General features: G+C 73.6%; 51 protein-coding genes, 2 pseudogenes and 1 riboswitch (2 of these 54 running past the window's edge). Of the genes and pseudogenes, 33 read left to right on the forward strand and 20 right to left on the reverse strand.

Annotated features, from left to right (window positions below):
• A protein-coding gene (locus OP86_RS00500; protein ID WP_030056408.1) for a MoaF-related domain-containing protein crosses the window boundary here: on the reverse strand, nt 1–182 show its 5' portion. The gene continues 148 nt to the left of window position 1, outside the view; only the first 182 of its 330 coding nucleotides appear in the window; its start codon is at nt 180–182; its stop codon lies off the left edge, out of view.
• A gap of 428 nt (nt 183–610) precedes the next feature.
• Nucleotides 611–775, forward strand: a riboswitch (cyclic di-AMP (ydaO/yuaA leader).
• A 1-nt stretch (nt 776) separates the two neighbouring features.
• Between OP86_RS00500 and OP86_RS34420 the strand changes: the two genes are divergently transcribed.
• On the forward strand, nt 777–2,042 hold the full coding sequence (locus OP86_RS34420; RefSeq protein ID WP_078588311.1) for a glycoside hydrolase family 16 protein: 1,266 nt from the start codon (nt 777–779) through the stop codon (nt 2,040–2,042).
• 79 nt (nt 2,043–2,121) lie between these two features.
• Here OP86_RS34420 and OP86_RS00510 read toward each other — a convergent pair whose 3' ends face one another.
• Complete coding sequence (locus tag OP86_RS00510) at nt 2,122–2,784, reverse strand: hypothetical protein (RefSeq protein ID WP_157849626.1); 663 nt, start codon at nt 2,782–2,784, stop codon at nt 2,122–2,124.
• A 173-nt stretch (nt 2,785–2,957) separates the two neighbouring features.
• Entirely contained in the window at nt 2,958–3,755 is a 798-nt protein-coding gene (locus OP86_RS00515) for an IclR family transcriptional regulator (RefSeq protein WP_030056411.1), read from the reverse strand.
• A gap of 200 nt (nt 3,756–3,955) precedes the next feature.
• On the opposite strand from OP86_RS00515, the gene aceB reads away from it, so the two are divergent.
• Together aceB and OP86_RS00525 are read left to right on the forward strand one after the other, a co-directional pair.
• A complete protein-coding gene (gene aceB / locus OP86_RS00520) occupies nt 3,956–5,605 on the forward strand; it encodes a malate synthase A (protein ID WP_030056412.1) in 1,650 nt (549 codons plus the stop codon).
• A 144-nt stretch (nt 5,606–5,749) separates the two neighbouring features.
• Complete coding sequence (locus OP86_RS00525; RefSeq protein ID WP_030056413.1) at nt 5,750–6,151, forward strand: allophanate hydrolase-related protein; 402 nt, start codon at nt 5,750–5,752, stop codon at nt 6,149–6,151.
• A 132-nt stretch (nt 6,152–6,283) separates the two neighbouring features.
• Here the strand turns inward: OP86_RS00525 and OP86_RS00530 are convergent.
• Nucleotides 6,284–7,159 (reverse strand): annotated as a pseudogene (locus OP86_RS00530) (amidohydrolase family protein); the annotation flags it as partial.
• Between OP86_RS00530 and OP86_RS34425 the strand changes: the two are divergent.
• The 5 genes and pseudogenes from OP86_RS34425 to OP86_RS00550 all read left to right on the forward strand — a co-directional run.
• Nucleotides 7,157–7,363: pseudogene (locus OP86_RS34425) on the forward strand (IclR family transcriptional regulator); the annotation flags it as partial. The pseudogenes OP86_RS00530 and OP86_RS34425 overlap by 3 nt on opposite strands.
• Before the next feature lie 192 nt (nt 7,364–7,555).
• A complete protein-coding gene (locus OP86_RS00535) occupies nt 7,556–8,470 on the forward strand; it encodes a metal-dependent hydrolase (protein WP_030056415.1) in 915 nt (304 codons plus the stop codon).
• A 133-nt stretch (nt 8,471–8,603) separates the two neighbouring features.
• On the forward strand, nt 8,604–9,710 hold the full coding sequence (locus tag OP86_RS00540; RefSeq protein ID WP_030056416.1) for a PDR/VanB family oxidoreductase: 1,107 nt from the start codon (nt 8,604–8,606) through the stop codon (nt 9,708–9,710).
• 13 nt (nt 9,711–9,723) lie between these two features.
• Nucleotides 9,724–10,659 (forward strand): M24 family metallopeptidase, encoded by a 936-nt coding sequence (locus OP86_RS00545; RefSeq protein WP_051829502.1) that lies wholly within the window; start codon nt 9,724–9,726, stop codon nt 10,657–10,659.
• Nucleotides 10,656–12,413 (forward strand): SDR family oxidoreductase, encoded by a 1,758-nt coding sequence (locus OP86_RS00550; RefSeq protein WP_030056418.1) that lies wholly within the window; start codon nt 10,656–10,658, stop codon nt 12,411–12,413. Before OP86_RS00545 ends, OP86_RS00550 begins: the two co-directional genes overlap by 4 nt.
• 113 nt (nt 12,414–12,526) lie before the next feature.
• On the opposite strand, the gene OP86_RS00555 is transcribed toward OP86_RS00550, so the two are convergent.
• A complete protein-coding gene (locus OP86_RS00555; protein ID WP_030056419.1) occupies nt 12,527–12,820 on the reverse strand; it encodes a hypothetical protein in 294 nt (97 codons plus the stop codon).
• A gap of 171 nt (nt 12,821–12,991) precedes the next feature.
• Between OP86_RS00555 and OP86_RS00560 the strand changes: the two genes are divergently transcribed.
• Entirely contained in the window at nt 12,992–13,288 is a 297-nt protein-coding gene (locus OP86_RS00560; protein WP_030056420.1) for a hypothetical protein, read from the forward strand.
• Nucleotides 13,289–13,334: 46 nt separating this feature from the next.
• On the opposite strand, the gene OP86_RS00565 is transcribed toward OP86_RS00560, so the two are convergent.
• The 5 genes from OP86_RS00565 to OP86_RS00585 form a co-directional block, all read right to left on the reverse strand.
• On the reverse strand, nt 13,335–14,549 hold the full coding sequence (locus OP86_RS00565) for an XdhC family protein (RefSeq protein WP_051829503.1): 1,215 nt from the start codon (nt 14,547–14,549) through the stop codon (nt 13,335–13,337).
• 101 nt (nt 14,550–14,650) lie between these two features.
• Nucleotides 14,651–16,132 carry an NCS2 family permease gene (locus OP86_RS00570; RefSeq protein ID WP_030056422.1) on the reverse strand — a complete coding sequence of 494 codons (1,482 nt, stop codon included), beginning with the start codon at nt 16,130–16,132 and terminating at the stop codon, nt 14,651–14,653.
• Nucleotides 16,133–16,417: 285 nt separating this feature from the next.
• Nucleotides 16,418–18,784: a xanthine dehydrogenase subunit D gene (pucD, locus tag OP86_RS00575; RefSeq protein WP_051829504.1), complete on the reverse strand. Its 2,367-nt coding sequence runs from the start codon at nt 18,782–18,784 to the stop codon at nt 16,418–16,420.
• Entirely contained in the window at nt 18,781–19,266 is a 486-nt protein-coding gene (locus OP86_RS00580) for a (2Fe-2S)-binding protein (protein ID WP_030056423.1), read from the reverse strand. The genes pucD and OP86_RS00580 overlap by 4 nt, the downstream gene beginning before the upstream one ends.
• On the reverse strand, nt 19,263–20,150 hold the full coding sequence (locus OP86_RS00585) for an FAD binding domain-containing protein (RefSeq protein ID WP_030056424.1): 888 nt from the start codon (nt 20,148–20,150) through the stop codon (nt 19,263–19,265). The genes OP86_RS00580 and OP86_RS00585 overlap by 4 nt, the downstream gene beginning before the upstream one ends.
• A 399-nt stretch (nt 20,151–20,549) precedes the next feature.
• On the opposite strand from OP86_RS00585, the gene OP86_RS00590 reads away from it, so the two are divergent.
• Nucleotides 20,550–22,142 carry a PucR family transcriptional regulator gene (locus OP86_RS00590; protein WP_030056425.1) on the forward strand — a complete coding sequence of 531 codons (1,593 nt, stop codon included), beginning with the start codon at nt 20,550–20,552 and terminating at the stop codon, nt 22,140–22,142.
• 64 nt (nt 22,143–22,206) lie between these two features.
• Here OP86_RS00590 and OP86_RS00595 read toward each other — a convergent pair whose 3' ends face one another.
• Nucleotides 22,207–23,286 carry an alpha/beta hydrolase gene (locus tag OP86_RS00595; RefSeq protein WP_234434721.1) on the reverse strand — a complete coding sequence of 360 codons (1,080 nt, stop codon included), beginning with the start codon at nt 23,284–23,286 and terminating at the stop codon, nt 22,207–22,209.
• A 368-nt stretch (nt 23,287–23,654) separates the two neighbouring features.
• On the opposite strand from OP86_RS00595, the gene OP86_RS00600 reads away from it, so the two are divergent.
• The 8 genes from OP86_RS00600 (at nt 23,655) to OP86_RS00635 (ending at nt 32,605) form a co-directional block, all read left to right on the forward strand.
• Complete coding sequence (locus OP86_RS00600; RefSeq protein ID WP_418952574.1) at nt 23,655–24,668, forward strand: substrate-binding domain-containing protein; 1,014 nt, start codon at nt 23,655–23,657, stop codon at nt 24,666–24,668.
• Nucleotides 24,665–25,711, forward strand: a complete 1,047-nt coding sequence (locus OP86_RS00605) for an ABC transporter permease (protein ID WP_030056428.1) — start codon at nt 24,665–24,667, stop codon at nt 25,709–25,711. The genes OP86_RS00600 and OP86_RS00605 overlap by 4 nt, the downstream gene beginning before the upstream one ends.
• Nucleotides 25,708–26,553: an ATP-binding cassette domain-containing protein gene (locus tag OP86_RS00610; protein WP_030056429.1), complete on the forward strand. Its 846-nt coding sequence runs from the start codon at nt 25,708–25,710 to the stop codon at nt 26,551–26,553. Before OP86_RS00605 ends, OP86_RS00610 begins: the two co-directional genes overlap by 4 nt.
• Nucleotides 26,550–27,656 (forward strand): ROK family glucokinase, encoded by a 1,107-nt coding sequence (locus OP86_RS00615; protein WP_030254366.1) that lies wholly within the window; start codon nt 26,550–26,552, stop codon nt 27,654–27,656. Before OP86_RS00610 ends, OP86_RS00615 begins: the two co-directional genes overlap by 4 nt.
• A 287-nt stretch (nt 27,657–27,943) precedes the next feature.
• Complete coding sequence (locus OP86_RS00620; protein ID WP_030056430.1) at nt 27,944–28,927, forward strand: hypothetical protein; 984 nt, start codon at nt 27,944–27,946, stop codon at nt 28,925–28,927.
• Between the two features lie 150 nt (nt 28,928–29,077).
• On the forward strand, nt 29,078–30,868 hold the full coding sequence (gene ggt / locus OP86_RS00625; RefSeq protein ID WP_030254363.1) for a gamma-glutamyltransferase: 1,791 nt from the start codon (nt 29,078–29,080) through the stop codon (nt 30,866–30,868).
• Between the two features lie 169 nt (nt 30,869–31,037).
• Nucleotides 31,038–31,841 carry an exodeoxyribonuclease III gene (locus OP86_RS00630; protein WP_030056431.1) on the forward strand — a complete coding sequence of 268 codons (804 nt, stop codon included), beginning with the start codon at nt 31,038–31,040 and terminating at the stop codon, nt 31,839–31,841.
• A 98-nt stretch (nt 31,842–31,939) separates the two neighbouring features.
• Nucleotides 31,940–32,605: a hypothetical protein gene (locus tag OP86_RS00635; RefSeq protein WP_157849627.1), complete on the forward strand. Its 666-nt coding sequence runs from the start codon at nt 31,940–31,942 to the stop codon at nt 32,603–32,605.
• Between the two features lie 97 nt (nt 32,606–32,702).
• Here OP86_RS00635 and OP86_RS00640 read toward each other — a convergent pair whose 3' ends face one another.
• Entirely contained in the window at nt 32,703–33,470 is a 768-nt protein-coding gene (locus OP86_RS00640) for a lysoplasmalogenase (RefSeq protein WP_063832260.1), read from the reverse strand.
• 291 nt (nt 33,471–33,761) lie between these two features.
• Here OP86_RS00640 and OP86_RS33215 point away from each other — a divergent pair, with 291 nt between their 5' ends.
• Nucleotides 33,762–35,588 carry a DUF2398 family protein gene (locus OP86_RS33215; protein WP_051829506.1) on the forward strand — a complete coding sequence of 609 codons (1,827 nt, stop codon included), beginning with the start codon at nt 33,762–33,764 and terminating at the stop codon, nt 35,586–35,588.
• Nucleotides 35,589–35,765: 177 nt separating this feature from the next.
• On the opposite strand, the gene OP86_RS00650 is transcribed toward OP86_RS33215, so the two are convergent.
• From OP86_RS00650 to OP86_RS00660, 3 genes are all read right to left on the reverse strand, one after another.
• The gene (locus tag OP86_RS00650) at nt 35,766–35,945 is read right to left on the reverse strand and encodes a hypothetical protein (RefSeq protein ID WP_030056436.1); all 180 of its coding nucleotides are present in this window, start codon (nt 35,943–35,945) and stop codon (nt 35,766–35,768) included.
• Between the two features lie 133 nt (nt 35,946–36,078).
• Nucleotides 36,079–36,450 carry a MerR family transcriptional regulator gene (locus tag OP86_RS00655; protein ID WP_030056437.1) on the reverse strand — a complete coding sequence of 124 codons (372 nt, stop codon included), beginning with the start codon at nt 36,448–36,450 and terminating at the stop codon, nt 36,079–36,081.
• Nucleotides 36,451–36,493: 43 nt separating this feature from the next.
• Nucleotides 36,494–37,258: an alpha/beta fold hydrolase gene (locus OP86_RS00660; protein WP_030254354.1), complete on the reverse strand. Its 765-nt coding sequence runs from the start codon at nt 37,256–37,258 to the stop codon at nt 36,494–36,496.
• Nucleotides 37,259–37,431: 173 nt separating this feature from the next.
• On the opposite strand from OP86_RS00660, the gene OP86_RS00665 reads away from it, so the two are divergent.
• Nucleotides 37,432–38,736 carry a sulfite oxidase gene (locus tag OP86_RS00665; RefSeq protein ID WP_030254352.1) on the forward strand — a complete coding sequence of 435 codons (1,305 nt, stop codon included), beginning with the start codon at nt 37,432–37,434 and terminating at the stop codon, nt 38,734–38,736.
• 84 nt (nt 38,737–38,820) lie between these two features.
• Here OP86_RS00665 and OP86_RS00670 read toward each other — a convergent pair whose 3' ends face one another.
• Together OP86_RS00670 and OP86_RS00675 are read right to left on the reverse strand one after the other, a co-directional pair.
• Complete coding sequence (locus tag OP86_RS00670; protein ID WP_030056440.1) at nt 38,821–39,471, reverse strand: TetR/AcrR family transcriptional regulator; 651 nt, start codon at nt 39,469–39,471, stop codon at nt 38,821–38,823.
• A gap of 157 nt (nt 39,472–39,628) precedes the next feature.
• Nucleotides 39,629–40,528, reverse strand: coding sequence for an acyl-CoA thioesterase (locus OP86_RS00675; RefSeq protein ID WP_030056441.1), 900 nt, complete (start codon nt 40,526–40,528; stop codon nt 39,629–39,631).
• A 136-nt stretch (nt 40,529–40,664) separates the two neighbouring features.
• Here OP86_RS00675 and OP86_RS00680 point away from each other — a divergent pair, with 136 nt between their 5' ends.
• Together OP86_RS00680 and OP86_RS00685 are read left to right on the forward strand one after the other, a co-directional pair.
• The gene (locus tag OP86_RS00680; protein ID WP_030254348.1) at nt 40,665–42,020 is read left to right on the forward strand and encodes an SWIM zinc finger family protein; all 1,356 of its coding nucleotides are present in this window, start codon (nt 40,665–40,667) and stop codon (nt 42,018–42,020) included.
• Nucleotides 42,017–44,743 (forward strand): DUF7824 domain-containing protein, encoded by a 2,727-nt coding sequence (locus OP86_RS00685; RefSeq protein ID WP_157849628.1) that lies wholly within the window; start codon nt 42,017–42,019, stop codon nt 44,741–44,743. The genes OP86_RS00680 and OP86_RS00685 overlap by 4 nt, the downstream gene beginning before the upstream one ends.
• 88 nt (nt 44,744–44,831) lie before the next feature.
• On the opposite strand, the gene OP86_RS00690 is transcribed toward OP86_RS00685, so the two are convergent.
• The 3 genes from OP86_RS00690 to OP86_RS00700 all read right to left on the reverse strand — a co-directional run bounded on the left by OP86_RS00690 (nt 44,832) and on the right by OP86_RS00700 (nt 47,441).
• Entirely contained in the window at nt 44,832–46,064 is a 1,233-nt protein-coding gene (locus OP86_RS00690) for an MBL fold metallo-hydrolase (protein WP_078588362.1), read from the reverse strand.
• Nucleotides 46,065–46,393: 329 nt separating this feature from the next.
• Nucleotides 46,394–46,846, reverse strand: coding sequence for a MaoC family dehydratase (locus OP86_RS00695; RefSeq protein ID WP_030056445.1), 453 nt, complete (start codon nt 46,844–46,846; stop codon nt 46,394–46,396).
• A 151-nt stretch (nt 46,847–46,997) separates the two neighbouring features.
• Entirely contained in the window at nt 46,998–47,441 is a 444-nt protein-coding gene (locus OP86_RS00700; RefSeq protein ID WP_030056446.1) for a pyridoxamine 5'-phosphate oxidase family protein, read from the reverse strand.
• A gap of 239 nt (nt 47,442–47,680) precedes the next feature.
• Between OP86_RS00700 and OP86_RS00705 the strand changes: the two genes are divergently transcribed.
• The 11 genes from OP86_RS00705 to OP86_RS00755 form a co-directional block, all read left to right on the forward strand.
• Nucleotides 47,681–48,535, forward strand: a complete 855-nt coding sequence (locus tag OP86_RS00705) for a hypothetical protein (RefSeq protein WP_030056447.1) — start codon at nt 47,681–47,683, stop codon at nt 48,533–48,535.
• A gap of 137 nt (nt 48,536–48,672) precedes the next feature.
• Nucleotides 48,673–49,296 (forward strand): hypothetical protein, encoded by a 624-nt coding sequence (locus OP86_RS36350; RefSeq protein WP_157849629.1) that lies wholly within the window; start codon nt 48,673–48,675, stop codon nt 49,294–49,296.
• A 167-nt stretch (nt 49,297–49,463) separates the two neighbouring features.
• Entirely contained in the window at nt 49,464–50,243 is a 780-nt protein-coding gene (locus OP86_RS00715) for a hypothetical protein (RefSeq protein ID WP_157849630.1), read from the forward strand.
• A gap of 75 nt (nt 50,244–50,318) precedes the next feature.
• Nucleotides 50,319–51,179, forward strand: coding sequence for an SAF domain-containing protein (locus OP86_RS00720; RefSeq protein ID WP_157849631.1), 861 nt, complete (start codon nt 50,319–50,321; stop codon nt 51,177–51,179).
• Nucleotides 51,179–52,579, forward strand: a complete 1,401-nt coding sequence (locus OP86_RS38975) for a CpaE-like family protein (RefSeq protein ID WP_063832261.1) — start codon at nt 51,179–51,181, stop codon at nt 52,577–52,579. The genes OP86_RS00720 and OP86_RS38975 overlap by 1 nt, the downstream gene beginning before the upstream one ends.
• Nucleotides 52,569–54,149, forward strand: coding sequence for a TadA family conjugal transfer-associated ATPase (locus OP86_RS00730; RefSeq protein ID WP_030254334.1), 1,581 nt, complete (start codon nt 52,569–52,571; stop codon nt 54,147–54,149). Before OP86_RS38975 ends, OP86_RS00730 begins: the two co-directional genes overlap by 11 nt.
• A complete protein-coding gene (locus OP86_RS00735; protein ID WP_063832262.1) occupies nt 54,149–55,111 on the forward strand; it encodes a type II secretion system F family protein in 963 nt (320 codons plus the stop codon). Before OP86_RS00730 ends, OP86_RS00735 begins: the two co-directional genes overlap by 1 nt.
• Nucleotides 55,108–55,986, forward strand: coding sequence for a hypothetical protein (locus OP86_RS00740; RefSeq protein ID WP_030056456.1), 879 nt, complete (start codon nt 55,108–55,110; stop codon nt 55,984–55,986). The genes OP86_RS00735 and OP86_RS00740 overlap by 4 nt, the downstream gene beginning before the upstream one ends.
• Nucleotides 55,987–56,117: 131 nt before the next feature.
• Entirely contained in the window at nt 56,118–56,411 is a 294-nt protein-coding gene (locus tag OP86_RS00745; RefSeq protein WP_030056457.1) for a hypothetical protein, read from the forward strand.
• A gap of 38 nt (nt 56,412–56,449) precedes the next feature.
• A complete protein-coding gene (locus tag OP86_RS00750) occupies nt 56,450–56,824 on the forward strand; it encodes a TadE/TadG family type IV pilus assembly protein (RefSeq protein WP_030254327.1) in 375 nt (124 codons plus the stop codon).
• Nucleotides 56,821–56,834: the 5' portion of a TadE/TadG family type IV pilus assembly protein gene (locus OP86_RS00755; RefSeq protein ID WP_030056459.1), read on the forward strand. The gene runs 454 nt beyond the window's last position; only the first 14 of its 468 coding nucleotides appear in the window; the start codon lies at nt 56,821–56,823; the stop codon falls past the right edge of the window. The genes OP86_RS00750 and OP86_RS00755 overlap by 4 nt, the downstream gene beginning before the upstream one ends.

Genomic DNA, 56,834 nt, shown 5'->3' on the forward strand with positions numbered 1-56,834 from the left:
TAGACCTTCGGCGCGACCTCGGCGACGTGCAGCCGCACGTCCTCCCACTGGCCCGCGGACTCGCCGAGGCCCTCCCAGCGCAGGCGAGTGCCGTCGGCCGAGTAGGTGTTGCGGAAGGCCGCGCCGTTGTCGGCCCGGAAGAGGTAGGTGCGGCCGGCGAAGGCGGGCAGGGACGCGGTCATGGTGGGGCGGCTCCTCGTGTCCGGGTTGGGGGCTCTTGTGCACTGCGGAAGATCTCAGGCCTCCAATTTATCCGACCGGGTGCACTCGGTCTGATCTTTGCCACGGTCCGGTCCGGCCCAGTACCCGGCCGGGACCGGCCGCCGAGACCGGCCGCCGGGACCGGGCTGCTGAGCGGTCTCAACCACCTGGAGCTCGCCTGGGCGCCGGAGGCGGAGGGCCGGATCGCCGCCTGGTTCGACTGGGCCACGCCCGCGTGAACTGATCAACTCCGCCACCACGCAGTGTCGTTGATCGACACTACTGTGAGCTGTGTGACAACCGACCGGGCAGGGTTGTCCGTTCACGTACGGCCTGCCTAGCCTGCAACGGTCGTCCGCCTCTGGCGGACCCCGCCGCCGGGACGCCGAGTCCTGTCCACCCGACGGCGGGTCACCGAGCACCAGAGTGGACAGGAGTGGGGGAACCAAGGTCGGCGCCCGGTCCGTGCGTTCCTCGTACGGGCCGTGGCTAGGGGTGAAGCCGCTCCACAGGTGGCCGGGCAACTGCAGCCCGAACCCGACAGCTCACCTCGCAGGCGTCGCAGAGGTCACCTCATGTCCCAGCCTGCTGCCCGGCGCCGCGCACCGCGCCACGCCCGCCCCGCCCACCGCGGCCGCAACGCCGCCCTCGCCGCCACCGGGGCGCTCGCCATCAGCGGCGCCGGTCTGCTCGGACTGCCGTCCGTCACCGGCGCCCAGGCGGCCACCGCGCCGACCGTCACCCAGGACCGCCTCGCGCCCGCCGCCATGGTCGTGGGCAAGGCCACCACCGCCTCGCTCGCCCTGCACTCCTCGGCGTGCTTCACCGCGGAGACCGTCGGCGTGGGCGTGCGCGACGCGCGCGGCACCAACCTGGACTTCCCCGGCAACGCCTCCAACGTGCAGATCTGCCCGAGCAGGGTGAACTTCACCAGCGGTGCGCGCACCCTGCCCGCCGGGACGTACAGCCAGTTCGGCTTCTGGCAGGACCTCGGCGGCGCCTGGCACAACCTGCCCGCGCAGCAGCTGGTGGTCTCCGCCGCCGGTACGACCACGCCGACCCCGTCCCCGACCCCCACGCCGACCGCCACCCCCAGCACGGCCACCCCCACCGCGACGGCCACCCCGACCACCCCGGCGCCGTCCTCCCCGGTCGCCGGCAAGTCGCTGACCTGGTCCGACGAGTTCAACAGCCCGATCAGCTGGGGTCAGCGCTGGGTCGGCGACAAGAGCACCTCGTACAAGTACGGCAACCACAACCCGGACGACAACAAGCTGGACTGGCTGAACAAGAACAACGTCAGCGTCGCCAACGGGGTCGCCACCTTCACCGCCACGTCCGGCGGCCCGACCCTGGAGAACGGCAAGCAGTCCTGGAACACCGGCTTCCTGACCACCGAGGGCTCCAGCGAGGGCTTCCAGGTCAAGACCGGCGACTACGCCGAGACCCGGGTCAAGCTGCCCGCCGGCAGCGGTGCCTGGCCGGCCCTGTGGACCTGGAAGAACGGCAACGGGGAGATCGACTCCTTCGAGTACCACCCCGACAACCCGAACCTGCTGGAGCTGACCAACCACGTCAACCCCGGCAACCCGAAGTACTACACCGACGCGAGCGCCATCGCGAAGGACCAGTGGGTGACCATCGGCACCTACTACGGCGCCACCTCGGTGGACTGGTACGTCAACGGCGTCAAGGTCTTCTCGGACGGCAAGGGCGTCGGCGCCAACTGGTCGGCGTACCTGATCCTCAACCTCTCGGTGTGCGCCGGGCAGTACCACCCCGCACCCCAGGGGACCGCCCCGATCACCATGGCCGCCGACTACGTCCGCATCTACCGGTAACCACGACACGCCCCACCCGGTCACCGGTCACCGGCAGCCGCTCACCGGCGGCCGGTGACCGGTGGGGCGATCCGGTTCATCAGCCTCCGGCCGTCTCGACGACCCTGAAGTCGAACGATGTCCGGTGGCCCTTGCCGCCCGGGTCGTCCGCGCTGCGCACCTCGACCGAGCCCTCCACGATCCCGAGCGGCAGGTCGGGGGAGAACTCCACCGGGACGAGCGCCGTCGCGCTGCGCCCCTCCTTCAGCCCGGGGCCGAAGACGCAGCGCACCTGCCTGCCGCCTGCCAGGACCTTGCAGTCCGTGGGGAAGAACGGGCCCATCGGGGTCACCCCCTTCGGCAGGGTGACCGTCACCGTGAACGGCGAGGCGGTGGTGTCCGGGCCCGCATTGGCCACGAAGGCGTGGACGGTGGTGATGCCGCCGGGCGGCGCCGGGTCCGGGTCGATCTGGACCACCTCCAGGTGCGAGTGGGAGGGCTTGGCGACCACAACCGGCAGCGTGGACGCCTCGGCCACCGCCGGCAGGGTGGACGCCTGGGGCGCCCCCGGTGCGACGACCTCCACGGCCGGCCGGGGCTCGGGCCGCCGCAGTGCCCAGGACGGCCCGCCGGCCAGCACCGCCACCGCGCAGCCCGCAGCCACCGCCGCGACCATCCCGGCCCCGCAGACCCGCCCGGCCCCGCCGAACCCCCCGTTCCTCGCGCCGCTCTCTGCGCGGCCGTGCACTCCCCGGTGCTCCATGCCGTTCACCCTGCCCTCGCGTTTCGGCGGCCCGCGCCGTTGCGGGCCGCGTCCGCACCAGGGTGGCCGAGCCGCCGTCGCGACCGGGGCGCAACCCGCCCGCCGTCCGCTCGAACGGAGGACGCCGGGCGTGTCCCCGGCACCGCCCGTCGGCAACGCCGGTTGACGAGTCGTCAGGGGGCGAGGACCTGCCCCAGCCGGGCGGCGATCTGGTGCATCACCGGCACCAGCGCGGACGCGCCCGCCTGCTCCTCCAGGGCCCGGATCCGGGCCTCCGGTCCGGAGACCGAGAGCGCGGTGGGCGTCGGCGCGCCCGGGACGGCCAGCGCGATGCAGCGGACGCCGATCTCCTGCTCCTGGTCGTCGACCACGTAGCCGCGCTCGCGGGCCTCGGCGAGCTGGTCCATCAGCTCCTGCGGGTCGGTGACCGTGTACTCGGTGTGCGCGGGGAGCGGGTTGGGGCCGAGGACGGCGCGGGCCTCGTCCTCGGGGAGCTGGGCGAGCAGCGCCTTGCCGACGCCGGTGCAGTGCGGCTGGACCCGCCGCCCGACCTCGGTGAACATCCGCATCGAGCGCCGCGACTGCACCTGCCCGACGTACACCACCTCGCCGCCCTCCAGGACGGCCAGGTTGGCGGTCTCGCCGGTGGCCTCCATGAGTTCGGCCAGGTACGGGCGGGCCCAGCTGCCGAGGAGGCGGCCGGCGGTCTCGCCGAGGCGGATCAGCCGGGGGCCGAGGGTGTAGCGGCGTGCGGTGTCCTGGCGTACATAGCCCTGCTGGACGAGGGTACGAACCAGGCGGTGGATGGTCGGCATCGGGAGGCCGGAACTGCTGGAGAGCTCGCTGAGCGTGGCCACGCCGCCGGAGTCGGCCAGCGCCTCCAGGAGTTGGAAGGCGCGTTCGACGGACTGCACGCCGCCGCTCGCGCGGTCGGCGCCTGTCGTCGATGCTGTGTCGGGGGTCGCGACCACCGGCGTTCCCTTCGCTGTCGGGGAGGAGTAGAGTCCCGGCGACCTCTCAACAAACCGTTGAAATTCTGTATCGCGGAAACTAGTCTCCACCTTACAGAATCGAACTCGCCGACAGGCGGGTAACGATCGAGGAAGTTCCCGAGGAAGTTCCCACCGGAGCTCCCTTCGCCAGGCTCAACCGTCTTAGGAGTGTCCTGCTCATGGCCACAGATCAGGGACCCGGCGTCTCCCCCGCCGCTCCGGTCGTCACTGTCGCCGGTCCGCGCGTCCACCGGGCGGAGGAGGTGCTCACTCCGGAGGCGATCGCCTTCGTCGTCGGCCTCCATCGCGCGTTCGAGGGCCGCCGGCAGGAACTCCTGGCCCGGAGGAAGGTCCGCCGTGCCGGGATCGCGGAGACCGGCACGCTGGACTTCCTCCCCGAGACCGCGCAGATCCGGGCCGGGGACTGGAAGGTCGCCGAAGCGCCCCGCGCCCTCCAGGACCGCCGGGTCGAGATCACCGGCCCGACCGACCGCAAGATGGTCATCAACGCCCTCAACTCCGGGGCGAGGATCTGGCTCGCCGACTTCGAGGACGCCACCTCCCCGACCTGGGAGAACGTGGTCAGCGGCCAGATCAACCTGATCGACGCCTTCGAGGGCCGGATCGACTTCACCACCCCCGCCGGCAAGGCGTACGCCCTCAAGCCCGCCGCCGAACTCGCCACCGTCGTGGTCCGCCCGCGCGGCTGGCACCTGGACGAGAACCACCTGCTGGTCGACGGCACCCCGGTGGCCGGCGCCTTCCTCGACTTCGGCCTGTACTTCTTCCACAACGCCGCCCGGCTGCTCGCCAAGGGCGCCGCGGACCCCAACTCCGGGCCGTACTTCTACCTGCCGAAGACCGAGAGCCACCTCGAAGCCCGGCTCTGGAACGACGTGTTCACCCACGCCCAGGCCGCACTCGGCATCCCGCACGGCACCGTCCGCGCCACCGTCCTGATCGAGACCATCACCGCCGCCTTCGAGATGGACGAGATCCTCTACGAGCTGCGCGACCACGCGGCCGGCCTCAACGCCGGGCGCTGGGACTACCTGTTCTCGATCGTCAAGAACTTCCGCGACGCCGGCGAGCACTACATCCTGCCGGACCGCAACAGCGTCACCATGGCCTCACCGTTCATGGCCGCCTACACCCGCCTGCTGGTGCAGACCTGCCACAAGCGCGGTGCCCACGCCATCGGCGGCATGGCCGCGTTCATCCCCAGCCGCAAGGACCCCGAGGTCAACGCGGCCGCGCTGGAGAAGGTCAAGGCCGACAAGGACCGCGAGGCCGGCAACGGCTTCGACGGCTCCTGGGTCGCCCACCCGGACCTGGTGCCGGTCGCCCGGGCCTGCTTCGACGCCGTACTCGGCGAGCGGGCCAACCAGAAGGACAACCCCGGCCCGGCCGAGCCGGTCACCGCCGCCCAACTGCTCGACATCGCCGGCGCCGGCGGCACCTGCACCCACGCGGGGCTGCACAACGCCGTCCAGGTCGGCCTGCGGTACATCGAGGCCTGGCTGCGCGGGCTCGGCGCGGTCGGCATCTTCAACATGATGGAGGACGCCGCCACCGCCGAGATCTCCCGTTCGCAGATCTGGCAGTGGATCCACAACGGGGTCGTGCTGTCCGACACCGGCGAGAAGGCCACCGCCGAGCTGGTCCGCTCCCTCGTCGCCACGGAGCTGGCCGAACTCCTCGCCGAGCTGGGCGAGGAGGCCTACAACGCCGGCCGCTGGCGCGAGGCCGCCCGACTCTTCGAACAGGTCGCCCTGGCCGAGGAGTTCGCGGACTTCCTGACCCTCCCCGCGCTCCCCCTGCTGGGCTGAGCCCAATCTATCCGCCGGCGCCACCGCTGCCGCCTGCCAGGCTGTAGCACTGCGGCGGCCCGTTACTCCGTTCCGTACGGCGACGAATCCACCTGTCCTCTCGTCGCCGTGCGGAACGGTCTTTTTCCCATGAGGAGTTCACCCATGCCGCGCATCTTCTTCAACGGCCAGGCGATGGTCGGCGGTCCCTTCCACGCCAAGGTCGCCGACGCGCTGATCGGCCCGGTCAGGACCGCCCCCGGCTACCGCTTCTTCTCCATCGACCACAGTGGCGGGACGGACGTCTGCCCGGGGCTGCTGCCCGACCCGGGTGTCGACACCGCCATCGAGGGCGAGCTCTACGACATCAGCCTGGAGCGGCTGCGGGACGTCATCCTGCCCGGCGAGCCGCGCGAGCTGGAGCTGGGCGTGATCGAGCTGGAGGACGGCTCCGCGTGCCTCTCCATGCTGCTCGCCCGGGGCGAGGCCGAGCGCGGCGTGCACCGCGAGATCACCCACCACGGCGGCTGGCGCGCGTACCTGGCGACGATCGGGCGCTCGGCCTGAGCCGTCGCCCCGGAACACACTGCGGCCCCGAACCCTCGCCGTGGGTTCGGGGCCGCAGTCCGTGAGCCCTATCGGGCCCGCGGAGTCCGGGTGCGCACCGTCCCTGGGCGCTCCCGGAGTCCGGAGGGGTCGTCAGACCGGTCGGGCCGCCAGCTCGCGGGCGGCGCGGGCGCAGTCGCGCGCGATCCGGTCCTCGTTGACGGTGGTGAGCTGCCCCTTCTCGACCACCGCGTTGCCGTTGACGAACAGCACCGACAGCGGCGGCAGCGCGCCGAAGGTGAGGGCGGCGACCGGGTCGGCGATGGAGGAGTGCATGACCCCGTCGATCTTCCACAGCGCCAGGTCGGCGAGCTTGCCGACCTCGATGGAGCCGATCTCGTTCTGCCGGCCGAGCACCCGGGCGCCGCCCATGGTGCCCAGGCGCAGCGCCTGGCGCCCGGTCAGGGCGGTGGGGGAGCCGTGCAGCCGGTTGATCAGCAGGGCGTTGCGCAGCTCGGTGCCGAGCTCGCCGGACTCGTTGGAGGCGGTGCCGTCCACGCCGAGGCCGACCGGGACGCCGGCCCGGAGCATGTCGGGCACCCGGGCGATGCCGGCGGCCAGGCGGGCGTTGGAGGACGGGCAGTGGGCGACGCCGGTGCCGGTCTCGGCGAACTTGGCGATGTCGGAGTCGTTCATGTGGACGCAGTGCGCCATCCAGACGTCCTCGCCGAGCCAGCCCACCGACTCGAAGTAGTCGGTCGGGCCCATGCCGAACAGCTCCTTGCAGAACTGCTCCTCCTCGGCCGTCTCCGAGCCGTGGGTGTGCAGCCGTACGCCCTTGCGGCGGGCGAGTTCGGCGGACTGGCGGAGCAGGTCGGTGGAGACGGAGAAGGGCGAACAGGGCGCGATGGCGACGTGCAGCATCGAGCCGAACGAGGAGTCGTGGTAGGTGTCGACGGCGGCCTCGGAGGCGGCCAGGATGTCGTCGAGCTCCTCGACCGCGTGGTCCGGCGGCAGGCCGCCGTCCTGGAGCGGCAGCCGGCCACGGTGCCGGTGCTGGACATCCAGGAGTACGCGCTGGGCACGGTGTGCGCGGCGGTGCCGATCACGGCGGGCAGCACGGTCGGTTGCCTGGCGACCTCGATGCCGGTGGGCAACATCCACAAGCTGAAGGCCGCGGCCGAGCTGCTGGCGGCCCGGGCGGCGCCGCTGATGCTGGCGATGGCGGTCTGACCGTCGCGAATGGCGGGCCCCTCCGGATCTGGTCGATCCGGCGGGGCCCGCGTGTTTCCGCGGCCGTCTCCGGGTGCACATCACTTATTAGACTCGATGTCGATAAGAGAGGCCGGAACCCTTGTACCCTCCGCTACCCGCGAGTACGTTTCCCTGAGCCGAGCCGTCGCCCCCAGGTCAGGAGGGCCTGCCATGCCCCGCCCCACCCCCGTTCCCGCGCTCGCCGCCCCCGCTGCACGGGTGCACGACAGCCTCGTCCTGGAGCCGCGGGACGTCCGCTTCGACTGGGCCCAGCTGCCGCTGCACTGGGTGCCGGACGAGCCGATGGCCACCCACATCCTCAACGTGCTGCACCTCCTCCTCCCCGAGGGCGAGCGCTGGTTCGTCAAGGTCTTCAAGGAGGCCGTGCCGCTCATCCGGGACGAGCAGCTGCGCGAGGAGGTCCTCGGGTTCATCGGACAGGAGGCCGTCCACGCCGAGGCGCACCAGGAGGTCCTGGACCACCTGCTCGGCCAGGGGCTCGACCCGCGGCCGTACGTGCGCCAGGTCGCCTGGGTCTTCCAGCGCGTGCTCGGCGACCGGCCGTGGCTGACCCCAGCGAAGCGGCGCGAGGCCCTCATCGAGCGGGTCGCGGCCATCGCGGCGATCGAGCACTTCACCGCCTTCCTCGGCAACTGGATCCTCAACTCCCCGGGGCTGGACCGCGCCAAGGCCGACCCGACGATGCTCGACCTGCTGCGCTGGCACGGCGCCGAGGAGGTCGAACACCGCAGCGTCGCCTTCGACCTGCTGGTCCACCTGGACCCGGGATACGCCCGCCGGGTGCGCACCATGGCGATGGCCGGCCCGCTGCTGGTCCACCTCTGGGTGCGCGGCGTGCGCTTCCTGCTGGCCGCCGACCCGACCCTCGCCGGGCGGCTGCGCCCGAGCTGGCGCGAGGCGTACCGGATCACCAGGCGCGGCCTGCTGCCCGACCCGGTCGCGTCGTTCCGTTCCGGCCTGCGCTACCTGCGCCCCGGCTACCACCCCACCCAGGAGGGCTCCTCCAGTCAGGCGCTCGGCTATCTGGCCACCTCGCCGGCCGCCCGCGCGGCCGCAGGGCGCTGACAGCTTTCAGCCGACGGCTTTCAGATGACAGCTTTCAGCGAACAGCTTTCAGATGACAGATGACGTCATCTGTCATCTGAAAGCTGTCACCTGTCATCCGTTCGCCCTCCTCCCCACCCAAGGACCCCGCCGGATGGACCTGCTCACCCCGCCCCCCGACCTCTACGGCCGCCCCCGCCAGGACCGCTTCCTGCGCCGCCTCACCGCGATCCAGGACCGTTACGTGCAGGCCCTCGGCGGCCCCCTGCTGCGCCGCAACCCCCGCCGCCCGCTCAGCCGCCCCCTCCCGCCACTGCAGCTGGTCGTCACCACGCGCCGCCAACTCGCGGCCGACGTCATCGAGTTGCAGCTCGCCGACCCCTCCGGCGGCCCGCTGCCGGCCTGGCAGCCCGGCGCCCACCTGCGCCTCGTCCTGCCCTCCGGCCGCGAACGCCACTACTCCCTCAGCGGCGACCCGGCCGACCGCGCCGGCTACCGCATCGCCGTCCGGCGGCTGCCCGAGGGCGGCGGCGGGTCCGTCGAGGTCCACGACACCCTGCACCCCGGCGCCCGGCTCACCGCCCGCCGCCCGCGCAACGGCTTCGCCTTCTGCGCCGAGCCCGCCGTCCTCCTGCTGGCCGGCGGCATCGGGATCACCCCGCTGCTCCCGATGGCCCGCGAGGCGCAACGGCACGGCCTGGACTGGCGCCTGGTGCACGTCGGCCGCAGCGCCGACACCCTCCCGTACGCGGACGAGCTGCGCGCCCTCGACCCGCACCGCGTGGTGCTGCGCACCGACGACGAGCACGGCGGCGTCCCCACCGGCGCCGAACTGCTCGCCCACGCCCCGCGTGGCGCCGCCGTCTACTGCTGCGGCCCCGCCCCGATGCTCACCGCCGTGCAGCGGGCCCTGGACGGCGGCCCGGTGGGGGCCGGCGGGCCGGGCGCCTCCCTGCACTTCGAACGCTTCGGCGCCGCCCCGATCACCGACGGCGAGCCCTTCGCCGTCCGCCTCGGCGCCGACGGCCCCACGCTCGACGTGCCCGCCGACCGCTCCGCCCTGGACGTGCTGCGCGAGGCCCGCCCCGACCTCCCGTACTCCTGCCACCAGGGCTTCTGCGGCACCTGCGAGGTCCGCCTGCTGGCCGGCCCGCCCGACCACCGGGACCGCCGGCTCACCCCCGAGCAGCGCGCCGCCGGCTCCCTCCTGCCCTGCGTCTCCCGGGCCGCCGAGGGTGAGACCCTCGTGCTCGACGTCTAGAAGGAGTCCTCCGATGCCCCCGACGGCGACAGCGAACCCCGCCTTCCGCTACACCGAGCGCGACCTCGCCCGCTTCCGCGAGACCCAGCAACTCGCCTACCACTGCGCCGAAGAGGTCGCCGCCTGGATCGAACCCGGCGTCACCGAACGGCAGGCCACCGCCGAGCTGCGCCGCCGCCTGGTCGCCGCCGGGGTGCAGGACTTCTTCCACGTCCCCTTCGCCTGGTTCGGGGACCGGACGGCCTTCCGGCACTTCCACACCCCGCTGCAGTTCTTCGCCGGCAACCGCCGCCTGGAGGAGGGCATGCCGTACGTGCTGGACTGCGCGCCCGTCGTGGACGGCTACACCGCCGACATCGGCTTCGGCGGCAAGGTCGGCGAGAACCGGGTCTGGGACCGCCTCGCCGCCGACCTGCGGGTCTACCGCGAGCTGATCCTGGCCGAGGTGCGCGCCCGCAAGCCGCTCGACGAGGTGTACGCGGCCGTGGACGCCCAGCTCGCCGCGCACGGCTACGACAACCGCCACCAGGTCTACCCGGGCCGGGTGATCGGCCACCAGGTCACCCGCACTGTCGCCCGCGGACCGGCCGGGGTCAACGTCCTCGGCTTCGGCGTGCGCACCCTGCAGACCCTCGGCCGCGAGCTCATCTCCGAGCGTCTGCACGGCCGTTCACCGCTCTGGGCGGACGGCCGGTCGTCCCGCCACGCGCCCACCCCGGGCCTGTGGGCGGTCGAGCCGCACATCGGCTTCCGGGGTGTGGGCGTCAAGTTCGAGGAACTGCTGGTGGTGACCGAGGACGACGCGTACTGGCTCGACGACGACCTGCCGCACGTCCGCCGCTGGACCGCCACCACCGAGCAGGCAGCCGTCCCGACCGCAGAGACGACCCCGACCGCCGAGCCCACCGCCACCGCCGAGCCGACCGCCGCCCAGGAGGCCACCCGATGACGACCCCGACCCGCCGCCGGACCGTCCACTCCGGCGGCCTGCCGCTCGCCGTCTTCGAGCAGGGCGACCCGACCGCCCCCACCGTCCTGCTCGTCCACGGCTACCCCGACACCCACGCCGTCTGGGACGACATCGCCGCCGACCTCGCCCGCGACCACCACGTGGTCCGCTACGACGTGCGCGGCGCCGGCGAGTCCGGCGTCCCCGCGGATCGGGACGGCTACCGGCTGGAGCGGCTGGCCGAGGACCTGCTCGCCGTCGCCGACGCGGTCAGCCCGGACCGACCGGTCCACCTGCTCGCCCACGACTGGGGCTCGATCCAGTCCTGGGAGGCCGTCACCGCCCCCGGCGCCGAGCACCGGATCGCCTCGTACACCACGATGTCCGGCCCCAGCCTGGACCACATGGGGTTCTGGCTGCGCCACCGGCTGCGCCGCCCCACCCCGCGCCACCTCAAGCAGCTGCTGCACCAGGGCCTGCACTCCTGGTACATCACCGCCTTCCACCTGCCCTACCTCGGCCCCGGCGTCTGGCGCCTCGGCCTCGCCCGGGCCTGGCCGCGGGTGCTGCGCGACCTGGAGCACGTCACCCCGCGCGCCGACCACCCGCAGCGCAGCCTGCGCCGCGACGCGATCCGCGGCATCGAGCTGTACCGGGCCAACTTCCGCCCCACCATGGGCAGTCCGCGCGAGCGGACGACCCTGGTGCCGGTCCAGCTGATCACCCTCACCCGGGACCGCTACGTCGGCACCTACCTCTCCGACGGCCTGGAGCGCTGGGTGCCCGAGCTGACCCGCCGGACGCTGCACGCCGGCCACTGGTCGGCGCTGCTGGAGAAGGGGGCCACCGTGGCGGGCATGGTCCGCGAGTTCACCAGCCGCGTCGAGACTGCCCGTACCGAGACCGGGCACACCGGTGAAACCGCAGCCGACCGCCCGGCCCTGGACGACGGCCGGCTGGTGGTCGTCACCGGCGGCGGCAGCGGCATCGGCCGGGCCACCGCGCTCGCCTTCGCCGAGGAGGGCGCCAGGGTGGTGGTCTGCGACCTCGACCTCGCGGCCGCCGAGCGTACCGCCGAACTCGCCTCGCTGATCGGCCCGCCGGCGCACGCCTACCGGGTGGACGTCTCCGACGGCGCCGCGGTGGACGGGTTCGCGCAGACCGTCGCCGCCGAGCACGGGGTGCCCGACGTGATCGTCAACAACGCGGGCATCGGCCACTCCGGGACGTTCCTGCAGACCACCGAGAAGGAGTGGCAGCGCGTCCTGGACGTCAACCTCTGGGGCGTGATCCACGGCTGCCGCGCCTTCGGCACCCTGATGGCCGACCGCGGCCAGGGCGGCCACATCGTCAACGTCTCCTCCGCCGCCGCCTACCTGCCGTCCAAGGCGCTCACCGCCTACGCCACCAGCAAGGCCGCGGTGTTCATGCTCTCCGACTGCCTGCGCGCCGAGTTCGTCGGCCACGGCATCGGCGTCTCCACCATCTGCCCCGGCATCGTCAACACCAACATCACCCGCACCTCCACCTTCTCCGCCACCAGCGCCGACGAGCAGGCCGCCAAGCAGGCCCGCGCCGCCAAGCTCTACGCCCGCCGCGGCTTCCCCCCGGAGAAGGTCGCCACCGCGATCGTCTCCGCCGTCCGCACCGGCAAGCCCGTCGTCCCCGTCACCCCCGAGGCCAAGGCCGCCCGCTTCCTCTCCCGCCTCAGCCCCGCCCTGCTCCGCCTCGCCGCCCGCCTCAACGTCACCTGATCCGGTGAACGTCACCTGACCGGGCTACCGGGACCTGTGATATCAGCTAGGCATGCTCTTGATATCGCAGGTCCCGCTCTGCTTGCCGGAGACCGGCCATGGGCGAGCAGCCGTTACCGGCTGAGCCGGGACAGCCCTTCGCGCAGCTCGTCGGCGTTCATGCAGATGTGCAGTTGGACGTCGGCGCCGAGCTGGAGCCAGAACGGCTCGCAGGTGGTCACCACCGAGGACTCGTCCGGGACGTCGAGGACGAAGAGCATGGCCCGGCGGCCGTTGCGGGCGAAGAAGTATGCCGCCTCCGGCTTGAGTTGGCCCATGACCTGTTCCAGGGTCGGGCCGATCGAGCCGTCGGTGATGAGCTTGTTGGAGGTTTCGGTGTCGAGGGTGACTTCCAGCAGGGCGCGCATGGTCCCCGCTCCTTCCCCGGGCTCGGGGTGAGTCCGCAACTCCAGCGTCCCGCCGCCCCGGTGGCCATGCAACGCCACCCGCTCGGGGTCCGGTGAGTGGCAGGCCGCCGCGCCCCGGGCTGCACTGGTAACGCCATCGCCCGATGGAGACCAGTGGAGAGGAACCCCTTCATGGCAATCGTCGTCGTCTTCGACCTTCCCGGTGTGACCCAGGACCAGTACGACTCGGTGATCAAGGTCCTGACCGGCAACGTATTCGGCTTCAACGTGCAGTCCGACCTGCCCGTCAGCGGGATCGTGTCGCACGTGGCCGGTCCGACGGCCACCGGCTGGCACGTGACGGACGTGTGGGAGTCCCGGGACGCCTTCAACCGCTTCGCGGAGGTGCTGACGCCGATCCTCCAGGACGTCGGCATCCCGACCGACCCCCCGCCGCAGATCTTCGAGGCCCACCGCGTGGTGTGCTGACGCGCCGACGCGCTGATGTGGTGCCGCCGGTGCTGTGGTGAAGCGGTCACGCAGCGTGCGGTGAACGGCTCTCGGCAGGCTCCCCCGCAGCGGCGGACACGTCGCTGACGGGGACCTCGGTGACGGACACGTCGTGGTGGATCGGCCCGTCCCCGGCGCTCAGCGGCAGGCAGCTGCCGCCGCGCCGGTGGGCGATGATCTCGGCGGCGACCGAGACCGCCGTCTCCTCGGGGGTGCGGGAGCCCAGGTCGAGGCCGATGGGGGAGCGCAGCCGGGCCAGCTCGGTCTCGGTGAGTCCCGCGTCGCGCAGCTTGGCCTGGCGGTCCCGGTGGGTGCGGCGCGAGCCCATGGCGCCGACGTAGCCGACCGGCAGCCGCAGGGCGCGTTCCAGCAGCGGGATGTCGAACTTGGCGTCGTGGGTGAGCACGCAGAGCACGGTGCGTCCGTCGATCCGGTCGAGCTGGGAGTCCAGGTAGCGGTGCGGCCAGTCGACCACGACCTCGTCGGCCTCGGGGAAGCGGCGGGTGGTGGCGAAGACGGGCCGGGCGTCGCAGACGGTCACGTGGTAGCCGAGGAACGTGCCGATCCGCACCACCGCGGCCGCGAAGTCGATCGCCCCGAAGACCAGCATCCGCGGCGCGGGCACGTAGGACTCGACGAAGCAGGTGACGGTGCCCCGCTCGGGTTCGTCGCAGGGGCGCCCGTCCAGTCCGAGGACGAGCCGGCCGGTGCGTCCGGCGTCCAGCATCGCCCGGGCCTGCGCGACGATGGCCCGCTCCAGGCCGCCGACCACCGAGGGGGTCGGCGAGAGCGCCCCGGTGTGCCCGTCGGCGGTGACGGACAGGGCGGCCCCGAGCAGCCCGCCGGGCCCGGCGATCACCCGGGCGAGCGCCACCGGCGTGCCGGCGGCGATGTGCGCGATCCCGGCGTCCAGCCCGGCGTCGGCCCCGGGCACGACCGGCTGGACGAAGACGTCGAGGATCCCGCCGCAGGTCAGCCCGACCGCGAAGGCGTCCTCGTCGCTGAACCCGAAGCGCTCCAGCACCGGCTCGCCGCTCTCGATGGCGGCCTGGCACAGCTCGTACACCGCGCCCTCGACGCACCCGCCGGAGACGCTGCCGACGGCCTCCCCGTCCGTGTCCACGGCCAGGGCCGCCCCGGGGTCGCGCGGAGCGCTGCCGGAGACGCCGACCACGGTGGCCACGGCGAAGGAACGCCCGGCCGCGTGCCAGGCCTGCAGCTGCTCGGCGATGTCCTGCATGGCGGTGGCTCCTTACACGGTTTCGACAGTAGCGGGGACGCCGCCGTACGGGAAACGATCCCGTACGGCGGCGGTGCTTCGGGAGGGTCGTGCGGGACCGGCTAGTGCACGCCGAGCCAGGACTTGATCGGCGTGAGCGCGAAGTAGAGCACGAACACCCCGGTGAGGATCCACATCAGGACCCCGGGCTCGCGCCAGCGCCCGACCCCGGCCTTGATGACCGTGTACGAGATGACGCCGGCCGCGACGCCCGCGGTGATGCTGTAGGTGAACGGCATCAGCACGCAGGTGAGGAAGGCCGGGATGGCCACCTCGCGGTCGGACCAGTCGATGTGCCGGGCCTGGCTCATCATCATCGAGCCGATCACGACCAGGGCGGCGGAGGCCACCTCGACCGGGACGATGCCGGCGATCGGCGAGAAGAACAGCATCAGCGCGAAGAGTCCGCCGGTGACGGTGGAGGCGAGCCCGGTGCGGGCGCCGTCGCCGACGCCGGTCGCGGACTCGACGAAGACGGTCTGGCCGGAGGCGCCCGCCAGGCCGCCGACCGCGCCGCCGGCGCCGTCGATGAACAGCGCCTTGGACAGCCCGGGCATCCGGCCCTGCTTGTCGGCCAGTCCGGCCTCGGTGCCGACGCCGATGATGGTGGCCATCGCGTCGAAGAAGCCGGCCAGGACGAGGGTGAACACCGCGACCGAGGCGCTGATCGCGCCCATGCCCCGGCCGCCGAAGGCGCCGAACAGGTCGACGTGGCCGAACAGGCTGAAGTCGGGTGCCGAGACCGGGCTGCCGGGCCACACCGGGACGGAGTTCTTCCAGGCGGCGGCGGGTACGTGGGCCACCTGGTTGACGATCACCGCGAGCACGGTGCCGCCGGCGATGCCGATCAGGATGGCGCCGCGGATGCCGCGGGCCATCAGGACGAAGATCGCCAGCAGCGTGACGCAGAAGATCAGGACCGGCCAGCCGGCCAGTTCGCCGGTCGGGCCGAGCGACAGCGGGGTGGGGCCGCCGGTGTGCATGAAGCCGGCCTTGTAGAGGCCGATCACGGTGACGAAAAGGCCGATGCCGATGGTGATGGCGTGCTTGAGCGGCAGTGGGATGCCGTTCATGATCTTCTCGCGCAGTCCGGAGACGACCAGCAGCACGATCAGCAGGCCGTAGATCACGCACAGGCCCATGGCCTGGGCCCAGGTGGTGTGCGGGACGACGAGCGCGGAGACCGCTCCGGAGACCGAGAGGCCGGCGGCGAGGGCGAGCGGCACGTTGCCGACCACGCCCATCAGGATGGTGGTGACGGCGGCCGCCAGCGCGGTGGCGGTGGTCAGTGCGGCGTGGTCCAGCTTGACGCCGGTGACGTCCGCGCCGCTCAGGATGAGCGGGTTGAGCAGGATGATGTACGCCATCGCCATGAAGGTGGTGAGGCCACCACGCAGTTCGTTGGCGAGCGTCGATCCCCGGGCCGAGATCTTGAAGTAGGCGTCCAGCGCGCTCGTCGGGCGTGGGGCCGTGGACGACGGGTGGGTGTCGTCCGCGGTGGGTCTGTCTTCGGTGGTGCCGGGCTCCGTGGGGATCCTGGGCATGTCCACTCCCAAGTGTCAAAGGGGGTTGGGGTGGGCGAGCCGACCTGACTACCGGCGCATGAGCGGCATAGGGGGACGTATCGACTCACTGTGGGGGCACTCGAACAAGGGCAGTGCCGGCGGTGCTCTGAGGGTGGTGCGCACCGCTGCTGACCCCGGCGTGGGCAGGGCAGCGGAAGTGTGGGGGCGTGTGGGGGCGTGTGGGGGTGCCCCGGGGCGGCGGGGAAGACGGTCGCCGCCCCGGGGAAGCGCGAACTGCCTGGCTCAGCCGGGCTGTTCGGTGGTTCAGCCGGGCTGTTCGGTGGTCAGGTGCTCCGGCCGGACGGGGATCCGGTTGAGTGCGAGACCGGTGGCGTTGCGGATGGCGGCCACGATGGACGGCGTCGCCGAGACGGTCGGCGCCTCGCCGACCCCGCGCAGCCCGTACGGCGCGTGGGGGTCGGGCAGTTCGAGGATCTCCACCGGGATCGGCGGGGTGTCCAGGATGGTGGGGATCAGGTAGTCGGTGAAGGAGGCGTTGCGGACCTTGCCGTCCCGGACGATGATCTCCTCCATCACCGCCAGGCCGAGCGCCTGGGTGCAGCCGCCCTGGATCTGGCCGACCACGGAGAGCGGGTTGAGCGCCTTGCCGACGTCCTGGACTGCGGTGAGCTCGACCACCTTGACCAGGCCCAGCTCGACGTCCACGTCCACCACCGCGCGGTTGGCGCAGAAGGTGTACTGGACGTGGCCGAAGCCCTGGCCGGTCTCCTTGTCGAAGGCCTGGGTGGGCCGGTGGTGGTGCTCGCGGGTGAGGTCGATGGCCTCGTCGCCGAGCAGGTCCACCATCGGGACCAGCACGCCGGCGCTCTCCGAGACGACCTTGCCGCCGGCCAGCGTGATGTCCTTGTGGGTCCAGCCGTAGCGCCGGCGGCCCTTCTCGATCAGCTCCCGCCGGACGGCCTCGGCGGCCAGCTTCACCGCGCCGCCGGTCATGTACGTCTGCCGCGAGGCCGATGTCGAACCGGCCGACCCCACCTCGGTGTTGGCCGGGTGGATGGTGACCTGCTCGACGCCCAGCTCGGTGCGGGCGATCTGGGCGTGCACGGTGACGCCGCCCTGGCCGACCTCGGCCATCGCGGTGTGCACCATGGCGACCGGCTCGCCGCCGATCACCTCCAGCCGCACCCGGGCGGTGGAGTAGTCGTCGAAGCCCTCGGAGAAGCCGACGTTCTTGATGCCGACCGAGTAGCCGACGCCGCGCACGATCCCCTCGCCGTGCGAGGTGTTGGACAGCGCGCCCGGCAGCTGGCGCACGTCCAGGTGCTCGGTGTCCAGCGGCGGCGGCAGCGGCATCTCCTTGGCCCGCCGCAGCAGTTCGGCCACCGGCGCGGGCGAGTCGATCTGCTGGCCGGTGGGCATGAAGTCGCCCTCCGACATCGCGTTGAGCTGCCGCAACTCGACCGGGTCCATGCCCAGTTCGACGGCCAGCTTGTCCATCTGCGACTCGTAGCCGAACGCGGCCTGCACCGCGCCGAAGCCGCGCATCGCCCCGCAGGACGGGTTGTTGCTGTAGAGCGCGATGGCGTGCATGGCGACGTTCGGGATCACGTACGGGCCGTGGCCGAGCGAGGCCGCGTTGCCGACGACGGCCGGCGAGGCGGAGGCGTAGGCGCCGCCGTCCAGCACGATCCGGCAGTCGGCGAAGACCAGCTTGCCGTCGCGGGTGGCGCCGTGCTCGTAGTGCATCTTCGCCGGGTGGCGGTGCACGTGGCCGTAGAAGGACTCGTCCCGGGAGTAGACGATCTTGACCGGCTTGCCGGTGTGCTGGGCCAGCAGGCAGGCGTGGATCTGCATCGAGATGTCCTCGCGGCCGCCGAAGGCCCCGCCGACGCCGGCCAGGGTCAGCCGGACCTTCTCCTCGGGCAGGTCGAGCACCGGAGCCATCTGCTCGCGGTCCACGTGCAGCCACTGGGTGGCGATGTAGAGGTCGATGCCGCCGTCCTCGGCGGGCACGGCGAGGCCGGACTCGGGGCCGAGGAAGGCCTGGTCCTGCATGCCGACCTCGTAGTCGCCGCTGACGATGACGTCCGCCAGCGCCCGCACCTCGTCCGTCACGCCGCGGCCGGAGACCAGCCTCTGCTCGTGGCAGATGTTGCCGTACGCGTGCGACTTGTACTCGTGCGGCTCGTGGACGTAGCCGTACGTCTCCGGGTCGAGGCACTGCTCCTCGGTGACGATCGGGGTGAGCACCTCGTACTCGACCGCGATCTTCTTCACCGCGCGGCGGGCCGTTTCCGGGTGGTCGGCGGCGACCAGCGCGATCGCCTCGCCGTGGTACCGGATCTTGTCGATGGCCAGGGCCGGCTGGTCCTGGATCTCCAGGCCGTAGTACTTCGAGCCGGGGATGTCCTCGTGCGTGAGCACCGCGTAGACGCCGGGCACCTTGAGCGCCTCGGAGATGTCCACCGAGAGGATGTTGGCGCGGGGGTGCGGCGAGCGCAGCGCCATACCCCACAGCATGTCCTCGTGCCACAGGTCCGAGGAGTAGGCGAACTCGCCCTTGACCTTCAGGTTGCCGTCCGGGCGCAGCGGCGAGCCGCCGATGCCGTCCTTGGACGCCTGGTTGATGTTCTGCAGGTTCTTCTGGCCCTGGATGGTCCGAGTGCTCATTCCGCAGCCTTCCCGGCGCACTTGCGGGCCGACGCCAGCCGCACCGCGTCCATGATCTTCTCGTAGCCGGTGCAGCGGCACAGGTTGCCGGACAGCGCCTCGCGGATGTCGTTGTCGCTGGGCTGGGCGTCCTGCTCCAGCAGGGCGTCGGTCTGCACCAGCAGGCCGGGGGTGCAGAAGCCGCACTGGACGGCGCCGGCGTCGATGAACGCCTGCTGGACCAGGCCCAGCTCGCCGTCCTCCCCGCTCAGGCCCTCGACCGTACGGACCTCGCGGTCCTGCACCTGGCCGGCCGCGACCAGGCAGGAGCAGACCGGGACGCCGTCCAGGTAGACCGTGCAGGAACCGCATTCGCCCTGCTCACAGGCGTTCTTCGAACCCGGCAGGCCGACCCGCTCGCGCAGCACGTAGAGCAGGCTCTCGCCCTCCCACACGTCGTCGGCCTCGACCGGCTTGCCGTTGGCGGTGAAAGTGACCCTCATGCCGCGCTCCTGATCTGCTTGCTGTAGTCGTTCCAACACCAGGTGAGGGTCCGGCGGGCCATCACGGCCAGGGAGTGGCGCCGGTACTCGGCGGTGCCCCGGACGTCGTCGATCGGCGAGGCCGCGGCCTTCACCAGCTCGCCGAAGCGCCGGACCACCTCGGCGCCCAGCAGCTCGCCGGACTCCCAGAGCCCGCGCTCGGCGAGCACGCCCTGCAGGTACTCCTCGGCCTCGACGGCGCGGCGCGGCGTGGGGGCGGCCGAACCGATGCCGGTGCCGACGGTTCCGTTCTTCGGGTGGAGGGCGAAGCCGAACGCGCAGACCGCGATCACCATCGCGTTGCGGGTGCCGATCTTCGAGAACTGCTGCGGGCCGTCCGCCACCGGGATGTGCACCGCCCGGATCAGCTCGTCGGCCTCCAGGCTGTTGCGCTTCACCCCGACGTAGAACTCGTCGATCGGGATCATCCGGGTGCCGCGCACCGAGGCCGCCTCCACGAACACGTCCCGCCCGGCCGCCAGCAGCGCGGGGTGGGCGTCACCGGCCGGGGAGGCGCCGCCGAGGTTGCCGCCGACGCCGCCGCGGTTGCGGATCTGCGGCGAGCCGACGGTGTGCGCCGCCAGGGCGAGCCCGGGCAGCGGCCCGGACAGCTCGTCGATGATCCGGCTGTACGGGACCGAGGCGCCGAGCTTGACGACGCTGCCGTCGTTGGACCATTCGGTGAGCTCGGTGATGCGGTTCAGGTCGAGAATCGCGGATGGCCGGTGCACGTCGAAGTTCATCTCGACCATGACGTCCGTACCGCCCGAGATGGGCAGCGCGGTTGGGTACTCAGCCTTCGCCGCGAGTGCCTCGTCCCAGGTGGCGGGCCGAAGGAACTCCATGCGGGTGTCTCCTCAAGTCGTCGCCCGCCGGGTGTCCGGCGGCGTGTCGCCCAGTGAACTCCTGTGACGCGGCCCACTGGCAGTCACCGATGGCATGAAGCCCCGGCTGTGGTCGCGCCCGGCATCCTGTACGTTCCTCTAAGGAGCAGAATGCCGCAGTCCAGGTGTTCGCGGAGTGCCACCTACGACCGTAATCCGGCCGTGACGGACGGGCTACGGGCCCGTAATCCGGCCGCCCGCTGGTACGTAACGCCGAGCACGTATGTTCGGGCACACTGTGTCCCCCGGACCGAAGGCCCGACCGAAGGCCCCGACCGAACGCCCGGCCCCCATTCCCTCCTCATTCCCTCCCCAGCCCCGATCCAGCCCCGATCCAGTCCCCCCAGAAGGAGTCCGCGGATGCGCGTCCGTGACCTGCTCGCCCCCGGCGCCCCGCGACTGCGCCTGCTCGCGGCCGAGGAAGAGCTGGACCGGCAGGTCAGCGGCGTGATGACCACGGACCTGCAGGACCCGGGCCGCTACCTGCACGGCGGCGAACTGGTGCTCACCGGGATGCTCTGGCGCACCGTTCCGGCCGACTCCGAACGCTTCGTGCGGACCCTCGCGGCCGGCGGCGCGGTCGCCCTGGCGGCGGGCGAGGCCGAGGTCGGCCCGGTGCCCGCGGACCTGGTCGAGGCCTGTCGCCGGCACCGGATGCCGCTGCTGGCCGTCCCCGACGACATCGCCTTCGGCACCGTCACCGAGTTCATCGGCCGGCAGGTCTCCGCCGACCGCGCCGCCGACCTCGCCGCCCTGGTCGACCGGCACCGCCTGCTGGTCTCCGCCGCCGGCGGCGGCGGGCTGGACGCGGTGCTGGACCTGCTCGGCGGCGACCTCGACCTGGACTGCTGGGTGCTCGCCCCCACCGGCGCGGTGATCGCCGGCCCCGCCGACCGGCTCTCCGCGGAGGACCGCGACCAGCTGGTCCGCGCCCACCTCGCCGCCCAGCGCCAGCGCCGCCGCCCCCCGCACCGGGCCCGCTTGGCGGCCGGCTCCTACTCGCTGCTGCCCGCCGCGGCCTCCGCCGAGCACGAGATGCCGCTCGCCGACTGGATGCTCGCGGTCGCCGGCGACATCACCGAGTGGACCACCAAGCGCCAGCAGCTCGCCGAGAACCTGGCCCGTCTGGTCGCCGCCGAGCGCCACCGCCGCGACGAGGGCCGCCGGCTGCGCCGCCGCCTCGCCGACGAGGTGCTCGCCCTGCTGCGCCGCGACGCCGACCCGGCCGAGATCAGCCGCACCCTGTACGCCTCCTCGGCGATGGCCGCCCGCTACGAGAGCCACGAGCCCAAGTCCCAGCCGGAGGAGGGTTCCTGGCTGGTGCTCAGCGCCGAGGGCACCGGCCTGGCCGAGGGCACCGTCCGGGCCGTCCTGGAGGAGGCGCTCGGCTCCGTCGGCGAACGGGCCCTGGTCGCCGGGACGGGCACCGGCGCCGTCGTGGTGCTGTCCGCCCTGGACAGCCCGGTGCCCGCCGACGCCCTGCGCGACCTGCTCGCCCCGCTGGAGGCCGGGCTCGGCTCCGAGGGCCGGATCACCCTCGGCGTCTCCGCCCCCGCCTCCGAGGCGGGCGGCCTGCGCGGCGCCCTGGAGGAGGCCCGGCACGCCCGCCGGATCGCCGGCTCCCGGGTCGGCCGGGTCTGCGTCGCCGGCCCCGAGGAGCTCGCCTCGCACGTGCTGCTGCTGGCCGCCGTCCCGGACGAGGTCCGCCGGGCCTTCCGCAGCCGGCTGCTGGACAAGGTGATCGCGTACGACATCGAGCACCAGGCGGACCTGGTCCGCACCCTGGAGGCCTTCCTGCGCTCGGACGGCTCCTGGACCCGCTGCGCCGCGCAGCTGCACGTCCACGTCAACACCCTGCGGTACCGGATCGGCCGGATCGAGGAGCTGACCGGGCGTGACCTCTCCCGGCTGGAGGACCGGGTGGACTTCTACCTGGCGCTGGAACTGGCCTGACGGGACGACGACGGGGGCCCGCCGCGATGGTGATCGCGGCGGGCCCCCGTCGTACGGCCGTGCGCTACTGCGCCGGGATGATCGAGGTCAGCCAGGTGAAGGCGCCCGGCACCATCCGCTTCCACATGTCGGTGGTGTGCGGGCCGGTGCCCTCCTCCACCTGGACGGTGGTCGGGGCCTTGGCCGCGGCGCGGATCGCCTCGCCGTCCTCGTAGCCGTCGCCCTTGGCGCCGCTGATGAGCATGGCGACCTTCGGCGGCTGCTGGGCGGCCTTCAGGATGTTGACCGGGTTGTTGGCCTCGCGCAGCTTCGGGTCCTTGCCGACCAGCGAGTCCTTCTCGGTCGCGGGGTCGTTGTAGCCGGACATCGCGATGGCGGCCCGGTACCGGTTCGGGTGGGCCAGCGACAGCTTGGCCGCGCAGTGCGCGCCGGCCGAGTAGCCGGCGATCGCCCAGCGGTCCGAGGACGGGTCGGCGCGGAAGTTGTCCAGCACCATCTGCGGGACGTCCCGGGTGATCCAGGCGTCGGCGTTGATCTTGCCGGGGATGTCGGTGCAGCCCGCGTCCTGGCTGCTGCCGAGCAGCAGGGTGCGCGGCGAGACCAGGATGAACGGGGCGACCTTGCCCTGCTGCATCAGCGGCTTGAGCTGCTCGGAGACCTTGAGCGTGCCGTACCAGGTGGAGGACGAGCCCGGGAAGCCCGGGATCAGCTCGACCACGGGGAACTTCTTGTCCTTGTACGCCGGGTCGTTGTACTGCGGCGGCAGCCAGACCAGCACCTCGCCGTCGACGCCGGACACCTGGCCCTTGAGATCGGTCTTCTGCACGTCATTGGGGACGGCCGGGTCGTTCACGCCGCCGAAGCTCTGCTTGACCTTCGGGAGCTCCTTGGCCGCGTCGCTGCCCGGGCCCCCGCCGCCGGCCGCGTCCGTCGTCGGCACCGGCGGCACCGCGCGGACGTGGTTGCCGGTGCCGAGCAGGTCGTCCCAGTTGCCGTAGATCAGGTTGGCGTTGTTGACCATCACGAAGACCATCAGGACGGCCGTGACCTGGCAGAACATGATCATGACGATCCGGGTGAGGGTCTTCACCGGCTGCGGGCCGCCGACCTTCCCCCAGAACAGCAACGCCACTGTGATGGACACCGGCACAAGGATGACGGTGAGGAGGAGGAATGGCGTACCTGTCAGTTCCATCGAGTTCTCGTATCCGGGTCGCTCGCCGCCCGGGCCCCAGTCGCCCGAACGCACGTCAATGGCATCAGACGGCCGATGACGGATGATCGGTTGCCGTCCGATTCTGTGCGGAACCTGAGAGGAACATCACGTCCCCGTGATGCACCCCTTTCGGATCGGCGCCTAGTCTGTCACCCGGACGGAGGTCGTCCGGACCAGATGTTCAGCGAACTTCCAGGAAAGGTCCCCCGCGGCAGCTTACCTCCCGCGCCGTTCACGCCGCTGGGCGAGGCGGTGCGAGGCCGCGCGACCGGGCCAGGGAGACTATGGGGATGAGCATCACCCGCTTTCGTCCGTCCCGCCGCTTCTGGCCCGTGTGCGCCGTCCTGGCACTCGCGGTCACCGCGGCCGGTTGCAGCAGTACCGGAGGCAGACGCGCCGAGGAGGCCCGCGCCAAGGCCGCGGCCGCCGGCGGCAGCGCCGTCACCACCCCGCGTTGGAAGGTCGCCATGGTGACCCACGCCGGAGCCGGCGACGCCTTCTGGGACACTGTGCGCAAGGGCGCCGAGCAGGCCGCCGCCAAGGACAACATCACCTTCCTGTACTCCAACGACGCGCAGACCCAGAACCAGGTCCAGCTCGTCCAGGCCGCCATCGACCAGAAGGTCGACGGCCTGCTGGTCACCCTCGCCAAGGGCGACGCGATGGCCGACGTCCTCGCCAAGGCCAAGGCCGCCGGCATCCCCGTGATCACCATCAACTCCGGCCAGGAGTACTCGCAGAAGTTCGGCGCGCTCACCCACATCGGCCAGGACGAGTCCACCGCCGGCCGGGCGGCCGGCACCGAGCTGTCCTCCCGGGGGCGCAAGAACGTGCTCTGCGTCATCCACGAGCAGGGCAACGTCGGCCAGGAGCAGCGCTGCTCCGGCGCCCAGTCCAAGGCCGGCGGTGCCTTCCAGGTGCTGTACGTCAACGGCGTCGACATGCCCGACGCCCGCGCCGCGATCTCCGCCAAGCTCCAGGCCGACCCGGCCATCGACACCGTGCTCACCCTCTCCGGCCCGATGGCCGCCACCGGACTCCAGGCGATCCAGGACGCCCACCGCAGCGTCGAGCTGGACACCTTCGACCTGGGCGGGCAGGTGGTGGCCGGGCTCAAGTCCGGCAGCGTCGGCTTCGCCGTCGACCAGCAGCCCTACCTCCAGGGCTACGAGGGCGTCGACCTGCTCTGGCTCTACCGGTCCAACCTGGACATGCTCGGCGGCGGCAAGCCCGTCGAGACCGGCCCGCAGATCCTGACCAAGGACAACGCCGACGCCCTCGCCGAGTACGTCGCGAGGGGGACCAGGTGAGCAGCACGGACCTCCTCGCCCAGGAAGGTCTCGGCCGGGACCGCCCGGCGGCCGTGCGGCGGCTCCTCGCCCGCCCGGAACTGGGCTCGCTGATCGCCGCCGTCGCGGTGTTCACGGTCTTCGCGGGCGCCGCCGAGCCCTTCCTGCGGCTCTCCTCGCTGGGCACCGTGCTCTACGCGGCGTCCACCATCGGGATCATGGCGGTGCCCGTCTCGCTGCTGATGATCGGCGGCGAGTTCGACCTGTCGGCCGGCGTGCTGGTCACCACCGCCGCACTGACCTCCTCGATGGTCTCGTACCAGTTCACCGCGGTGACCTGGGTCGGCGTGCTGGTCTCGCTCGCGACCACGCTGGCGATCGGCTGGTTCAACGGCTTCATGCTCGGCCGCACCAAGCTGCCCAGCTTCATCGTCACCCTCGGCACCTTCCTGATGCTGACCGGCGCCAACCTGGGCGTCACCAAGGCGATCTCGGGGACGGTCTCCACCAAGTCGATCTCCGACATGGAGGGCTTCGAGTCCTGCCGCCGGCTGTTCGCCTCCGAGGTCACCGTCGGCGGGCTGACGATCAAGGCCACCGTCTGGTGGTGGCTCGGCCTGCTGGTGGTCGGCAGCTGGGTGCTGCTGCGCACCCGCTTCGGCAACTGGATCTTCGCCGTCGGCGGCGACGCGGACGCGGCCCGCGCGGTCGGCGTGCCGGTCGCCCGGACGAAGACCCTGCTCTACCTGGGCGTCGGCTTCGGCGCCTGGGTGCTCGGCCAGCACCTGCTGTTCTCCTTCGACACCGTGCAGTCCGGCGAGGGCATCGGCAACGAGCTGATCTACATCGTCGCGGCCGTCATCGGCGGCTGCCTGATCACCGGCGGCTACGGCTCGGTGGTCGGCTCCGCGCTCGGCGCGCTGATCTTCGGCATGGCCAGCAAGGGGATCATCTACGCCCAGTGGAACCCGGACTGGTTCAAGTTCTTCCTCGGCGCGATGCTGCTGCTGGCCGCGCTGCTGAACGCCTACGTCAAGCGCCGGGCCGAGCGGGGGCCGCGATGAACACGGACGCTGCGACGAACACGGACGGCATGGGCACCGAACTGCTCTCCCTCGACGGCGTCGGCAAGAGCTACGGCACCGTCCTGGCGCTCCAGGACGTCTCGCTGACCCTGCGGGCCGGCGAGATCAGCTGCGTGCTCGGCGACAACGGGGCCGGCAAGTCCACCCTGATCAAGATCATCTCGGGGCTGCACCGGCACGACGAGGGCAGCTACACCGTGGCCGGCGAGGAAGTCCGCTTCGACTCCCCGCGCCAGGCCCTGGAGCGCGGCATCGCCACCGTCTACCAGGACCTCGCCGTCGTCCCGCTGATGCCGGTGTGGCGCAACTTTTTCCTCGGCTCCGAGCAGGGCACCCGCCGCTGGGGCGGACTGCGCCTGGACGCCGAGGGCATGCGCGCCACCACCCGCGAGGCGCTCGCCAGGATGGGCATCGACCTGCACGACGTCGACCGCCCGATCGGCACCCTCTCCGGCGGCCAGCGCCAGTGCGTGGCGATCGCCCGCGCGGTGCACTTCGGCGCCAAGGTGCTGATCCTGGACGAGCCCACCGCCGCGCTCGGCGTCAAGCAGTCCGGGGTGGTGCTCAAGTACGTCACCGCCGCCCGCGACGCCGGGCTCGGCGTCGTGCTGATCACCCACAACCCGCACCACGCCTACCTCGTCGGCGACCACTTCACCCTGCTCCGGCGGGGCCGGATGGCGGGCAGCCACCCGCGCGCCGAGATCGGCCTGGAACAGCTCACCACCGAGATGGCCGGCGGCTCCGACCTCGCCGAGCTCTCGCACGAGCTGGCCCGACCCCCTGTTCCCGACTCCCGTGAGGAGCGTCCGCAGCCGTGACCAGCCCTCAAGGCAGCACCCGGCCGCCCGTCCTGCCCACCCTGCTCGGCCTCGGCCCGCGCGCCGAGCGCCGCCGCCGCGCCCTGCCCGCGGGGATACTGCGGCTGCCCACCATCGGCATCGACATCGGCGGCACCAAGGTCGTCGCCGGCGTGGTGGACGGCGAGGGCAAGGTACTGGAGAAGCTGCGCACCGACACCCCGGACAAGAGCAAGAGCCCCAAGGTGGTCGAGGACGTCATCGTCGAGCTGGTGCTGCAGCTCGCCGACCGGCACGACGTCCACGCCGTCGGCATCGGCGCGGCCGGCTGGGTCGACGCCGAGCGCTCCCGGGTGCTGTTCGCCCCGCACCTCAACTGGCGCAACGAGCCGCTCCAGCAGGCGCTCAGCGAGCGGCTGCGGTTCCCGGTGATCGTGGAGAACGACGCCAACGCGGCCGCCTGGGCCGAGTGGCGCTTCGGCGCCGGGCGCGGCGAGGACCACATGGTGATGCTCACCCTGGGCACCGGCATCGGCGGCGCGGTGGTCCGCGACGGCTACGTCGACCGCGGCAAGTACGGCCTGGCGGGCGAGTTCGGGCACATGCAGGTGCTGCCCGGCGGCCACCGCTGCCCGTGCGGCAACCGGGGCTGCTGGGAGCAGTACTCCTCGGGCAACGCGCTGGTGCGCGACGCGCGCGAGCTGGTCGCCGAGGAGTCGCCGGTGGTGCAGCCGCTGCTGGCCCGGGCGGGCGGCACCGTCGAGGGCATCACCGGCCCGCTGGTCACCGAGGCCGCGCGGGAGGGCGACCCGGTCGCGGTCGAGCTGCTCTACGAGGTCGGCACCTGGCTCGGCGTCGGCATCGCCAACCTGGCCGCCGGGCTGGACCCGGGCCGCTTCGTCATCGGGGGCGGCGTCTCCGAGGCCGGCGACCTGCTGCTCGGCCCGGCCCGGGACACCTTCCGCCGCACCCTCACCGGCCGCGGCTTCCGCCCCGAGGCCGTCATCGTGCACGCCGCCCTCGGCAACGAGGCCGGCCTGGTCGGTGCCGCCGACCTCGCCCGTCAGGTGGCCCGGCGCTTCCGCACCATCAAGCGGCGGCGGGTGGAGCGCAGCGCGCTGTAGGGGGGCGGGGGCGCCGGGCGGCGGACGACTTTCAACCGACAGATTTCAGCCGACAGATTTCAGCGAACAGATTTCGTTTTCTGTTCGCTGAAATCTGTCGGCTGTCGGCCGTTCCCGCAGGCGCGCCCTCCCGGTCGCGGGCTGATCCCCGGGCTGATCCACCGGACCGGCCCTGGGCTGTACGGGCGGAATCCGGTGGGCCGAACGGGCAGAGCTCCGGGCGTGGTTGCTTGACCGATGCGGAGATCGGTGACTCTCGGTGCCAGGGGGCTCACGAAAGGACATCCATGCCAAGCTCAACGCTCCGCCGCAGTGCCCGAATCGCCGCGATAGCCGCACTCGCCTGCGCCACCACCGTCGCCACCGCCGGGGTCGCGACCGCAGACGGCCACCATCGCGGGCGCGACGGGGGGCATCACGGTCACCACGGGCACCATGAGCACCGCACGCACCACCGGAACGTCGTCGACATCGACCTTGAGAAGGGGAAGATCGACGTCCAGGACGAGGCCGAGGGTGGCCTGGTCACGTTCGAGGTGGAGACCGACGACCCGGCCGGCCGTCAGATCCAGCTGATCCGTCCGCACGAGGGAGTCTCGAAGGCCACCCTGTTCGCGGACCTGACCAAGGCCGTCAGCCAGACCCCGGCGACCGCGGCCCAGGGCATCAAGGCCGTCACGGAAGCGGCCGATGCGCTGGGCGGCGCCTTCGTCGCGCCGGACGTCCCGGTGCGGTTCACCGAGGAGGTCGACCCCGGGGAGGTGCTGGTGCTGGACTTCGGCGCCTTCCTCAAGGACCCGGCGCACCCGCTCTTCGCCACGATCGAGTTCGAGGGCCACAACGGGCGCCACCGGCACCACCGGCACGACCGGCACCACCACGGGTCCGAGGAGCACGGCACCGTCATCCTGGAGGAGACGTCGGCCGGGCCCCGGTTCGACGTCGAGGACGTGGACGACGCGGACGCCCCCATCGTGGTGCGCAACGAGGCGGACGAACTGCACGAGATGGTGGTCCAGCCCGTGAAGCCGGGCACCACCGACGCGGACATCAAGGCGTTCTTCGATGCCACCGCCAAGGGTCAGCACCCGGCCCCGCCGTTCACCGGTCTGCCGTCCGGCCTCGGCGCGATCTCCCCGGGCGACACCGCGACGTTCGAGGCGAAGCACCTTCAGCCCGGTACCTACGTCCTGCTCTGCTTCATCCCCGACGACAAGACCGGCGTCCCGCACGCCTTCCTGGGGATGCACGAGGTGGTCGAGCTGCACTGACCGGTCGGGTGGCGCCGCCTCCGGAACCGGAGGCGGCGCCACCGTGTCGGCGTCCAGCACGTCAACTACCCGTTGGTAGCAGTGCGGAGTGGTTGTCGGATCATCCCTCCTGTGGAAGAACTGAGTTGACGTCGACTCAGGAGGAATCGGATGAGGGCGCTCACCCGCCTGGTGCCACCACTGCTGCTCACCACCGCGCTGGTCTGGTCCACCGCGCTGCCCGCCGGGGCCGCGGCCCCGCCGCCGAAGGCACCCGAGGCGGTGGGCTGGGGCGGCGCGGTGGCCACCGTCGATCCCGACGCCACCGCCGCCGGGATCGAGGTCCTGCGCAAGGGCGGCAACGCGGTGGACGCGGCGGTCGCCGCCGCGGCGGCCCTCGGGGTCACCGAGCCGTACTCCTCCGGCATCGGCGGCGGCGGGTACTTCGTCTACTACGACCACGCCACCGGCCGGGTGCACACCCTCGACGGCCGCGAGACGGCCGGCCGCAGCGCCGACAGCGGACTGTTCCTGGAGGACGGCAAACCGCTGGCCTTCGCCGACGCCGTCACCAGCGGCCTGTCCGTCGGCGTCCCCGGCACCCCGGCCACCTGGGACGCCGCGCTGCGCAGATGGGGCACCCGCTCGCTCGCCCGGAACCTCGAACCCGCCGAGCGGATCGCCGACAACGGCTTCGTCGTGGACGAGACCTTCCGCGGCCAGACCGCCGACAACCAGGCCAGGTTCAAGGACTTCCCGGCCACCGCCAAGCTCTACCTGCCCGGCGGCAAGCCCCCCGAGGTCGGCACCGTCCTGCGCAACCCCGACCTCGCCGCCACCTACCGGCTGCTCGCCAAGGACGGCGTCAAGGCCTTCTACCAGGGGCAGTTGGCCCAGGACCTCGTCAACACCCTGCAACACCCGCCGGTCGACCCGGCCTCCGGCCGCAACGCCCGCCCCGGCAGGGTCGACACCGCCGACCTCGCCGCCTACGCGGTGCGCGACCAGGCGCCCACCCACGTCGCCCACGGCGACTACGACGTCTACTCGATGGCCCCCTCCAGCTCCGGCGGCACCACCGTCGGCGAGGCGCTCAACATCCTGGAGGACGGCGGCGACGTCTCGACCTACAGCGGCACGCAGTACTACCACCACTTCCTGGAGGCCTCCCGGATCTCCTTCGCCGACCGCAACCGCTGGGTCGGCGACCCGGCGGCCGTCGACGTCCCCACCAGGCAGCTGCTCTCCGAGCGCTACGCCGCCTCCCGGGCCTGCCTGATCAGCCCCGACCACGCCCTCAGCAGCCCGCTCGCCCCCGGCGACCCGCGCCACCCGGCCGACTGCGCCGACACCGGCCAGGCCGTCGCCGAGCCCTACGAGGGCCCCAACACCACCCACCTGACGGTCGCCGACCGCTGGGGCAACATCGTCTCCTACACGCTCACCATCGAGCAGACCGGCGGCAGCGGCATCACCGTCCCCGGCCGGGGCTTCCTGCTCAACAACGAGCTGACCGACTTCGACTTCGCCCCGCTCGCCCCCGGCGTCCCCGACCCCAACCTGCCCGGCCCGGGCAAGCGCCCGCGCTCCTCGATGTCCCCGACCGTCGTGCTGCGCGACGGCGAGCCGTTCCTGGCCACCGGCAGCCCGGGCGGCGCGACCATCATCACCACCACCCTCCAGGTGCTGCTCGGACGGCTCGACCGGGGCCTGAGCCTGGAGCAGGCGATCGCGGCGCCGCGCGCCAGCCAGCGCAACACCGCCGCGACCCAGGCCGAGCCCGCCTTCCTGGCACTGCCCGAGCGGGCCGGGCTGGCGGCGCTCGGGCACGCGTTCAGCCCGGTGGCCGAGATCGGCGCCGCCACGGGCGTCGAGCGGCTGCCGGACGGGCGCTGGGTGGCCGCCGCCGAACCGGTGCGGCGCGGCGGCGGCTCGGCGGCGGTGGTCCGGCCGGCCCGCTGACGTCGGCGGGCGCGCTGACGTCGGCCGGCGGCGGCCGGGCGCCGGGGCCGTCCGGATTGTCAGTGCCGGGCGGTATGTTCGGGGTGGGCCTTCCCCGCGAGGGGCGGCCCGCCCCGTCCGTACCCGTCCGTACCCCGTCCGTACCGAACCACCGGGAAGGCCGCCCGCCGTGACCGTCCGCATCGCCACCTGGAACATCAACTCCGTCACCGCGCGGCTGCCCAAGCTCCTGGAGTGGCTGGAGAGCGCCAAGCCCGACGTGCTCTGCCTCCAGGAGCTCAAGTGCGCGGCCGACGCCTTCCCGTACGACGAGGTCCGCGAGCTCGGCTACGAGACGGCCGCGCACGGCACCGGCCGCTGGAACGGCGTCGCCATCGTCTCCCGGCTCGGCCTGGAGGACGTCGTGCGCGACCTGCCGGGCCAGCCCGGCTACCTCGCCGACGGCGCCCTGCTGCCCGACGTCGAGCCGCGGGCCATCGCCGCCACCTGCGGCCCGGTCCGGGTCTGGTCGGTCTACGTGCCCAACGGCCGCGAGGTCGGCCACGCGCACTACCACTACAAGCTGGAGTGGCTGGAGGCGCTGCGCAAGGCCTCCGTCGAGGACGCCGCCGGCTCCCGCCCGTTCGCCGTCCTCGGGGACTTCAACATCGCCCCCTCCGACGAGGACGTCTTCGACGTCGCCGCCTTCGAGGGCCTGACGCATGTCACCCCGGTCGAGCGCGCCGCGCTGGAGGCCCTCGGCGAGATCGGCCTGCACGACGTGGTGCCGCGTCCGCTCAAGTACGACCGCCCCTACACCTACTGGGACTACCGCCAGCTGGCCTTCCCCAAGAACCGGGGCATGCGGATCGACCTCACCTACGCCAACAAGGCCTTCGCGGACGCCGTCACCGACAGCTACGTCGACCGCGAGGCCCGCAAGGGCAAGGGCACCTCGGACCACGCGCCGGTCGTGGTGGACCTCGACCTGTGAGCCACGCCGCAGGTCATGCGGCACCTCACGCCGGGTAGCGGGCCGTAACTCGAACGGTCCTGAGCGCTGGCTGAGCACGGGGCGCGTACCTAGCGTCGGTGAGTGACCGGGTGCAGTTGATCGACCACGTGGACATGGAGTCCCCGGCTGCGCCCGAGAATCCCGGAGGTTCCGGCATGCGCCCCATGCGTACGGCCGCCGCCGCTCTGATCGGCGCGACGGCGCTGACCGGTCTGACGGCCCCCCTCGCTTCCGCCAGGGACGGCGCGGCCTCGGTCAGCCCGTCCCAGGCCGCACCGGGCCAGACCGTGACGGTCACGGTCTCCTGCGAGAAGTCCGACAAGCCCGAAGCCAAGACCATCACCGCCCGCTCCGCCGCCTTCGAGGGCGGCCCGGCGACCCTCACCCTGGGCTCCGACGGCAAGCACACCGGTTCCGCCCGGCTGGCCTCCCAGCACGCCGGGGACAGCAAGGTCGACGGCACCTGCCCGGACGGCGGCGCCTTCTCCACCAGCGTGACGGTCACCACCGTCACGGCCACCACCCCCGAGAAGGGCCTCGGCGACTGGGGCCAGGCGGCGGGGGAGTGGGCCGGTTCGCTCGGGCAGTCCGGTGCCGGCAGCCAGCAGGTCGCCCCGCACGGCTCGGTGAAGACCGGCCTCGGCGGCTCGGTCGCGGCGAACCCGGCGGAGCTGGCCGGGGGCCTCGCCCTGGTCGCAGGCGGTGTCGGCGGCTTCTGGCTGCTGCGCAGGCGCGGTGCCTGAAGGTTTCGCCGCTGCCCGCCCCCGCCCCCGCCCCTGTGCCGACCGCGCCACCGCCCCTGACGGGACCGGTGGCGCGGCGGCGTGTCAGACCGTCGTGTCAGACCGGCCGGGGCTCCAGGCCCTGCGGGCGCTCCGCCCGCGCGAGGCCGTCCGCCCGCGCGAGCCCGTCCTCCCGTGCGAGCCCGTTCTCGTGCGCCAGGATGCCGTCGGCCAGCAGGTACTGGGCCAGCACGTAGGTCGCCATGATCCAGAACTGATGCCCCGGCAGCTCCCGCCACTTCGCCAGCTTGGTGGCGATCAACGTGTCGGAGAGCAGGAACAGCGCCCCGCCCAGCCCGGTCCGCCAGCCCAGCCCGGCCGAGGTGACGGCCGTCGAGGTGAGCAGCAGGCTGTAGCCGGCCACCGGGATCCGCAGGTCCCCGAGGTCCGGCCAGAGCTGACCGACCAGGCCGACCCAGGCCGTCGCGTACGCGGCCGCGACCACCAGGGCGCGGCGGCGGTCGGTGAGCGCGCCGCGCTGGACGAACATCGTCACGTAGCAGATGTGCGCCGCCGCGAAGGAGCCCATGCCCGCGAGGAACGCCGGGTCGTTCTTCAGTTGGAGCAGCACGTCCCCGCCCGCGCTCAGCAGCAGCGCCGGTGCCAGCAGCTTCGGCGCCTCCCGCTCGGCCGTCCTGGCCGCCGCCACACTGTGCGCGGCCAGCAGCGGCATCAGGGCCGGCTTGGTGGCGTTCTGCAGCACCGACGCGCCGGACAGGATCGAGCCCAGGTGCGCCACCGAGGTCGCCGCGAAGCCGCCCAGCAGGCCGGAGGCCGAACGCAGGCGCGCACCGAGGACGGCACGGGTGGTCGTACGGATGCTCATGCGGCCTCCGGGGGTCGGGCGGTAGGGGGATCCGCACCGACCCTAAGGGAGCCGGCCGTGCGGCGGAAGGACAGGTTACCGGTGCGTAACCCGGGCGGGGACCGGCGGATGACGTGGCGGATGACGTGGCGGCGGGGGAGCGGCGGGCCGCGAGCGGCCGACGGGGCGGAGTGAGGGACGGGGTGAGGAACGGAGGGCGACCGGCCGGTTCGAGGGCACTTGCGGAGACTTTCGCGGGAGCCCGGTTGCTGCCACCGGGTGACCCGGGCACCGTCTAGTCTGGATCCCGACATGGATCAGCAGGACTACGCGGTCGGCGCCACCCGGGTGGCCGTCGGCAGGCCGGACGGACGCACGGGCGGGGCAGGACGGGGAACCGTCCACCCCTTCCTCGCCGTACGCGAAGCCGTGCGGGAAGCCGCGCGCGAGGCCGTCGGTGAGGCTGTCGGCGAGGCCGCGTACGAGGGGGAGCCCGCCGCTGACGTGCTGCCTGGGACAGCCCCCGTGGACGGTGCTGACGACCCGCAGGCCGCCGCTGCCGCCTCCGCCGGTGCAGTCGCCGGTGCCGCCCTCTCGCCCGATCCGGGACTGCTGCGGCTGGCCCAGTGGTTCGCCGCCGCCACCCCCGGCACCGCCGACGACCTCTGCGCCGCCTCCTTCGGCCTCTACCCCGCCCGCCACTTCGGCGCCTGCGCCGCGCCCGCCGACCCCGACGTCAGCTGGTGGCACGGCCCCACCGCCCACGCCGCCGCCTCCCTGCGCTCCCGCGAGGGCCGCACCGAGGGCGGCCTGCGCCGCGCCCGCCGCGACGCAGCCGCCCTGCCCGTCGTCCGGTCAGGCGCCAAGCCGGGCAGGCCCGGCCGCCACCGCAAGCCCGAGCTCAACCGGGTGATGCCGGAGGCGCCGGCGGACACCTGCCCACCGCCGGCCCCGGTCACGCAGGATCGTTCCGGCGAGGAACTCCCCGCCGCCGAACGCCGGATCGCCGCCCGGCTGCTGCTCGCCCACCCGCTGGTCACCGCCTCCGGCCCGCACGCCGACGGCTTCCCGCTGATCCGCCGTCACCGCGACTGGCTCGCCGAACGCTTCGACACCCTGCTCGGCTACCGCCTCGACGTCGGCCCGTGGCACGCCCGGCTCTGCAAGGCCGGCCTCGGCCCCGGCGCCGCCCGCCGCCTCGAACACCCCGCCACCGGAGCCCCGTTCACCCCGGGCGGCTACGCCCAACTCGCGCTCGCACTGGCGTTCCTGGTCGACGCCCCGGAGCAACTGGGGTACCGGCAGCTGCTCGACGCGATGCGCGCCGCCGCGCCCGAGCCGGTTGCCGAGCCGGACCGCCCTGCCGGTCTCGCCGATTCCGCCGAATCTGCCGACCTCGACATGGCGCTCGCCGCGCTGGCCGGGTGGCAGGTGCTCGGGGACCTGCCGTCCGAGGCCGCCGCCGACACCTTCGTCCTGACCGTGGACCGCGAACTCGCCCGTGCCGTCCCGATCGGCCCGCCCGCCCTCGCCGACGACGCCGCCGATCTCATCCGCCTCGCCGCCGCGGCCGAACCCGCCACCGCCGTACGCCGCCTGCTCGCCGAGACGCCTGCCGTCCTCGACGCCGACCTCCCCGAGGACCGCCGCGCCTGGCTGCACGAGCACCGGCTCAGCGGCCCGGCCGCGCTCGCCGAGTTCCTCGGCCTGGAGGCCGAGCTGCGTGCCGAGGGCGTCGCCCTGCTCGACCCGGCGGCCGAACTCACCGACCTCGCCCTCCCCGGCGTCGGCACCCTCGCCCAGGCCGCCCTGCTGCTGGTCGAGCGGCTGGTCGAGGAGGTCCGCCCGCTGCCCGGGGAGAGCAGCGAGGGCGACGTCCCGATCCCGGACGCGCTGATAGACGGCGTCCTCGGCGACATCGCCGACGACTACGGCCTCCCGGCCCGCTACCTCTCCGACCGCACGGCCCTGCGCCGCGACGCCCTGGACCTCCTCCTCCGCCTCGGCCTGATCACCCCCACCCCCCAGCCCAAGCGCCCCCCGACCTGGCACCTCCGCCCGCACGCCGCACGCTTCGCCCCAGCCCCCGACCTCGAACCCACCCCGGGCACCGGCCGCCACTCCCGCCGCGAGCCATAGCGCCGGTCTTGGTCCCACCCCCGCCGGCCCCCGCACCGAGCAGCGGGCGTAGCTGCGGGGCAGGGGGCGCCCCGTCCGTTCGGTGGGCGGTCCGCCGTCGTGGGGGTGGGAAAGCAGAAGCACCGCTCCCGTCGTGCGGGGTGGCGGTGCTGGGAGGGTGGGCTGTGCGGTCGGCGGCTACTTGCTGGCGGTGGCGCTGACGACGGGGCCGTGTTCGACGGTTTCCACCGTGGCGCCGACGCCGAGGGTGCCGAGGGCGATGGAGGCGAGGACGGCGGTGCACGCGAGGAGGCGGCGGTGCCGCTGGGGGAGCGGGAAGCGCGGTTCCTGGTAGGGCGCCTGAGGGCTGGCGTTCATGACAGGGAGGCTTCCAGGGCGGCGTGAACGGTCGGTACGCGCGGGTGAAGTCCGGACGGGGCTTGGGCGTCGGTTGGCCGCGTACGCCCCACCCGTCGTGAGCGGGGCGTATGTGCTGGTCTACGTCCCCCCGTCAGGCCGCCTGCTCCTCGCCCGGGTCGTGCGCGGTGGCGAGGTAGCGGGAGAGCGCCCGGCGGCTGCGGGTGAGGTCGTCGATCCGGGCGTCCAGGTCGGCGAGTTCGCCGCGCAGGGTGGCGAGCAGGTTCGGGCAGGCCTCCAGGACCGGGACGGGGCCGGTGGCGCAGGGCAGCAGTTCGGCGATGACGCGGGTGGTCAGGCCGGCCGCGAGCAGGCTGCGGATCTGCCACACCCGTACGGTGTCCTGCTCGCCGTACTCGCGGTAGCCGGCCGTCGTCCGGGCGGGCCGGAGCAGGCCCTGCTCCTCGTAGTAGCGGAGCAGGCGGGCGGACACCCCGGTCACGCGGGCGAGTTCTCCGATGCGCATGATCGGGCGAACGCCGCCGCGGGCCGGGGTGTTCCCGTGCCGGTCAGCCCTTCACGAACTCCAGGAAGACGTCGCGCAGTTCGGGCAGTGCCTCGACCATCGGCAGGTGCCCGGAGGGGAGTTCGACGTAGCGCGCGCCGGGGATGCCCTCGGCCAGCAGGCGGTGCTGGGACGGCGGGACGAGCATGTCCTCGGTCGTGCCGACGACCACCGTCGGCACTGCTAGCGCGGCCAGCTCCGCGCGCACGTCGACCGTGCCGGCGAGCCGGAACTGCTGCGGGAAGCCGGACGGCAGCGGGGACTTGAGCGCCTCCTGCAGCCCCGCGAGCCGGTCGGCGGGCAGGGCGTCCACCCAGCTCCCGCCGAACACGACGGTGAGCATCAGCCGGGCGAGGTCCTCGGGCCGCTCCTCCAGGTCGACGAACAGGTCGGAGAGCACCCGCGTCCGCGCCGAGCCGCCGGCCACGCCCGCGAGCAGCAGCAGCGAGCGGACCCGCCCGGGGTGGCCGGTGGCGATCCGGACGGCGACGGCGGCGCCGAGCGAGTAGCCGGCCAGGTCGAAGGTGTCCAGGCCCTCCTCGTCGGCGGCGGCGACGAGCCGCTCGGCCAACTCGTCCAGGGTGCGCTCACCGGGCTCGTACGGGCTGTCGCCGGAGCCGGGGTAGTCGGGGGCGACGACGGTGCGGTGGGCGGCGAGGTCGGGCAGCAGCAGGCCCCAGTTGTCCCGGGCGCTGCCACCGGCGCCGTGCGCGAGCAGCAGGCCGGGGCCTGAGCCCTGGACGATCCGGGCGAGCGGGGTGGCCGACATGGGGTGCTCCTCTGTGGGCTGGGGTTTCACCGACAGTGGGAACGGTAGGAGTTCACACCGGTGAGAAGGTCAAGCCGGGGAGGCGAAGAGCCCGTCCAGGGCGGGCTCCGGGCCCCGGCCGTGGTCGAGCGCACCGTCGAACCGCCTACGCTGAGACGGAAGGAGTTCCGCTGATGGACGACGAGGTCCGCACCCGGAACGAGTCAGCTCCGAAGCAGGCCACCGGACACGAGGCACGCGCCGACGGCGTGGACCGCCGGTCACTGCTGCGGATGGTCTCCGCCGCCGGGGCGCTCGCCGCGCCCGCACTGGCCGCCCCGACGCTTGCTCCGGGCCGGGCGGCCGCCGAGGAGGTGCCCAGGCCGGTGCCCGGAATCGTCAAACCGCTGCCCGCCGAGTGGTTCGTCCCGCGCGGTACCAACGCCGAGATGCGCTGGGATGCCTTCCGTGACGCCGACGGCGAGTCCGTCATCGGTCGGCACGTACCGGTCGAGCGGTTCTTCGTCCGCAACCACACCAGTACTCCGCTGGTCGACCCCGACACCTGGAGCCTCAAGCTGTTCGGCAGCGGTCTGCGCGGCGCGCCGACGGTGCAGGATCCGGTCGAGTTCGGCCTGGACGACCTGCGGGAGCTGCCGTCCACCCGGATCAGCGCGCTGATCGAGTGCGCCGGCAACGGCCGCAGCTACTTCCTCAGCCAGCAGAACCAGCCCGTCCCCGGCACGCCGTGGACGCTCGGCGGCGTCGGTTCGGCGAGCTGGCGGGGCGTGCGACTGGCCGAGGTGCTGCGGGCCGCCGGGCTGACCGGGGCGGCGGTGGACGTGCTGCCCACCGGCCTCGACCCGGACTACGTCGCGGGCGGCACCAACTACGGCCCGGTGCGCCGACCGCTGCCGATCGCCAAGGCGCTGGACGACGTGCTGCTGGCGTACGAGATGAACGGCGAGCCGCTGACCCCCGACCATGGCGCCCCGGCCCGGCTGGTGGTGCCCGGCTGGGTGGGTATCGCCTCGATCAAGTGGGTGGGCAGCATCGAGGTCGCCGACCGTCCGCTGTATTCGCCGTGGAACACCGACTTCTACCGGATGTTCGGTCCGGACTACCCGACCGGCGGCGGCGAACCGCTCGCCAATCAGGTGGTGAAGTGCGCCTTCGAGCTGGCTGCGGGCGCGCAGCTGGGGGCGGGCCGCGAGCACCGGCTGTACGGGCGCTCGTGGTCCGGCACGGCGGCGGTGCGCCGGGTCGAGGTGAGCACCGACGGCGGCCGGACCTGGCGGTCCGCCGAGCCGTACGGCGGCTCGCACGCCGACGACTGGACACGCTGGAGCGTCGATTGGCGCCCCGAGCGGCCCGGCCGGTACGAGCTGCGCGCCCGTGCGACGGACCGCCGGGGCAACACCCAGCCCGAGCGGGAGCCGTTCAACCGGGAGGGCTACCTGTTCGGCGCGGTGGTGGCCCACCCGGTGACCGTGGTCTGAGCCTGCCCGGTGACGGTGCACTGAGCCTGCCCGGTGGCGGCGCTCTGAGCCCGCCTGGTGACGGCGCTCTGAGCCCGCCCGGGGTCAGCCGGTGGACTGGACCTCGTACGGGGCGGGGTACCGCGTCTCGTACGGGGTCAGCACCAGCCGCACCACGTCCTCCAGCCGCCGGCGGGCGTCCCCGAGCGTGGTGCGGCCGGTCACCCAGGCGGTCAGCTCGCCCTGCCAGGCGTGGCCGACGATGTGCCGCACCAGGTCGCTCGCGGCGGCCGGCACCTCGGCGGTCACCGCCTGCAGGGCGGTGCTGTCGGCCCGGGCCATGCCTTGCAGCGCCTCGCTGGCGAAGGGGTCGGTGGAGGCGGCCACGGCGACTCGCAGCCGGGCGAGTTCGGGCTGCCTCTGGTACGCCCGCATCCCGCCCCGGACGAACCGGACCGCCCGGTCGGTGGCCCCCGACCCGGCCCGGGGCCCGCGCAGCTCGGCCACCAGGTCGGCCAGCAGCAGGCGGTGCCACTCGGCGATCGCCGCCGCCAGGAGGTGGTCCTTGGAGGAGAAGTAGCGGTACGCCGTCCCCAGGGCGACTCCGGACCGCTCGCAGACCTGCTTCATCTGCAGCCGCTCGACGCCGATCTCGTTCACCAGGGCGAGCGCGGCCGCGATCAGGCTTTCGCGGCGTTCGAGCTGACGCGGAGACATCGCCTCCACCGGCCGTGGTGACAGGTCAACCTTGGTCACCCGCACCATGATACGGGCCGGGGCCGCTCAGGAGTATGACGCCGACCGGCCCCCTTCCGTTCGCCGGGAGGTCACCGGGCCTCCCGGGGCGTGCCGGAAGGCAGGCCGGGGCGGGTTCCGGGGAGCCGTCGGTGAACGGAAGGGGGCCGGTCGGGTCCTACGGCTGGCGGCGGATCAGGGCCTCCTGGACGGCGGAGGCGACCAGCCGGCCGTCCCGGTCGTAGAACTCACCGAGCGCCAGGCCCCGGCCGTCCGAGGCGGACGGGCTGCGCTGGGCGAACAGCAGCCACTCGTCGGCCCGGAAGGGGCGGTGGAACCACATCGCGTGGTCCAGCGAGGCCATCAGCAGGGTGGGCGGCTCGGTGCGCTGGAAGAAGTTCTGCTGCTCGTCCAGCCCGGCGGTGGAGGCCAGGGTGAGGTCGGAGAGGTAGGCGAGCGCGCCGGCGTGCAGCAGCGGGTCGCCGTCCGGCAGCGGGGAGGCGGTGCGCATCCAGACGAACTGCTGGAGCAGCCCGGGGGCGGCCGGCGGCAGACCCGGTGCGCCCGGCGGGACGAAGCGCACGTCGAGGTCCTGGAAGCCGCCGGTCGCCGCGACCATCGTGCGGACCTCGTCGGGCGCGTGGGCGACGGCGTCCGGCAGGGACTCCGGAGCGGGCAGCGCCGGCATCTCGCGGCGGCGGTCGGTGGCCGGTTCGGGGTGCTTGAAGGAGGCGGTGAGCGAGAAGATCTCGTTCCCCTTCTGGACGGCCGTCACCCGGCGGGTGGTGTAGGAGACGCCCTCGCGGACCCGCTCGACCAGGTAGTCGATCGGCTGGGTCGGGGTGCCCGGGAGCAGGAAGTAGCCGTGCAGCGAGTGCACCGGGCGCCGGTCCTCGACGGTGCGCCCGGCGGCGACGAGCGCCTGCGCGGCGACGTGGCCGCCGAAGGCGCGCATCGGGGCGCCGGCGTGGCACAAGCCCCGGAACGTGTTCTCGTCCAGCTGCTCGATCTCCAGCAGATCGGCGAACGGGGAGGTCGGCCGGGCGGCCCGGACGTGCGGTTCGGTCAGGTCGGTCACGGGGTCATAGTGGCAGAAGCCAACCGTTCCGTGGTGTGACGTGGGTAACTCCTCCGGGGGTCGGTTTGCTGTAGAACACGTTTCAGTCCGGTGGTTCCCCGATGGATTGTCAGACCCCTCACCTAGCGTGCTCGCCATGACGCAATCCGCACACGCGTACGCCTATCTGCGCCCGTCGGCCGTCCTGGACGGCGCCGACGGCCGGCGCCTCGACCTGGCCACCTCCGGCGGCGCCACCCCGCTCGGCGCCGCCGCCAACCCGCGCTTCTTCGCGGGCTTCCTGGCCGACCCGGCGCCGGCCGCCGCCGCGCTGCTCGCCGTCGCGGACGTCGCCGCCGCCCGCTACTTCCAACCGCGGCTGCGCGCCTCGCTCGACCCGGTGGTCACCGCGAACGGGGACCGGCTGCGCTTCGAGTCCTTCTCCGGCTGCTGCGGCGTCTACGCCCGGCTCGACGTGCTGGGCGCCGGGCTCGACGGCGACGAGATCGGCCACGGCACCACCAACGTGGACGTCAACAACCCGCTGCGCGAGGCGCTGACCAGGATCGGCCCGGCCGACCCGCTGCACCTCGCGGTCGGGCCGGACGCGCTGGAGGTCACCACCTTCGACGGCCCGCTGGTCGAGAAGAAGGTCCCGCTGCCGGAGCGCTGGCTGCGCGGCTTCGCCGAGACCCAGGTCGTCGCGGCCGGCTTCGAGCTGCGCGCCGAGCTGCCCGCCGCCGAGGCGGTCCGCTTCCTGCGCTCGCTGCCGCGCGGCGGGCGCGGCAGCGTCGGCTGGGTCGTCCCGGCCGGGCGGACGCTGCGGCCGACCACCCGGCCGGTGCCGGGCGCGGTCTGCCTGCCCGGGGCCGAGCGGCTCGCCGCCCTGCAGCGGGTGCTGCGGCACGCGCTCGCCCTGCGGGTGTACGGGCCGCTGTCCGCCGGGGAGTCGACCGCCTCCGCCTGGGAGGCGGTGCTGCCCGGGATGCGGCTCACCCTGACGCTGTCACCCGACGCCTCCCGCGGCTTCTCCGGAGAGGGCGGGGTGCTCGACGCGCTCGCCACCGGCACGGCCGAGCAGGACGCCGAGCTGGTGTCGGTGCTGCTCGCCTGGGAGCCGCGGATCGAGGTCGGGGATCTGGCCGAGCAGTCCGGCCTGAGCCCCGATCGGGTACGCGCCGCGCTCACCCGGCTCGGCACCGCCGGGCAGATCGGCTACGACACCGCCGAGGCCGCGTACTTCCACCGTCAGCTGCCGTACGACGCCGGGCGCGCCGAGGCGGCCAACCCACGGCTGCGGGCGGCCCGGGCGCTCGTCGAGGCGGGCGCGGTGCGGCTGGAGGAGGGCGGTGCGACGGCCGTCGTCACGGTGGAGGACCACATCCAGCGGGTGCGCACGGACGCGGCGGGGCGGATGAGCTGCACCTGCCTGTGGTGGGCCAAGTACCGCGGCGGGCGCGGGCCGTGCAAGCACGCGCTGGCGGTCGGGATGGTGCGGGAGTCGGGAGCGTGAGCGTGGTGGAGGAGACGGTGGTCGGCGTGGCACCGGAGCCGGTGGCGGACCTGCGGGCGGCCGTCCGGAGCGGGTCCATCGAGGCGATACCGGAACTGCTGGCCGGGCTGGACAAGGCGCAGCGGCGGGCCTGCCTGACCACGCTCAAGGAACTGCGCAAGGAGCTCCGGGACGACTGGTCGCACACCGGGGTCGAGTCCAAGGGCGCGCTGCTGGTGGCCGGGGCCGGGTGCCACCCGGGCCCGGCGGGCGCCGCCGCCTGGATCGCCGGCGGCGACTTCACGTCCCGGGAGTGGGCCCGGTACCCCGAACTGCACGCGGTCGTGGAAGCGCAGCCGCAGGATTGGCAGATCGAGGTGGCCGCCCGGCTGGCCGCCCGGCCGACCAGGGCTTGGGGCTGGTCGATGTACCTGCTCATCGAGGCCGTCGTCCGGCGCACCGGCTGTGCGGTGCCGACCGGCGAGTCCTTCGTCCGGGACTGGCTGAACCGCTCCGTCGACCGGGGCGGACCACGCGCCACCCTGGCCGACCGGCTGCGCACCGACGCCTTCACCCCGGTGCTGCTGCCGCTGCTGTTCGAACTCGCCGACGTCGGGCACACCTTGACGTTCCGGCTGAGCCCGCGCCCCGGCGACGTCTGGACGGAGGCCGTCGCCGAGCTGGCCGCGGCCGGCGTGGTGGACCGGGCGACGGTGATCGACTGCTGCCTGGCCCGGCTGCTGCGCGGTGGCAAACCCGCCGACCAGCGGGCCTTCCTGGAGGTGCTGCGGGCCCTCGCTCCCACGCCCGAGGAGTACGCGGCCCGCGCCCGGGACGTGGTGGCGCTGCTGGACGGCCTGTCGGTGATCGCCGGGCACGCCCAGGAGGTGCTCGCGGAGCTGGACGAGGCCGGGCTGATCGAGCCCGAGCTGCTGACCGAGGCCTCGGCGGTGGTGCTGTTCCGGACCGAGAAGAAGCTGGTGCGCGCCCAGCTGGGCTGGCTGGAGCGGGCCGCCCGGCGGGCGCCCGAGCGCTCCGGGCCGGTGGTGCTAGCAGCGGCCCAGGCCTTCGGGTCCGCGGACCCGGGCGTCCAGGAGCGGGCGCTCAACGTGGTGGCCCGTCACCTGACGGCGGCGGGGGAGGCGGTGCTGCCGGAGCTGCGGTTCGCGGCCGAGGCGCTGAACCCCGTTCACCACCGCCGGGCCGGCGAGCTGCTCGGCGCGCCGGTCGGCGGCGGGGACGACCACGATCCGGACGCCGGGTGGAACGAGACCCTCCCGCCCGTCCCCGAGCCGCGCCCGCTGGGTGCCCCGATCGCCTCGGCGGCCGAGCTGGCCGAGGAGCTGTCCGCCCTGCTCGCCGCCGAGGAGCCGGAGGTCGCCGTCTTCGAACGAGTACTGGACGGCCTGGTCCGGCAGGCCCACCTGGACCGCACCGCGCTCGTCGAGGCGCTGGAACCGGTCCGCCGGGTGCACCCGTGGCACGGCGTCGGCCGCTGGCAGGACTGCAAGCCCCGGGACATCCTCTACGTCGCCGCCGCGGTGGCGGGCGAGACCCCGCCGCACCGGCTCTGGGGCTCCCTCGGGAACAAGGGCCACTCCCAGCTGCGCGGCCGTGCCAACACCGTCCACGGCACCGTCCTCGCCGCCCGGCTGGAGGAGGCCGCCTGGCAGGTGACCGCCGACCGGCCGCCCTACCTGCTGGCCACCCCGACCGACAGCAGCGGCGCGCTGGACGCGGCCGTGCTGGTCGAGCGCCTCGCCGGGTACGAGAAGGCGGGCATGACGCCGGGCAAGACCGACCTGTGCGCGGCCCTGCTGCGGGTCGGCCCCGGTACGGACACCGATTCGCAGCGGGCCGCCGAAGCACTCGGCTCGCCGGCCGGTCGGTGGGTCGCGCACTGGCTGCGCACCGGCGGCCTCCCCGGCCAGCCGTCCGAGCGGGTGCTGTTCGCGCCCGGCCGGGGCTCGCAGCACGGCCACCACTACGGGGAGCGCTGGTGGGAGGACGTCCGGCGGGTGGCCGTCGCCCAGCCGGGCATCGGCGCAGGGCCCAAGGGCCCGGACGGCGAGCGGCTCGGGCCCGAGTTCCGGGCGCTGCTGGAGGGCACCGAGCCGAGCGTGGCCCGGGTCCGGAAGGTCGGTTCCTGGCCCTGGTGGCCCACCGCGCAGTGGGCCGCGATGCTGCCCTGGCACCGGGAGGAGCTGGCCGCCCGCTGGCTCGACCACGTCGCCGCCGGCGCCGACCGGGACGAGCGCGGCGCCGGGCGGATGCTGCCCGTGCTCGCCGAGGCCGGCGGCCCGGCCGGGCTCGCCGTGCACCTGGTGGTGGCGTACGGCCTCGGCGCCCGGCACACCGAGGACCGCACGGCGGCCGTGGACGCCCTGCTGGTGCTCGCCGCGCGCGGCGACCTGGACGGCGAACTGCTCGGCCGCGAGCTGGGCGGGCTGGCGGCCTGCGGCACGGTCAAGCCCACCCGGCTGGCGTCGGCGCTCGCGTTGGCGGCGGGGACGGGCGCGTACGGCACGGTGTGGTCGGTGCTCGGGGCGGCGCTGCCGGGCCTGCTGGGCGCGGCCGAGCCGTCCGTGCGAGGCCTCGGCGACCTGCTCGGCCTCGCCGCCGACTGCGCCCGGCGCACCGGCGCCCGCGGCCCGGTGGCCGAGGTGACGGCGACGGCGGCGAAGGACGGGTCGAGCCGGGTGGTCAAGGAAGCCCGGGCGCTGCGGGACGTCCTCGCGGGCTGACCGGGCGGCGAGCGGGCTTCGGAGAACGGGCTTCGGCGAACGGATTTCAGCAGACAGATTTCAGCGAACGGATTTCAGCGAACGGATTTCAGCGAACAGACTTTGAAATCTGTTCGCTGAAATCTGTCACCTGTTCGCGCACCTCGGTCGTCGCGGAGGCCGCCTCCGCAGCCTTCGCTTCGGCCGCCATCGCCTCCGCTGCCCGCTCGTCGGCCAGTGGCTCGATGTCGCGCGGAGCGCCGGAGACGGCACGCCACCAGAGGCGGAGGGCGGGCGGGTCGGCGGGCTCGAAGGGCTTGCCGGGGCGGGGGACGGTGAGGCGGGCGCCGAGCGCCTGGGCGGCCACGACCACCCGCTCGGCGGGCTCCTCCCAGGGGTGCAGCGCGAGGTTGAAGGTGCACCAGTGGATCGGCAGCAGCAGGTCGCCGCCCAGGTCCAGGTGCGCCCGGACGCCCTCCTCGGGCGTCATGTGCACCTCGGGCCAGAAGTCGCTGTACGCGCCGACCTGCATCATGGTCGCGTCGAAGGGGCCCAGCCGGCGGCCGATCTCGGTGAAGCCGGGGAAGTAGCCGGTGTCCCCGCTGTGGAAGATCCGGTGCCCGCCGCCGGCGACCACCCAGGACGCCCACAGGAACAGCGTGCTGGTGCGCGGGCCGCGGCTGCAGTAGTGGCGGGCCGGTGTGGCGGTCAGGGTCAGCCCGGCGACCTCGGCCGACTCCCACCAGTCCAGCTCGACGATCTGCTCGGCCGGTGCGCCCCAGTGCTCCAGGTGCGCCCCGACCCCGAGCGGGACGGCGAACACCGCGCCCGTCCCGATCAGCGCCCGGACGGTGTCCATGTCGAGGTGGTCGTAGTGGTCGTGGGAGATCACCACGACGTCCACCGGCCCGAGTTCGGACAGCGGCAGCGGTACCGGGTGCAGCCGCTTGGGCCCGGTCCAGCCGAACGGGGAGCAGCGGTCGCCCCAGACCGGGTCGAGCAGGACGCGCCGTCCGGCGATCTCGGCGAGCACGGTGGCGTGGCCCAGCCAGGTCAGCCGCAGCCCGGAGCCCGGCGGGGTGGCCAGGTCGGCCGGGAGCAGCCGGTGCACCGGTACGGCGGCGGCCGGGAACCGTCGGGTCTTGTCGCCGGTGAGCTGGGCGCGGGTGATCTCCAGCGGGCTGCGCTCGTACACCAGGCGGCGGGTCGGCACCGGGTTGCGGAAGGCGCCGTCGGCGAACTGCGGGGAGCGGCGGATCCGGGCCAGCCGCTCGCCCCGGGGCTCGGCGCCGAAGGCGTCGGTGCGGACCCGGTGCCAGGCGGCCCGGGGCAGCCCGGCCAGCCCGGGGACGGCGCGGTCGGCGGCGGGGCCGGCGGACGGCGGGGCGAACTGCGAGGACAGACCGGCGAGGCGGGAGAACCACGAGACGGGGCGGGGCACGGCTCCTCCAAGGACGGTCACGGCTACCGGGCGTGCCGGGGCGCGTATCGCGGTGGCAGGTGGGGCCTTTGCGGTACGACAACCATCTCGTCGGAGGTTACTCGCCGTGGGCCGTCCGGACCTGGTGGAAGGCCCGGCACGGTCCAATCGGCGTACCCGGCCGCTTGGGCCCGGGCGGGGTACGGTCCAGTTCGGCCCGATGCGGCCCGGCCGCCCCGCCCTGGGTCCGGTCAGGCGTAGAAGCGGGTGATCGTCTCGGCGACGCAGTGCGGCTTGGCGCTCTGCTCGCTCGTGATGGTGAACCGCACCACGGCCTGGACGCCACCCGGCACCTCGGTGGCCGAGATCAGCTCGGCGGTGGCCCGGATCGACGTGCCCACCGGCACCGGAGCCGGGAAGCGGACCTTCTCGGAGCCGTAGTTCAGCGCCATCCGCACGTCCTCGACGGCGTAGCACTCCTTCGCCAGCACCGGGATCATCGACTGGGTCAGGTAGCCGTGCGCGATGGTGGAGCCGAACTGGCTCTCCTTCGCCCGCTCCGGGTCCACGTGGATCCACTGGTGGTCGCCGGTCGCCTCGGCGAACAGGTCGATCTGCCGTTGCTCGATGGTGTGCCACTCGCTGGTGCCCAGCTCGGTGCCGACGGCGGCGGTCAGCTCGGCGAGGGAGGCGAAGGTCGTCACGGTGCGCTCCTGGAGAGGGACAGGCCCGGGGAGGGGTCAGGACGCCGGAAGCGTATGCCTACCCACCGGTATCTGTCAGGAGCCCGAGAACCGTCAGCGGTCCGGGAGCCAGCCGGAGACGGACAGGACGGAGGCGCCGCGGCCGTCGTGCTCACGGCCGCAGTGCGGCGCGGCCCAGGGCGCCCAGCCCGGTCGGGAACAGTCGGCGGCCGCTCACCAGCTCCGGCACCAGCGCCACGAACAGCGGCTCCGGGTCGCCCACCCACGGTCGCAGGCCGGAGCGCAGCACCCGCCGTACCTGCTCGGGCTCGCGCACCACGTCGGCCCGCCCGTGCACCAGCACGCTCCAGCCGGTGCGGGTGACCGGGTCCAGCAGATCGGCCTGGAAGGCCACCACCGTGCCGTCAAGCCCGCGCGCGGTGGCACTTCCCCGGCGCACGGCGAGCACCAGCCGCCCGTCCAGGACCTCGAAGGAGACCGGCAGGACGGCCGGCAGTGCGTGCTCGGTGTACACCACGCGCCCGACGGGCACGGTGCTGAGCAACCGCAGGCACTCGGCCTGGCTCAGGGTCTCCACACGGTCCTCAGGCTCCATGCGTCCGATCGTCCTCCGGTCGGCGCCCGCGTCGATAGGGCCCATGGTCCCTGAGCGGACGGGCCGGGAGCCCCGTCGGCGGCCGTCCGGGCGGTAGCCTGCCCGGCGGCGGCCGGTGATGCGGACGGCGGACGGCGGACGGTGACGCGAACGGCGGCTCGCCCGTGAGCCGCGCGGCGGGTGACCACAGCGGTGGGTGGCGGCCCCGGGGTGCCGGGGCCGGCCGGGAGGGGGGACGGATGGCGGGCGGGGTCGATCTGGTGGTGATCGGGGCGGACGGCGGGCCGGACCGGGCCTTCGGCGGTTCGGCGCTCGCGCCGGACGGCGCCCGGCTGCTCGCCGAGGTGCTGCCCGGGATGTGCTTCGACACCGGCGCGGCCGGCTGCCGGGTCACCACGGCGCCGCCGGACGCGGACGCCAACGCGATGCTCACCGCCGTCCGGGACGCGGCCCAGCACCCCGGTCGCTGGCTGGTGGTCTGCCTGGTCGGCCAGTTGGTGGCCGATCCGCGCGGGCGCCGGCTCGCCCTGGTCACCGGCGGCAGCACCGCTGACAACGCCTACCGCCGGGGCCTGGCCTGGGACTGGGTGGTCAGCGCGATGGTGCACGGGGACCAGGGGGAGGCGCTGCTGCTGGTCGACGCGGTGGCCGACCGGGACACCTGGGCCGCCCTGGAGCGCGGCGGCGGCGAGGACGGCGCGGGCGAACTGCTGAGCTACTCGCGCGTCCCGCTGTGGGGCCGGATCGGTCGCTACGCCTCGGGCAGACGCGGCCGGGACGCCGTACTGCCGGGCGGTGAGGGCTCGTTCAGCCGGGCTCTGACCACCGTCCTGCGCCAGGGTGTCCCGGGTGCCCCCGCGGCCGTCTCCCCGTCGGACCTCCAGCCCGCCGTGGCAGCGCTGACGGACGGGGGAGAGTCGGCCGGTAGTTCGGGTGCGCCGGGCGCGCGCCTGCTCGTTCCGCCGCACGGCGGGCGCCTGTTGATGCGCAATCGGGCCGCGGTTCGGGGCGCATTGGCCGGATTGTCGCTTTCCGAAGAACTGTTGGCCGTTCTGTGGCGGGAAAGTGCCCCGACGGAACCGCCTTCCGCGTAAGGTCAGGGGGCCTGAGGTGTTGCCGTGATGGGGTGGGTTGGCGAAGAATCGATCCCCAGCGGAAACACCGGCGGGACAGCGGAATTCTTCTGGCGGCCGTGGATCACTGATCGGGTCGGTCGCGACGAGGTGGGGCGATGCGGCAGCGCGGAAATGTGTTGCGCCCTGGGGCGGTCGGGGTCGGCGGGGCGGTTCTGGTGTTGCTTCTCGGCGCTTGCGCGAGCGGTGGTGCCGGAGGTTCCGTCGATCACCTCGGGGCGACTGCGCCACCTGTTGCGGGAGTGAACCCGCTAACCCCTTCGAGTGGTTCGGTAAACGCCACGATCGCGCCGACCGACGGACCCGAAGGGGCCCTGGGGCGGGTCGCGTTGAAGGCGTATCAGGACTGGTGGCAGGTCCAGGCCGAGGTTTTCGGGCGACCGGATTCGGACGGCTACACACTGGAGCAGTACTCCTCCGGGCGGGCCCTGTCCGACACCCTCGTCGGCCTTCGCCAACTCCGCGACGCCAAAGTGGTGATGACCGGCACGCCGCGCAATTCGCCGGTGGTCAAGGCCATCGACCTGAAAGCCGATCCGCAAACCGCCGTGATCGAGGACTGCGTCGACCTGACCGACTGGCACCGCGTCGATGCCGTCACCGGGGCCGCGAAGGATCCGGGCCAACGCCTGAACCGGTACGTCGCGAAGGCGTCGCTGCGCATGTTCCAAGAGCATTGGCTGATCTACGAGTTCACACGGGAGGTGGACCGGACATGCTGAACGCGAGGAAACCGGCCGGGCGATTCGCGGCCGTGGCATCGATGTCGGCGGGGCTGCTGCTGTCGTCGGCCGTGACTGCGACGGCGGACGAACCGCCGAACGGCGGGGCCGAGCAGTGTTTCCCGAACGTGATCTGCGCGGGCGCCAATTCCGGCGGAAAGACCCCCGTGCCCGGATCCACGAAGCCGAGCGGCGGCGGTGGCGGCAGTGCGGACACCGACCCGCAGCTGTGCAGCTACCACGACGTCCCCTGGGCCTGCCACGACCCGCAGTTGGGCTGGTTCAACAGCGACCAGGGCTGCTACTTCCGCGCGCTGGACAACCCGCCGGCGGCGGGCGACTCGGCGTGGGGCGGGCACGACCCGAAGGACGGCTCGCTCTACTCGAAGGTCTGCCCGCAGACGAGCGGGGGCCAGGACGGGGCCGAGGTCGTCTTCGTGCCCAACTCCCAGAACGGGCCGAAGCCGGACGCCGAGGCAATGGCCATCGAGTCGGCGCGGGAGAAGGTCGTCTTCGGGAAGCCGGTGGGCAAGGTCGCGCCCGGCGACACGGCGGTGGTCAACTCGCCGGTCTGGCTCTGGGCCGACAACGCCGCGACGCCCGCGCCGGGGACGGCGGCGGTGCAGGGCGTCTCGGTCACCGTCACCCCCGGGCTGGTGCGGGCGGACTGGAGCTTCGGCGACGGGTTCTCGACCACGTGCGCGACGGCCGGGACGCCGTACGACCACACGTACGGGGGCGCCGAATCCCCGGACTGCGGCTACGTGTTCAAGGCCAGCTCCGGCAAGCAGAAGGACGGCGTCTTCGCCGCCACGGTGACGATGAACTGGGAGGCCACCGTCGTCGTCACCGGGGGGTCCAACCCGCGGACCTTCAAGATCAAGGGCATCAAGCAGACCAGCCCGGTCTTCCGGCTCAAGGTCGCCGAGATGCAGGTGCTCAACTGACCCGCCCGCGGCGGCGATCGGGCCACTGACCAGCCGCTGACGAGCCAGAGACGAACGAGGGAAGGGCGGAACCCGGTGGAGAACCGTACATTCGCGACGCCGGGATCCGGCACACCCGCGGGCGCCGGGGCGTCCGTGGCGCTCCCGGAGCAGCCGGAGCAGGGCGGCGGCCCGGGCAAGGGCCGGGGGCGGGCCGCGCCGCACACCCCCGGACGGACCATGCGGGCGCGGCGGCGGCGCCCGGCGGTGCTGGCGATGGCGGTCGCGCTGATCGCGGCCGGCGGGCTGGGCGGGGCCGTCCTCTACAACAGCACCGGCCAGCGGGTCGCGGTGCTGGCGCTCGCCCGGGACGTGCCGTGGGGGCAGGTGATCACCGAGGACGACCTGGTGGTGGCCCGGATCGCGAGCGACCCGGCGCTGCACCCGCTGTCCGCCCAGGAGCGGAGCAAGGCGGTCGGCCTGCGGGCCGCCACCGACCTCAAGCGCGGCGCCATGCTCACCGGCGCCGACCTGGCCCAGGGCCTCACCGTGCAGCCCGGGCAGATCGTGGTCGGCGTGTCCGCCAAGCGCAGCCAGCTGCCCGCCAGCCGGCTGCAGCCCGGGGTGCAGCTGGTCGTGGTCTACACGCCCGACAACGGCCGGGCGGACTCGCTGCCCGCGACGGTGATCACCATCGGCCGGGTGGACACCGACGGCAGCCAGGTGATCGACGTCGCGGTCGGCACAGGGGACGGGCCCCGACTGGCGCAGTGGGTGGCGAGCGGACGGATCCAGGTGCTGCTGGCGCCGCGCGGCACCTCGGCCGGAGCGGCCGGGGGCGGCGCCGCGCCGAACCCCGCGCCGACCGGCACGCCCGCCGCGGGGGCGCCCTCCACGGGTGCGCCTTCGCCCGGGGCCGGAGCACCCGGGGCCCCGGCCGCGACGGGCGGCGCCTGATGGCGGTGATCGCGGTGGTCGGCGGTCCGGGCGCGCCCGGCGCGACCACGACCGCGCTGGCGCTGCTGCTGGCCTGGCCGCTCCAGCCCGGCCGGCGGGTCCTGCTGGTCGAGGCCGACCCGGACGGCGGCGCGGTGCTCGCGGGCGCCCTGGAGGGCCGGGTCGAGGCGGTGTACGGGCTGCGCAACCTGGCCGTCGCGGACCGCCGCGGGCTGCTCGCACAGACCATCTGGGAGCAGCTGATCGACCTGTCGCCCGAAGGCGAGGCCGAACGCCTGCTGCTGCCCGGGCTGACCGACCCCACCCAGGCCCCCGGCCTCGCCTACACCTGGGAACCGCTCGCCGAACTGCTGCACGGCATCGAACAGCAGGGCTACGACGTCATCGTGGACCTCGGCCGCTCCGGCGCCACCGGCGCGAGCGCGGTGCTGGCCCGCCGGGCGGACGTGGTGGTGGCCACCGTCCGGACGACGCTGCGCGGGCTGAGCTCGATCCGGCCCCGGCTGTCCGCCCTCGCCGAGGACCTGGCCTCCGGCGGCACCGGGGCGGACGCGCTCGGGCTGCTGCTGGTCGCCGAAGGGCCGTACCCGCGCGCGGAGGTGGCGCGCGAGCTCGGGCTGCCGGTGCTCGGGGCGCTCCCGTACGCCACCCGGACGGCGAAGGTGCTCTCCGACGGCGGGGACACCACCGATCGGCGGTTCGTCCGCTCCGAGCTGATGCGGACGGCGCGGTCCGCGGCGGACGAGGTGCAGCTGCTGGTCCGCCGGCGGCGGCAGCGGCTCGCGCCGAACGCCGAACCAGCCTCGGCCCCGGCCCAGTTGGCGGCGGCTGTCCCGGTGGCGTCCGCTCCGGTGGTACCGGCTCCGGCGGCGGCCACGGTGTCGACGCCGCCGGCGCCGGCCACGTACGGCCAGACCTCCTACGGCCAGACGGCGTACGCCCAGACGTCGTATGCCCAGGCTGCCCAAGGCCAGGCTCCGTACGGGACGGGCGGGTACGCGCAGCCGGCCTACGGGCAGGACCCGAACGGAGCTAACGCGTACCCCTCGGTGTCCTACGGTCAGACCGGGTACGTGCAGTCGCCCTACGGCCCGGTGGACGCCGAGCCGCCGTCGTACACCCCGCCGTCGTACACCCCGCCGCAGCCGGTGCCGCCGGTGATCGTCACCGGGCCGGTGGCGCCGCTGGCCGGCCTGGCGCCGCAGCCGGCCGCGCCGGCGCCGTTCCCGGCCCATGTGCAGTCGCCGCAGCAGGCCGACCGGGGCGGCCGGGACAGCCGGGGCGATCAGGCCGACGTCGACGAGCAGTACCCGCTCCAGCAACCGACAGTGACGGATGGTCAGGTTCAGGTGAACGGGCAGTATCCGCACAACCCCGGGGAGGTGCTCCGTGCGCGGTAGCCCCCTGCACCAGCGCCCCGCGGCCGACCCGGCCGCCCTGCCCTGGGCCACGCCGACGCCCGCGCCGATGCCGACCCCCGCGCCCGGACCGGTCGTGCCCGGACCGGTCGTGCCCGGGCCGGTCGCGCCCACCGCCGTACCCTCCCAGCTGCCCTCGCTGGACGTGCGCGGCGCCGCCACCCGGCCGGCCGTCGATCCGCAGGTCGCCCGTGAGCTCAAGCGCCAGGTCGCGGCCGAACTGCACCAGCAGATCACCCGGTTGACCACCGCCTCCGGCTCCGAGCCGGACCGCGCCACCCGCCGCCAGCGCGGCCGGGCGCTGATCGAGGAGGCCGTCGCGCGCTGGTCCGACGCCTACGCGCAGACCCGCGGCATCCCGCCCACCCGGGAACAGGACCGCGCCCTCGCCGAGGCCGTCTTCGACCTGCTCTTCCGGGCCGGCCGGCTCCAGCCCTACCTGGACGACCCGGAGATCGAGAACATCCTGATCAACGGCTGCGACGACGTCTGGGTCTCCAAGGTGCACCAACCCCTGCGTCAGGTACCGCCGGTGGCCGACAGCGACGCCGAACTCATCGAGCTGCTGCAGGACTTGGCCCGCCAGCACGGCGGCGGCGAGCGCAGCCTGTCCACCGCCAGCCCGACGCTCGCGCTGCGGCTGGAGGGCGGCATGCGCCTGCAGGCGCTCACCGAGGTGACGCCCCGCCCGTACGTGGCGATCCGCCGCCACCGGGTGGCCTCCGCGACGCTGCCCGAGATGGTCGAACTCGGCACCCTGGACGGCACCTTGGCGACGTTCCTGGCCGCCGCGATCCGGGCCAGGAAGAACGTGATGATCACCGGCACCCAGGGCGTCGGCAAGACCAGCCTGCTGCGCGCGATGGCCGCCGAGATCCCGCCGGACGAGCGGATCGGCACCCTGGAGTCGGAGTTCGAGCTCTGGCTGCACACCCTCGGCCACCTGCGCCAGGTCGTCCCGATGGAGGCCCGCGAGGGCAACGGCGAGCGCGTCGAGGGCCGTCTGGCCGGGGAGTTGACGATCGGCGACCTCATCCCGGCCGCGCTGCGGATGACGCTGTCCCGGATCATCGTCGGGGAGGTCCGCTCCGGCGAGGTCGTCCCGATGCTGCGGGTGATGACCAACGGCGAGGGCGGCTCGATGTGCACCCTGCACGCCCGCGGCCCGCACATGGTGGTCGACCGCATCGCCGAACTCTGCCTGGAGTACGGCTCGCACATGACCGACTCGCTCGCCTACCGGCTCACCGCCAACGCCCTGGACCTCATCGTGCACGTCACCATGGTCGACGAGACCGCCGTCGGCGGCCGCCGGCACCGCTTCGTCTCCCACGTCCTGGAAGTCACCGGCCTCGGCGAGAGCGGCCGGCCCGCGCTGAACACCGTCTTCGGCCCCCGGCCGGACCTCGGCGAGCCGCGGGCCGTCCCGCACACCCCGCCGCAGTGCCTGGACGACCTGCGCCGGGCCGGTTTCGACGCCGGCCTGCTGGACTCCCGGTACGGGAGTTGGGCCACCCCGCTGCAGCTGCGGATCGGGGGTGGTGCGCGGTGATGCTGCTGTTCGCCCTGTGCGGGCTGGCGGTCACGGGCGGCCTGGTCGCCCTGGCGGCCTGGTTCCGCGGCAGCGACCCCGTCGACGAGGAGGCGCAGGCGCGGCCCAACCCGCTGGCCGGGCGCGCCCACGTGTTCTGGTACGGCGCACCCGGCTCGGCCGCGCCGCGGATGGTGCGGCTGCGCCGCGTCCAACTGCCGCTCGCGCTCGCCGGAGCGCCGCTGGCCTGGCTGTTCACCGGCATCCCGCTGACCGCGCTGCTGGTGCCGCTGGCCGTCTTCGGCCTGCCCTGGCTGTTCGACACCACCCGCCCGGACACCCACCGGATCGAGCGACTCGAAGCACTGTCCGAGTGGACCCAGCGCATCGCCGACGTCCTGCTGCTCGGCGTCGGCCTCAACCAGGCCATCGTCACCAGCCGCCGTACCGCCCCCGCCGCCCTGGAGGACGAGATCGGCGAACTGGCCGCCCGGTTGCAGGCCCGCTGGCGGCCCGAGGAGGCCCTGCACGCCTTCGCCGACAGCCTCGCCGACGCCACCGCCGACAAGGTGCTCGCCGCGCTCGTGCTGCGGGCCGGGGACAGCGGGCCCGGCCTGGCCCGCACGCTCTCCGACATGGCCGACTCGGTGCGCGAGGAGGTCCGCCAGCGGCGCGCCATCGAGGCCGACCGGGCCAAGCACCGGACCACCATCCGCTGGCTGGTCGGCATCATCGTGCTGGTCGTCACCGTCGGCTCCTTCAACACCGAGTACACCCGGCCGTACGGGACCTTCCTCGGCCAGCTGGTCCTCGCCGTGGTCGCCGCCCTGTTCGTGGCGATCATCGCCTGGATGCGGGCGCTGGCCTCCCACCCGCCGGTGCCCCGACTGCTGACGCCGGACCGGCGCAGCCGGAGCGGCCGGCGCACGGGCGCCGGGGTGCGCGGGCCGGAGCGGGCCGAGCAGCTCGGGGAGGTCCGGTGATCTCGCCCTGGTCCGTGCTGGCCGGCGCCGCCGCGGCCGGTGGAATCGCCCTGCTGGTCGCCGAACTGCGGCCCGCGCCGCCCGACCTGCGCCAGGCGCTGGACCGGCTGCACGCCGTCCCCGCCGACCGCGAGCAGGACCCGGACGAGCGGCCGCGCTGGTACGACCGGATCGGCGAGCGCTCCGTCCACCTGCGCGGGATCTCCGTCCCGCGCCGCGAACTCGCCCTGATCGGCCGCACCCCGGCCCGGTTCATGGTGCACAAGCTGCTGTTCGCCGCACTCGGCCTGATGCTGCCCGCCTACCTGGGCGCGATGGCCGTCCTGATGGACATCGGCCTGCCGTTCGCCCTGCCGCTGGTCGCCGGGCCGCTGCTGGCCGGCCTGCTCTGGTTCGTCCCGGACGCGATCGTGCGCGGCGAGGCCAAGGAGGCGCGCACCGAGTACCTGCACGGCATCGCCGCCTACCTGGAGCTCGTCGCGCTGGAGCGGGCCGCCGACTGCGGCCCTGCCGAGGCGCTGCGCCGGGCCGCCTCGGTCGGCCGGGGCACGGTGTTCCGGCGGATCCGCGACGCGCTGGAGCGCGCGGCCACCGACCGGCTCCCGCCGTGGGCCGGACTCGACGCGCTGGCCGAGGAGTTGGGGCTCAGCCCGCTGCAGGACGTGGCCGACATCATGCGGCTGTCCGGCAACGACGGCGCCGCCGTGTACGACACCCTGCGGGCCCGCGCCAAGGGTCTGCGCGGCGAACTGCTCGCCGAGGACCTCGCCCGTGCCAATGCCGACAGCGAGCGGATGGTCGCGCCGGGAGCCGCCCTGACCCTGCTGATGACCGTCCTGATCGTCTTCCCCGCGCTCCACCAGATGCTCAACTGACCAGCGTTCCGGAGCAGCTGACCCCACACAATCGGAACCGAGCAGTCGGGACCGAGCAGCCGACACCAGACAGCCGACACCACGCGGCTGACGCCACACCACACCACACCGCACATCCCCGGGAGACCCCGATGACCGTACGACTCGCCCACCTGGCCGGCCGGGTGCTGCGACCCGTCCTGCTGCCGGTGCAGTTCGCGCTGCTGCTGTTCACGCTGCGGCTCGGCCGGCTCCGGGCCGCCCGCGCACGCGGCGACCGCGGCGCGATCAGCATCGAACTCGCCCTCGCCATCATCGCGCTGGTCTTCGTCGCGGGCGCCGTCGCCACCGCGCTGTACCTGCTCAAGGACAAGGTCGTCCAGAAGGTGCAGCAGGACCCGAACATGCCGGGCGGCGCGGGCGGTGCGGGCGGCGCCACCAAGTGATGTGCAACCCTCTCCGCCGCAGGGACGACCGGGGGTCGATGAGCGTCAGCCTCGCCATCGTCTTCCCGGTCGTCCTGCTGCTCCTGCTGCTCGTCGTCCAGGCCGCGCTGTGGTGGTACGACCGGCAGGTCGCGCTCACCGCCGCCCGGGAGGGCGTGGACGCCGGGCGGGTGCAGGGCAACGCGACGGACGAGGTGAAGAACGTGGCGGCCGAGCGGCAGGCCCGGGACTTCCTCGACCGGCAGGGCGTCAGCTCGTACGAGGTGCGGACCTCCGGCAGCACGGCCGACACCATCAGGGTCACCGTGCAGCTGACGCCACCGCTGCTGATACCCGGGCTGTCGGCGCCCAGCATCACGCAGTTCGCCGAGGCGCCGCGCGAGCGCTTCGTCCCGCCGGCGGCGAAGCCGTGAGGCGGGGAAC

The sequence above is a fragment of the Streptomyces novaecaesareae genome (assembly GCF_000716875.1).
In the GTDB taxonomy this organism is placed as follows: Bacteria; Actinomycetota; Actinomycetes; order Streptomycetales; family Streptomycetaceae; genus Kitasatospora; species Kitasatospora novaecaesareae.

Bases quoted from the DNA above. Each gene is read 5' to 3' on its own strand.
- OP86_RS34420 (WP_078588311.1), top strand. From the start codon at position 777: ATGTCCCAGCCTGCTGCCCGGCGCCGCGCACCGCGCCACGCCCGCCCC.
- OP86_RS00510 (WP_157849626.1), bottom strand. From the start codon at position 2,784: ATGGAGCACCGGGGAGTGCACGGCCGCGCAGAGAGCGGCGCGAGGAAC.
- aceB (WP_030056412.1), top strand. From the start codon at position 3,956: ATGGCCACAGATCAGGGACCCGGCGTCTCCCCCGCCGCTCCGGTCGTC.
- OP86_RS00525 (WP_030056413.1), top strand. From the start codon at position 5,750: ATGCCGCGCATCTTCTTCAACGGCCAGGCGATGGTCGGCGGTCCCTTC.
- OP86_RS00535 (WP_030056415.1), top strand. From the start codon at position 7,556: ATGCCCCGCCCCACCCCCGTTCCCGCGCTCGCCGCCCCCGCTGCACGG.
- OP86_RS00540 (WP_030056416.1), top strand. From the start codon at position 8,604: ATGGACCTGCTCACCCCGCCCCCCGACCTCTACGGCCGCCCCCGCCAG.
- OP86_RS00545 (WP_051829502.1), top strand. From the start codon at position 9,724: ATGCCCCCGACGGCGACAGCGAACCCCGCCTTCCGCTACACCGAGCGC.
- OP86_RS00550 (WP_030056418.1), top strand. From the start codon at position 10,656: ATGACGACCCCGACCCGCCGCCGGACCGTCCACTCCGGCGGCCTGCCG.
- OP86_RS00555 (WP_030056419.1), bottom strand. From the start codon at position 12,820: ATGCGCGCCCTGCTGGAAGTCACCCTCGACACCGAAACCTCCAACAAG.
- OP86_RS00560 (WP_030056420.1), top strand. From the start codon at position 12,992: ATGGCAATCGTCGTCGTCTTCGACCTTCCCGGTGTGACCCAGGACCAG.
- OP86_RS00565 (WP_051829503.1), bottom strand. From the start codon at position 14,549: ATGCAGGACATCGCCGAGCAGCTGCAGGCCTGGCACGCGGCCGGGCGT.
- OP86_RS00570 (WP_030056422.1), bottom strand. From the start codon at position 16,132: ATGCCCAGGATCCCCACGGAGCCCGGCACCACCGAAGACAGACCCACC.
- pucD (WP_051829504.1), bottom strand. From the start codon at position 18,784: ATGAGCACTCGGACCATCCAGGGCCAGAAGAACCTGCAGAACATCAAC.
- OP86_RS00580 (WP_030056423.1), bottom strand. From the start codon at position 19,266: ATGAGGGTCACTTTCACCGCCAACGGCAAGCCGGTCGAGGCCGACGAC.
- OP86_RS00585 (WP_030056424.1), bottom strand. From the start codon at position 20,150: ATGGAGTTCCTTCGGCCCGCCACCTGGGACGAGGCACTCGCGGCGAAG.
- OP86_RS00590 (WP_030056425.1), top strand. From the start codon at position 20,550: ATGCGCGTCCGTGACCTGCTCGCCCCCGGCGCCCCGCGACTGCGCCTG.
- OP86_RS00610 (WP_030056429.1), top strand. From the start codon at position 25,708: ATGAACACGGACGCTGCGACGAACACGGACGGCATGGGCACCGAACTG.
- OP86_RS00620 (WP_030056430.1), top strand. From the start codon at position 27,944: ATGCCAAGCTCAACGCTCCGCCGCAGTGCCCGAATCGCCGCGATAGCC.
- ggt (WP_030254363.1), top strand. From the start codon at position 29,078: ATGAGGGCGCTCACCCGCCTGGTGCCACCACTGCTGCTCACCACCGCG.
- OP86_RS00640 (WP_063832260.1), bottom strand. From the start codon at position 33,470: ATGAGCATCCGTACGACCACCCGTGCCGTCCTCGGTGCGCGCCTGCGT.
- OP86_RS33215 (WP_051829506.1), top strand. From the start codon at position 33,762: ATGGATCAGCAGGACTACGCGGTCGGCGCCACCCGGGTGGCCGTCGGC.
- OP86_RS00650 (WP_030056436.1), bottom strand. From the start codon at position 35,945: ATGAACGCCAGCCCTCAGGCGCCCTACCAGGAACCGCGCTTCCCGCTC.
- OP86_RS00655 (WP_030056437.1), bottom strand. From the start codon at position 36,450: ATGCGCATCGGAGAACTCGCCCGCGTGACCGGGGTGTCCGCCCGCCTG.
- OP86_RS00660 (WP_030254354.1), bottom strand. From the start codon at position 37,258: ATGTCGGCCACCCCGCTCGCCCGGATCGTCCAGGGCTCAGGCCCCGGC.
- OP86_RS00665 (WP_030254352.1), top strand. From the start codon at position 37,432: ATGGACGACGAGGTCCGCACCCGGAACGAGTCAGCTCCGAAGCAGGCC.
- OP86_RS00680 (WP_030254348.1), top strand. From the start codon at position 40,665: ATGACGCAATCCGCACACGCGTACGCCTATCTGCGCCCGTCGGCCGTC.
- OP86_RS00700 (WP_030056446.1), bottom strand. From the start codon at position 47,441: ATGGAGCCTGAGGACCGTGTGGAGACCCTGAGCCAGGCCGAGTGCCTG.
- OP86_RS00705 (WP_030056447.1), top strand. From the start codon at position 47,681: ATGGCGGGCGGGGTCGATCTGGTGGTGATCGGGGCGGACGGCGGGCCG.
- OP86_RS36350 (WP_157849629.1), top strand. From the start codon at position 48,673: ATGCGGCAGCGCGGAAATGTGTTGCGCCCTGGGGCGGTCGGGGTCGGC.
- OP86_RS38975 (WP_063832261.1), top strand. From the start codon at position 51,179: ATGGCGGTGATCGCGGTGGTCGGCGGTCCGGGCGCGCCCGGCGCGACC.
- OP86_RS00735 (WP_063832262.1), top strand. From the start codon at position 54,149: ATGCTGCTGTTCGCCCTGTGCGGGCTGGCGGTCACGGGCGGCCTGGTC.
- OP86_RS00745 (WP_030056457.1), top strand. From the start codon at position 56,118: ATGACCGTACGACTCGCCCACCTGGCCGGCCGGGTGCTGCGACCCGTC.
- OP86_RS00750 (WP_030254327.1), top strand. From the start codon at position 56,450: ATGAGCGTCAGCCTCGCCATCGTCTTCCCGGTCGTCCTGCTGCTCCTG.